This is a genomic window from Paenibacillus sp. J45TS6 (assembly GCF_018403285.1).
Classification (GTDB): Bacteria; Bacillota; Bacilli; order Paenibacillales; family Paenibacillaceae; genus Paenibacillus.
On record NZ_BOSJ01000002.1, the window covers coordinates 346,029 to 403,699 of the forward strand.

48 protein-coding genes (2 of these 48 cut by a window edge) are annotated in these 57,671 nt (G+C 43.0%); 19 read left to right on the forward strand and 29 right to left on the reverse strand.

Annotation, left to right across the window (positions count from 1 at the left end; genetic code table 11):
• A protein-coding gene (locus KJS58_RS04275) for an alpha-amylase (protein ID WP_213531059.1) crosses the window boundary here: on the forward strand, positions 1 to 1,111 show its 3' portion. It extends 386 nt beyond the left edge of the window; 1,111 of the gene's 1,497 nt are visible here — the last part of the coding sequence; its start codon lies off the left edge, out of view; its stop codon occupies positions 1,109 to 1,111.
• Positions 1,112 to 1,161: 50 nt separating this feature from the next.
• Here the strand turns inward: KJS58_RS04275 and KJS58_RS04280 are convergent, their stop codons facing one another.
• Entirely contained in the window at positions 1,162 to 2,217 is a 1,056-nt protein-coding gene (locus KJS58_RS04280) for an LCP family protein (protein WP_213530753.1), read from the reverse strand.
• Positions 2,218 to 2,473: 256 nt separating this feature from the next.
• Here KJS58_RS04280 and KJS58_RS04285 point away from each other — a divergent pair, with 256 nt between their 5' ends.
• The 3 genes from KJS58_RS04285 to KJS58_RS04295 are packed head-to-tail and all read left to right on the forward strand — an operon-like array spanning position 2,474 to position 4,540.
• Positions 2,474 to 3,052 carry a bifunctional transcriptional activator/DNA repair enzyme AdaA gene (locus tag KJS58_RS04285; protein ID WP_213530755.1) on the forward strand — a complete coding sequence of 193 codons (579 nt, stop codon included), beginning with the start codon at positions 2,474 to 2,476 and terminating at the stop codon, positions 3,050 to 3,052.
• The gene (locus KJS58_RS04290; protein WP_213530757.1) at positions 3,049 to 3,597 is read left to right on the forward strand and encodes a methylated-DNA--[protein]-cysteine S-methyltransferase; all 549 of its coding nucleotides are present in this window, start codon (positions 3,049 to 3,051) and stop codon (positions 3,595 to 3,597) included. Before KJS58_RS04285 ends, KJS58_RS04290 begins: the two co-directional genes overlap by 4 nt.
• On the forward strand, positions 3,557 to 4,540 hold the full coding sequence (locus KJS58_RS04295) for a DNA-3-methyladenine glycosylase 2 (protein WP_213530759.1): 984 nt from the start codon (positions 3,557 to 3,559) through the stop codon (positions 4,538 to 4,540). The genes KJS58_RS04290 and KJS58_RS04295 overlap by 41 nt, the downstream gene beginning before the upstream one ends.
• A 66-nt stretch (positions 4,541 to 4,606) precedes the next feature.
• Here the strand turns inward: KJS58_RS04295 and KJS58_RS04300 are convergent, their stop codons facing one another.
• Positions 4,607 to 5,020 carry an SRPBCC family protein gene (locus KJS58_RS04300; protein ID WP_213530761.1) on the reverse strand — a complete coding sequence of 138 codons (414 nt, stop codon included), beginning with the start codon at positions 5,018 to 5,020 and terminating at the stop codon, positions 4,607 to 4,609.
• 196 nt (positions 5,021 to 5,216) lie between these two features.
• Between KJS58_RS04300 and pepT the strand changes: the two genes are divergently transcribed.
• Positions 5,217 to 6,452, forward strand: a complete 1,236-nt coding sequence (gene pepT, locus KJS58_RS04305; protein WP_213530763.1) for a peptidase T — start codon at positions 5,217 to 5,219, stop codon at positions 6,450 to 6,452.
• Positions 6,453 to 6,563: 111 nt separating this feature from the next.
• On the opposite strand, the gene KJS58_RS04310 is transcribed toward pepT, so the two are convergent.
• The 3 genes from KJS58_RS04310 to KJS58_RS25600 all read right to left on the reverse strand — a co-directional run bounded on the left by KJS58_RS04310 (position 6,564) and on the right by KJS58_RS25600 (position 15,280).
• Positions 6,564 to 7,652: a mechanosensitive ion channel family protein gene (locus KJS58_RS04310; RefSeq protein WP_249716884.1), complete on the reverse strand. Its 1,089-nt coding sequence runs from the start codon at positions 7,650 to 7,652 to the stop codon at positions 6,564 to 6,566.
• Positions 7,653 to 7,836: 184 nt separating this feature from the next.
• A complete protein-coding gene (locus KJS58_RS04315) occupies positions 7,837 to 9,915 on the reverse strand; it encodes a catalase (protein WP_213530765.1) in 2,079 nt (692 codons plus the stop codon).
• A gap of 214 nt (positions 9,916 to 10,129) precedes the next feature.
• On the reverse strand, positions 10,130 to 15,280 hold the full coding sequence (locus KJS58_RS25600) for a rhamnogalacturonan lyase family protein (protein ID WP_283771238.1): 5,151 nt from the start codon (positions 15,278 to 15,280) through the stop codon (positions 10,130 to 10,132).
• Between the two features lie 273 nt (positions 15,281 to 15,553).
• Between KJS58_RS25600 and KJS58_RS04325 the strand changes: the two genes are divergently transcribed.
• Positions 15,554 to 16,000 (forward strand): hypothetical protein, encoded by a 447-nt coding sequence (locus tag KJS58_RS04325; RefSeq protein WP_213530767.1) that lies wholly within the window; start codon positions 15,554 to 15,556, stop codon positions 15,998 to 16,000.
• Positions 16,001 to 16,015: 15 nt separating this feature from the next.
• On the opposite strand, the gene KJS58_RS04330 is transcribed toward KJS58_RS04325, so the two are convergent.
• The 4 genes from KJS58_RS04330 to KJS58_RS04345 all read right to left on the reverse strand — a co-directional run bounded on the left by KJS58_RS04330 (position 16,016) and on the right by KJS58_RS04345 (position 20,335).
• A complete protein-coding gene (locus tag KJS58_RS04330) occupies positions 16,016 to 17,032 on the reverse strand; it encodes a Gfo/Idh/MocA family protein (protein ID WP_213530769.1) in 1,017 nt (338 codons plus the stop codon).
• A 148-nt stretch (positions 17,033 to 17,180) separates the two neighbouring features.
• The gene (locus KJS58_RS04335; RefSeq protein ID WP_213530771.1) at positions 17,181 to 18,089 is read right to left on the reverse strand and encodes a carbohydrate ABC transporter permease; all 909 of its coding nucleotides are present in this window, start codon (positions 18,087 to 18,089) and stop codon (positions 17,181 to 17,183) included.
• 56 nt (positions 18,090 to 18,145) lie between these two features.
• The gene (locus KJS58_RS04340) at positions 18,146 to 19,024 is read right to left on the reverse strand and encodes a carbohydrate ABC transporter permease (protein WP_213530773.1); all 879 of its coding nucleotides are present in this window, start codon (positions 19,022 to 19,024) and stop codon (positions 18,146 to 18,148) included.
• 81 nt (positions 19,025 to 19,105) lie between these two features.
• Entirely contained in the window at positions 19,106 to 20,335 is a 1,230-nt protein-coding gene (locus KJS58_RS04345; RefSeq protein WP_213531065.1) for an extracellular solute-binding protein, read from the reverse strand.
• Positions 20,336 to 20,588: 253 nt separating this feature from the next.
• Between KJS58_RS04345 and KJS58_RS04350 the strand changes: the two genes are divergently transcribed.
• Positions 20,589 to 21,491, forward strand: coding sequence for an ArsR/SmtB family transcription factor (locus KJS58_RS04350; RefSeq protein WP_213530775.1), 903 nt, complete (start codon positions 20,589 to 20,591; stop codon positions 21,489 to 21,491).
• Positions 21,492 to 21,584: 93 nt separating this feature from the next.
• Here the strand turns inward: KJS58_RS04350 and KJS58_RS04355 are convergent, their stop codons facing one another.
• The gene (locus tag KJS58_RS04355; protein WP_213530777.1) at positions 21,585 to 22,385 is read right to left on the reverse strand and encodes a hypothetical protein; all 801 of its coding nucleotides are present in this window, start codon (positions 22,383 to 22,385) and stop codon (positions 21,585 to 21,587) included.
• A gap of 195 nt (positions 22,386 to 22,580) precedes the next feature.
• Here KJS58_RS04355 and KJS58_RS04360 point away from each other — a divergent pair, with 195 nt between their 5' ends.
• From KJS58_RS04360 to KJS58_RS04370, 3 genes are all read left to right on the forward strand, one after another.
• Complete coding sequence (locus KJS58_RS04360) at positions 22,581 to 23,627, forward strand: FecCD family ABC transporter permease (protein ID WP_249716886.1); 1,047 nt, start codon at positions 22,581 to 22,583, stop codon at positions 23,625 to 23,627.
• On the forward strand, positions 23,627 to 24,670 hold the full coding sequence (locus KJS58_RS04365) for a FecCD family ABC transporter permease (RefSeq protein ID WP_249716888.1): 1,044 nt from the start codon (positions 23,627 to 23,629) through the stop codon (positions 24,668 to 24,670). Before KJS58_RS04360 ends, KJS58_RS04365 begins: the two co-directional genes overlap by 1 nt.
• A gap of 476 nt (positions 24,671 to 25,146) precedes the next feature.
• A complete protein-coding gene (locus KJS58_RS04370; protein WP_213530781.1) occupies positions 25,147 to 26,649 on the forward strand; it encodes a peptide MFS transporter in 1,503 nt (500 codons plus the stop codon).
• 118 nt (positions 26,650 to 26,767) lie between these two features.
• On the opposite strand, the gene rlmN is transcribed toward KJS58_RS04370, so the two are convergent.
• The 3 genes from rlmN to KJS58_RS04385 form a co-directional block, all read right to left on the reverse strand.
• Positions 26,768 to 27,856 (reverse strand): dual-specificity RNA methyltransferase RlmN, encoded by a 1,089-nt coding sequence (gene rlmN, locus KJS58_RS04375; protein ID WP_213530783.1) that lies wholly within the window; start codon positions 27,854 to 27,856, stop codon positions 26,768 to 26,770.
• 199 nt (positions 27,857 to 28,055) lie between these two features.
• Complete coding sequence (locus KJS58_RS04380) at positions 28,056 to 28,904, reverse strand: aldo/keto reductase (protein ID WP_213530785.1); 849 nt, start codon at positions 28,902 to 28,904, stop codon at positions 28,056 to 28,058.
• A 59-nt stretch (positions 28,905 to 28,963) separates the two neighbouring features.
• On the reverse strand, positions 28,964 to 30,178 hold the full coding sequence (locus KJS58_RS04385) for an MFS transporter (protein WP_213530787.1): 1,215 nt from the start codon (positions 30,176 to 30,178) through the stop codon (positions 28,964 to 28,966).
• A 135-nt stretch (positions 30,179 to 30,313) separates the two neighbouring features.
• On the opposite strand from KJS58_RS04385, the gene KJS58_RS04390 reads away from it, so the two are divergent.
• The gene (locus tag KJS58_RS04390) at positions 30,314 to 30,718 is read left to right on the forward strand and encodes a winged helix-turn-helix transcriptional regulator (RefSeq protein WP_213530789.1); all 405 of its coding nucleotides are present in this window, start codon (positions 30,314 to 30,316) and stop codon (positions 30,716 to 30,718) included.
• Between the two features lie 118 nt (positions 30,719 to 30,836).
• Here the strand turns inward: KJS58_RS04390 and KJS58_RS04395 are convergent, their stop codons facing one another.
• From KJS58_RS04395 to KJS58_RS04425, 7 genes are all read right to left on the reverse strand, one after another.
• Complete coding sequence (locus KJS58_RS04395; protein ID WP_213530792.1) at positions 30,837 to 31,859, reverse strand: FecCD family ABC transporter permease; 1,023 nt, start codon at positions 31,857 to 31,859, stop codon at positions 30,837 to 30,839.
• Complete coding sequence (locus tag KJS58_RS04400) at positions 31,852 to 32,862, reverse strand: FecCD family ABC transporter permease (RefSeq protein WP_213530793.1); 1,011 nt, start codon at positions 32,860 to 32,862, stop codon at positions 31,852 to 31,854. The genes KJS58_RS04395 and KJS58_RS04400 overlap by 8 nt, the downstream gene beginning before the upstream one ends.
• 22 nt (positions 32,863 to 32,884) lie before the next feature.
• On the reverse strand, positions 32,885 to 33,880 hold the full coding sequence (locus KJS58_RS04405; RefSeq protein WP_213530795.1) for an ABC transporter substrate-binding protein: 996 nt from the start codon (positions 33,878 to 33,880) through the stop codon (positions 32,885 to 32,887).
• Between the two features lie 147 nt (positions 33,881 to 34,027).
• Positions 34,028 to 34,876: a helix-turn-helix domain-containing protein gene (locus tag KJS58_RS04410; protein ID WP_213530797.1), complete on the reverse strand. Its 849-nt coding sequence runs from the start codon at positions 34,874 to 34,876 to the stop codon at positions 34,028 to 34,030.
• 191 nt (positions 34,877 to 35,067) lie between these two features.
• Positions 35,068 to 35,910 (reverse strand): alpha/beta hydrolase, encoded by an 843-nt coding sequence (locus tag KJS58_RS04415; protein ID WP_213530798.1) that lies wholly within the window; start codon positions 35,908 to 35,910, stop codon positions 35,068 to 35,070.
• Between the two features lie 170 nt (positions 35,911 to 36,080).
• Positions 36,081 to 37,592, reverse strand: coding sequence for a copper amine oxidase N-terminal domain-containing protein (locus KJS58_RS04420; protein ID WP_213530800.1), 1,512 nt, complete (start codon positions 37,590 to 37,592; stop codon positions 36,081 to 36,083).
• Between the two features lie 323 nt (positions 37,593 to 37,915).
• The gene (locus KJS58_RS04425; protein WP_213530802.1) at positions 37,916 to 39,487 is read right to left on the reverse strand and encodes a leucine-rich repeat domain-containing protein; all 1,572 of its coding nucleotides are present in this window, start codon (positions 39,485 to 39,487) and stop codon (positions 37,916 to 37,918) included.
• A 178-nt stretch (positions 39,488 to 39,665) separates the two neighbouring features.
• Here KJS58_RS04425 and KJS58_RS04430 point away from each other — a divergent pair, with 178 nt between their 5' ends.
• The 5 genes from KJS58_RS04430 (at position 39,666) to KJS58_RS04450 (ending at position 45,892) form a co-directional block, all read left to right on the forward strand.
• Positions 39,666 to 41,030 carry a multicopper oxidase domain-containing protein gene (locus KJS58_RS04430; RefSeq protein WP_213530804.1) on the forward strand — a complete coding sequence of 455 codons (1,365 nt, stop codon included), beginning with the start codon at positions 39,666 to 39,668 and terminating at the stop codon, positions 41,028 to 41,030.
• A 382-nt stretch (positions 41,031 to 41,412) separates the two neighbouring features.
• Entirely contained in the window at positions 41,413 to 42,102 is a 690-nt protein-coding gene (locus KJS58_RS04435; protein WP_213530806.1) for a response regulator transcription factor, read from the forward strand.
• Positions 42,099 to 43,103 carry a sensor histidine kinase gene (locus KJS58_RS04440; RefSeq protein ID WP_213530807.1) on the forward strand — a complete coding sequence of 335 codons (1,005 nt, stop codon included), beginning with the start codon at positions 42,099 to 42,101 and terminating at the stop codon, positions 43,101 to 43,103. The genes KJS58_RS04435 and KJS58_RS04440 overlap by 4 nt, the downstream gene beginning before the upstream one ends.
• A 96-nt stretch (positions 43,104 to 43,199) precedes the next feature.
• Positions 43,200 to 43,955, forward strand: coding sequence for an ABC transporter ATP-binding protein (locus tag KJS58_RS04445; RefSeq protein WP_191802540.1), 756 nt, complete (start codon positions 43,200 to 43,202; stop codon positions 43,953 to 43,955).
• Positions 43,952 to 45,892: an FtsX-like permease family protein gene (locus KJS58_RS04450; protein ID WP_213530809.1), complete on the forward strand. Its 1,941-nt coding sequence runs from the start codon at positions 43,952 to 43,954 to the stop codon at positions 45,890 to 45,892. Before KJS58_RS04445 ends, KJS58_RS04450 begins: the two co-directional genes overlap by 4 nt.
• Positions 45,893 to 45,989: 97 nt before the next feature.
• On the opposite strand, the gene KJS58_RS04455 is transcribed toward KJS58_RS04450, so the two are convergent.
• The 3 genes from KJS58_RS04455 to KJS58_RS04465 form a co-directional block, all read right to left on the reverse strand.
• Positions 45,990 to 47,213, reverse strand: a complete 1,224-nt coding sequence (locus KJS58_RS04455) for an MFS transporter (RefSeq protein ID WP_213530811.1) — start codon at positions 47,211 to 47,213, stop codon at positions 45,990 to 45,992.
• Positions 47,213 to 47,641, reverse strand: coding sequence for a MarR family winged helix-turn-helix transcriptional regulator (locus KJS58_RS04460; protein ID WP_213530813.1), 429 nt, complete (start codon positions 47,639 to 47,641; stop codon positions 47,213 to 47,215). Before KJS58_RS04460 ends, KJS58_RS04455 begins: the two co-directional genes overlap by 1 nt.
• A gap of 237 nt (positions 47,642 to 47,878) precedes the next feature.
• Positions 47,879 to 48,271: a DoxX family protein gene (locus KJS58_RS04465; RefSeq protein WP_213530815.1), complete on the reverse strand. Its 393-nt coding sequence runs from the start codon at positions 48,269 to 48,271 to the stop codon at positions 47,879 to 47,881.
• A 226-nt stretch (positions 48,272 to 48,497) separates the two neighbouring features.
• On the opposite strand from KJS58_RS04465, the gene KJS58_RS04470 reads away from it, so the two are divergent.
• On the forward strand, positions 48,498 to 49,049 hold the full coding sequence (locus KJS58_RS04470) for a helix-turn-helix domain-containing protein (RefSeq protein ID WP_213530817.1): 552 nt from the start codon (positions 48,498 to 48,500) through the stop codon (positions 49,047 to 49,049).
• Between the two features lie 75 nt (positions 49,050 to 49,124).
• On the opposite strand, the gene KJS58_RS04475 is transcribed toward KJS58_RS04470, so the two are convergent.
• Both KJS58_RS04475 and KJS58_RS04480 read right to left on the reverse strand, forming a co-directional pair.
• Complete coding sequence (locus KJS58_RS04475) at positions 49,125 to 50,921, reverse strand: SulP family inorganic anion transporter (RefSeq protein WP_213530819.1); 1,797 nt, start codon at positions 50,919 to 50,921, stop codon at positions 49,125 to 49,127.
• 116 nt (positions 50,922 to 51,037) lie between these two features.
• On the reverse strand, positions 51,038 to 51,364 hold the full coding sequence (locus tag KJS58_RS04480; RefSeq protein ID WP_213530821.1) for an ArsR/SmtB family transcription factor: 327 nt from the start codon (positions 51,362 to 51,364) through the stop codon (positions 51,038 to 51,040).
• Positions 51,365 to 51,534: 170 nt separating this feature from the next.
• On the opposite strand from KJS58_RS04480, the gene KJS58_RS04485 reads away from it, so the two are divergent.
• On the forward strand, positions 51,535 to 52,422 hold the full coding sequence (locus tag KJS58_RS04485) for a diacylglycerol/lipid kinase family protein (RefSeq protein ID WP_213530823.1): 888 nt from the start codon (positions 51,535 to 51,537) through the stop codon (positions 52,420 to 52,422).
• A 12-nt stretch (positions 52,423 to 52,434) separates the two neighbouring features.
• Here KJS58_RS04485 and KJS58_RS04490 read toward each other — a convergent pair whose 3' ends face one another.
• The 3 genes from KJS58_RS04490 to KJS58_RS04500 all read right to left on the reverse strand — a co-directional run bounded on the left by KJS58_RS04490 (position 52,435) and on the right by KJS58_RS04500 (position 55,752).
• Positions 52,435 to 54,000: a histidine kinase N-terminal 7TM domain-containing diguanylate cyclase gene (locus tag KJS58_RS04490; protein WP_213530825.1), complete on the reverse strand. Its 1,566-nt coding sequence runs from the start codon at positions 53,998 to 54,000 to the stop codon at positions 52,435 to 52,437.
• Positions 54,001 to 54,155: 155 nt separating this feature from the next.
• Positions 54,156 to 55,211 carry an LLM class flavin-dependent oxidoreductase gene (locus tag KJS58_RS04495; RefSeq protein WP_213530827.1) on the reverse strand — a complete coding sequence of 352 codons (1,056 nt, stop codon included), beginning with the start codon at positions 55,209 to 55,211 and terminating at the stop codon, positions 54,156 to 54,158.
• A 202-nt stretch (positions 55,212 to 55,413) separates the two neighbouring features.
• Positions 55,414 to 55,752 (reverse strand): zinc ribbon domain-containing protein YjdM, encoded by a 339-nt coding sequence (locus tag KJS58_RS04500; RefSeq protein ID WP_160032524.1) that lies wholly within the window; start codon positions 55,750 to 55,752, stop codon positions 55,414 to 55,416.
• A gap of 190 nt (positions 55,753 to 55,942) precedes the next feature.
• Between KJS58_RS04500 and KJS58_RS04505 the strand changes: the two genes are divergently transcribed.
• On the forward strand, positions 55,943 to 56,860 hold the full coding sequence (locus KJS58_RS04505; RefSeq protein ID WP_213530829.1) for an aldo/keto reductase: 918 nt from the start codon (positions 55,943 to 55,945) through the stop codon (positions 56,858 to 56,860).
• Between the two features lie 100 nt (positions 56,861 to 56,960).
• Here KJS58_RS04505 and dnaN read toward each other — a convergent pair whose 3' ends face one another.
• Positions 56,961 to 57,671 carry the 3' portion of a DNA polymerase III subunit beta gene (gene dnaN / locus KJS58_RS04510; protein WP_213530831.1) on the reverse strand. 438 nt of this gene lie beyond the right edge of the window, so only the last 711 of its 1,149 coding nucleotides appear in the window; its start codon lies beyond the right edge, outside the window; its stop codon occupies positions 56,961 to 56,963.

Consider the following 57,671-nt stretch of genomic DNA (forward strand, 5'->3'; position numbering starts at 1 on the left):
CTCAAAGCCATTTGAAATAGAGGGATGGACCAAATTTAATTTCCCTGGCCGTGGAAATACGTACTCCTCATTCAAATGGAATCATACCCACTTTAATGGAACAGACTACGATGCTTCCGAAGATCGAACTGGTATTTTCCGAATAGCCTCAAATGAAGAAGGCTGGGACGAAAATGTAGATGATGAATTTGGAAATTATGATTACCTGATGTTCGCTAACATCGACTATAGAAAACCAGAAGTTCGCGAAGAGATGATTAACTGGGGAAAATGGATGATTGATACCCTTCAGTGTAACGGATTCCGCCTGGATGCGATTAAACACATCAATCATGATTTTGTTAAACAGTTTGCCAATGAAATGATTAAGAAAAGAGGGCAGGATTTCTATATTGTAGGCGAGTTCTGGAAACCGGATCTTGCTTCCTGCCAAAAATTCCTTGATACTGTCGATTATCAAATTGATCTGTTTGATGTTTCACTCCATTACAAACTTCATGAAGCTTCGCTTGCGGGTAAAGCATTTGATCTAACAACGATTTTTAATGATACGCTTGTTCAAACCCACCCTACCCATGCGGTTACCTTTGTTGATAACCATGATTCTCAGCCGGGAGAAGCGCTCGAGTCCTGGATCGATGACTGGTTTAAACCAAGTGCATATGCACTGATCTTGCTCCGTCAAGGCGGATACCCATGTGTATTCTACGGAGATTACTACGGCATTGGCGGAGACAATCCGATTCCTTCGAAGCAAGCGGCGATTGACCCTCTGCTAGCCGCAAGATACCATCATGCCTACGGCGACCAAATTGATTATCTTGATCATCCGAATACCATTGGCTGGGTAAGATGCGGTGTCGCTGAAATCCCTCACTCCGGCTGTGCCGTCATTATTGGTAACGGAGAAAATGGAGAAAAGCGGATGTGTGTCGGTAAAGAACGTGCTGGGCAGACTTGGTATGACATTACAGGTAACCAAGAAGAGACGCTTACGATCGAAGAAGATGGCTGTGCCAACTTTACCGTCAAGGGCGGAAGTGTCTCTGTCTGGGTGGAACAAGTTCAAGATCAGGAATCAGACGATCAGAAGCAAGAGTCGGAAGCTTAAAAATGAGGCAAAGAAAGAGGCAGACCTTGATTTACAGGTCTGCCTCTTTCTTATTGTTCTTTGAGCTCAGGATCGATAAGATCCGCCGCTGCTGTATTTTCATCCATCCAATTATCGATGATTTCCTGCGCCTCTGCTAACCCTTGATCACTTAGCATGTAGTACCAGCCGTACTGGTTATTCTCACCTTCACCCTTCAGCATGTAACTGCTCATCTGGGGAACGGATCCTTTCTCATACAACAATTCCGCCAGATCAATAATAAAATCGGAGGTCATGTCTGTCTTCATATTCGAACTCGCAATATCCATTAACTGCGGGATTTTTGTAATATTACCTAGCGATAAAGCACGCTCTGTCGCTTGCTTGATAAAGATTCGCTGGCGTTCTGTTCGCTTATAGTCCGAATCCTCACGATATCGTACATAGTTCAAGGCATCTTCACCGTTATAGATCGGTTTGTTCGGCTCAATTCGGAGCTTTATGTGGATCCTTTGTTTGTTCTCAATAACTTCGGTAATCGGCAGTTCCACTCCACCAAGCGCATCAACTACTTCTACCAGTGCTTGAAAATTCACTTTTGCATAATAATCAACATCCGTTTGCAACAGCTGTTCTACGGTCTCTACGCTCATCTTCGTTCCCCCGAAGGCATAGGCTGCATTGATTTTATTTCTCTTTTCTTTCCCTGCAATCGGAACATACGAATCACGAGGCAACGACATTAATAACATTCGGTGCTCTTTCGGGCGGAATACCGCATAGATCATCGTATCTGATCTTCCGACATCCCCTACCCTTTCATCTACACCCAGCAGCAGCATGCTGAAAGGTTTTGTCAGCTCGTCCTGATTTTCTTCATTTCCAGCCGGCCCCGTCACCTTAATCGGTTCGTATGCATTATCGATTCGGCCTTTTACTGTGTCCTCCAAAAACAGCTGAAATGCCACAGCAACAAGTTCTTTACGAAATGCAAACCCCATCGTTCCTATAAGCAAGAGAATGATCGCTGTAATAATCAGAGGTTTCTTTGATTTCGGTTTTTTCTTTTTTTTGTTCTGATGTCGTTTACTCCGCGTCAACGGGTATTCTTCCTGGTCACTCATGTACTTCTCCTCTCTGCACTCTTTTTCTTTTTTTCGACAAATGCGAACTATAATTTCAGGTTTTGATTGCATTTATACTAATAAGATTATGTACAGTTCTGCTTACAAAGGGATAACGCAATTACTATACTATAAGTTTCCATAATAAGGAATATCATTTTGGTGACAATGTCGAAATCTTGCTTTCCTATTCCAAAATACTGCTCTACATGCCAAGGAAGCCTATAATAAGAAATATAGCGGAGGTGTAGAGTAGATGCGGGAAGAAATTGAACTTTTTGAAAAGGTGTATCAGGCTGTATTAGAGCGCAGTGATCGATACGACGGAATCTACTATACAGCGATTCGGACAACGGGCATCTATTGCCGCCCTTCTTGCCGCTCTAGGACGCCAAAACGGGAAAACGTAACAATCTACTCGGCTGCAAAAGCAGCAGAGCGAGACGGTTATCGTGCCTGCAAACGATGTCAGCCAGACATCAAAGAACTACACAATCCGGATAAGGAGATCTCGGAGCGCGTCACATCCTATATCGATCACCATTACTCAGAGTCTGTGAGCTTAAACCGCTTGGCTGATGAGATCAAAGTTAGCCCCTATCATCTTCAAAGAGTATGTAAAAGAGTAACCGGGCTCACCCCCGCAGCATATTTGCAGAAAGTACGACTGGATAAAGCAAAAGAGGAACTCCTAAGAAGCGACCTGGAAATTCGAGATATTGCTGTCCTTATCGGGTATAAAAGCACCTCTCACTTCATTGCTGTCTTCCAGAAAGCAATCGGTCAAACACCGCAGCATTACCGACAATCGAGTGAAAGAAGGGATACACCGTGACCCCTGTCTATTGGACGAAGGTTCAACATGATTTGTTACAAAATCAATGTTTATATCTAGCAGCAACCGAACAAGGAATCTGTAAAATCACCTGGCCTTCAGAGAACTGGGAGGCATTCGAGTCTTGGATTTATCGCCACATCCCAGATGCTGCACTGCTTAAGGATGAACAGCAGCTTGAACCTTATACAAAACAGCTTACAGAGTATTTGAATGGAGAAAGATCAGAGTTCTCTGTACCCCTTGATCTTCGCGGAACTGCTTTTCAAATGGAAGTATGGAATGCACTACAGCAGATTCCTTATGGAGAAACACGCAGCTATTCCGATATCGCAAATCATGTCGGCAGAGCGCAGGCGGTCCGTGCTGTCGGCACAGCGAATGGAGCAAATCCCGTTCCCATGCTGGTTCCTTGCCACCGGGTTATTGGTAAGAACAAGAACCTCACCGGATTTCGCGGAGGACTCCATTTCAAGGAAGCACTTCTTACACTGGAGGGATATCATGACTACACCCGAAAAGGACATGCCCGTTTTGAATTCTAACGATCCCCATATAGGGGCGGAAATATCAGCAAATCACATAGAAACAGAACGAAAACTTACCTTGCCTGAACCTTTTAATTACTCAGAAGTTCTCTATTACCTGAACCGTTCTACACTCGAATGCCTGCATGAAGTGGAAGATGAACGAATCTACAAATCACTGGATATACAGGGCAGACCTATTCCAATAGAAATTCGTTATGAGGCTTTATCCCATGCTCTATGTATCCGCTGCCTATGTGCAGAATCGGTCTCTGCAGAAGAATGGAATCTCATCTTCCTTTTTATAGAGGAATGGTTTGATCTTCGGAGAGATCTTGTTCCTTTCTATCAACTGGCTGAGGACGACCCCATGCTCGGTCCACTGGTTCAATCTTTGAATGGACTTCGAATTATCGGGGTTCCTGATCTGTTCGAAGCCCTATGCTGGGCTGTCATTGGACAGCAGATTAATCTTACTTTTGCCTATACGCTGAAAAAACGGCTTGTTGAGACTTTTGGGGAGACTTATGAGTGTAATGGAAGAACCTATTACCGATTCCCTTCGCCGTCGGCATTACTTGGTAGTAACACCCTAGCCACTCTAAGAGAATTGCAATTTACTACCAAGAAGGCAGAATATATGGTGGATATCGCTGGGCGGGTCGTGCGTGGAGAATTACAAAAAGAAACACTGCTGGCTTCGGGATATGAGGCAGCGGAAGAGACACTGCTTCGCATCAGAGGGATTGGTCCATGGAGTGCACATTATGTTATGATGCGCTGCTTGCGTAATCCAGCCGCATTTCCCATAGGAGACGCAGGACTACATGCAGCTCTTAAGAAACAACTGGGTCTGTCCGCTAAGCCCACTCCAGCTGAGATTAGAGCTATTTTCGAACCTTGGAAAGGTTATGAAGCTTACGCTGTATTCTATTTATGGCGAAGCCTTACGTTATCGTGAGTACAAGAAGAGCGCAGCGAGGTTTACCTGCTGCGCTCTCTTTTACCTGTGGCTTGATTTACATCCTTATGCTTGAACTACAGAAGCAAGCTTGTTCACAATGCCGCTCCAGCCTTGATCCATACGATCACGAACCAGACTGTGATCTTCTCCGAATGAAGTTTTCTCCCCGGATTTCCAGCCGCCATGGATTAAAGTAAATTCGGTCTGTCCTTCCTTTTCTTCCAATTGGAAAGTTAGCAGCCAATCTTTATCCCAAGTAAAACTCAGCATATTCGGCGGATCGATCTCCGTTACTTTACATTTCGATTTACCAAAAGGCCCTGCTTCAAGAATAAATTCATGACCAAGCATAGGTTCGAAGGTACTTGGCATAAACCACTGTGCAATTCCCTCTGCTGTAGAGATCTGTTTCCACACCTTCTCCATAGGTGCATCCAGTAGAATGGTTTTTCTAATTTCGGGCAATGATGTTGTCATAAGTCGCTCCTTTTACAAATAGGTTTATCGTTTACTAGTAAAGAATGCGGCAATTATAGCACCTTTTGGTTGCACGTCAATGGGATCTCAAGTGGTTTTCTAATATTGTGCAACCCCTTTTCCAGATTTATGCATGAGGGCAGGGTTCGTGATAAACTACATCTATAAAAGTGAACTACATAGGAGCTGATGTAACGTGAAAAAGGACTTAATTAAAAGACTAACGAGCTATGTACGTGTGGACACCCAGTCGGATGAGAACAGTGAGACTTGCCCTACAACTCCAGGACAGCTCGAACTTGGACGTAAACTAGTAGAAGAGCTGCACTCCATCGGCATGCAAGAGATAAGTATGGATGATAACGGTTATGTGATGGCCACACTTCCTTCTAACACGGACCATGATGTTCCTGTGATCGGATTTCTTGCTCACCTGGATACGGCCACTGACTTTACTGGAAAGAACGTAAACCCTCAAGTTATAGAGCAGTATGATGGCGGAGATATTACGCTGAACGAGGAACAACAGATTATTATGTCTCTAGAAGATTTCCCAGAGCTTGCAGGCTATAAAGGCCATACGCTGATTACAACAGATGGAACGACTCTCCTTGGTGCAGATAACAAAGCAGGAATTGCCGAAATTATGACTGCCATGGAATACCTGATTACTCACCCAGAGATTAAACACGGGAAGATCCGGGTTGCCTTTACACCCGATGAAGAGATCGGCCGCGGGCCGGAGCGTTTTGATGTAGGGGCATTTGGTGCAAAATATGCCTACACCGTTGATGGAGGGCCGCTTGGTGAACTGGAGTATGAGAGTTTTAATGCCGCAGCGGCAAAAATTATTTTCAAAGGCAAAAACGTCCACCCAGGTACTGCGAAGAATAAAATGGTGAACTCCGCCAAAATTGCAATGGAGTTTCACGCAAGACTTCCTATTCAAGAAGCACCGGAGTTTACGGACGGGTATGAAGGATTCTACCACTTGTCTTCTGTTAAAGGAGATGTAGAAGAAACTGAACTGAATTATATTATTCGTGATTTCGATCGAGACCAATTTGAAGCACGGAAAGCGAATCTGGAGCAGATCGCCAGAATCCTTCAGGCTGCCTACGGCGAGGAACGAATCCAGCTCCAAATCCGTGACCAATACTTCAATATGCGCGAGAAAATCGAGCCGGTGAAATTTATCGTAGATATTGCCGGAGAAGCTATGAAACAGCTCGATATTGAGCCTCATATTGTACCGATTCGCGGGGGAACCGATGGTTCTCAATTATCTTACATGGGACTGCCGACACCGAATATTTTTACAGGCGGAGAGAACTTTCATGGACGTTATGAATATGTATCCGTAGATCATATGGAGAAAGCTACTCAGGTCATTATTGGAATTGTTCAGCTATTTGAGCAGCGCGGAGAATAAACAGATTTGATGGATTTTAAAAAAGGGCGATAGATTACCTGTTCAAGGTAATTCATCGCCCTTTTTATGGTTTTTTGCCCACTAGAAGAAAGTCATTGCCTGTGTGAATGCTCAAGCATCTGCCCCTTCTTTCTCAAAAATCGCATGATTCTCAAGGAAAAGACGCTGCGCTGGTACCGCAAGTTTAACGCCTTCTTCTTCCAGGATCCGCAAGATTTCAAAGTTAATGGATTCAAGCACTTTCATGTGTTCCACCCATATGGTTGTATACGTAAAAAAGTAAAAAAGAATGGTGATTTGGTCTCTGGTCATCTCTTTAAGCCGAACCATGTACAAATCATGATCAATACCTTCATGGTTCTCAATGTATTCCCGCAGTCGATTCACTGCATTCTCCAGCTGGACGCGATCCGTATCAATAGCGACGCCAAGATCAAAGGTCACCCGTCTTTTTCCCATCCGACTCCAGTTCGTAATGGCCGCTTTGGCCAAAATATTGTTCGGGATAATCACAATGGAATCGGCGAATGTTCTTATTTTGGAACTGCGAAAAGAAATATCTTCAACCATGCCTTCTACCGCATCTGTACGTATCCAATCCCCTTTGGAGAAAGGCTTTTCCGTAACGATAATAATACCGGCAATGAGATTGCTTAGTGTATCTTGTGCTGCCAAGGCAACCGCAAGACTTCCGAGACCCAGCCCGGCAACCAAGCCGTTCACACTGTAACCCCACTCTCCCATGATAATTGTAATCGTCAGAGCAATCACCATAAACCGCAGGACCTTAGACAGGAAAGGAATAATCATGTCCGATTCCTCGACCCCAAGTTTACTGGTCATTCCTGCAAAAAAGCGGGAAGAGCGTCCTGATAAATTATAAAAGGCCCACCCAATGATGATAATAAATCCAGTACGGACAAGTCCTTGAAATAGCGGCCAACTTGCTCCGCCATCGGCAAAATAAATACGGACTGCTCCTGATATCCCAACCAGCGTCATTAAAGCTCTGGCTGGTCCATGAAGTAATTGATAAATACTATCCCATTTCTGGCTGAATATTCGTTTTAATAGATGAAATAACTTTGTCGAAGTCCACTTATTAAATATCGTAAATACAAATAAAAAGAGAAGAGCTACCGCAAGTCTAATCCATTTAATCTCACCGATAAACTCATAGATTCCATTAAAAAAGTCCAAAACATTCCCACCTTTGCTGCTTGTTCATCGTTGTCATAAGAGAATACTGGACCTATTGTAACAAAAGACAACCCCCATCACATCTATATAGCTATATTTCCATATAAATAAAAAGACAAGCAGGGTCGCTGCAGAAGCAGCTATTCCGCTTGTCTAGAATAGACGTATATTTGTTACATTTACCTTACATTTTGCGATCCCAGAAACGATGCGCAGCTACAGCTTCCACAAATTTGTTCTCAAAACCGGAAAGCTCTTCCGTAGACCGAGCCGTCACAATTCCTGGTACACGCAGGCCTTCTATCGCCAGCGACTGCTGTAGGAAAGTTGCCCCTTCGTTCACGGCACCGATTGGTTTAAAGTGTTTGTACGCTTCGCGCACAAAATCCTTCGCATCAGGTTCGGATGCAATCAGGTTGACACCCTCTTTTCCACCCGCAATATAAATGGCGTCAAATAGTAAAGAATCGCTGGTGAGGAATGTGTGCATTGCCTCGATGCTTTGTCCACCTTGTCCGCTGATAGGGCCGAGTCGGTCACTAACCACCTCTGGCATCGCGCCTGCTTCCTTCAGCGCTTCTATAACCTTTGTTGTTGCCTGATCGAAACCTTCACCTGCAATGATCGCAATTTTACGAGTCTTCGCAGTGAAAATGGTATTCATCATACTGAGAGCCGGAGAATCAGATGGAACCGGGTTCTTGGTTGCTTCTCCTGCTTCCGGAAGCTGTACACCGATCTTCAGGGCAACACTCGCTGCAAGGGTCGTGTCGATATTCATCAACAGATTTACTACGGATTGACGCACTTCCTTGCGCTGAACTTTTCCAAGCTCAAATTGGAACGCACTTGTAATATGTTTCTTCTCCACCTCTGACATGCTATTCCAGAACAATTTTGCCTGGCTGTAAAAGTCTTTGAAGCTTTCGCTTCTTGCCTGTACTTTTCGGCCATCTACTCTCTCTGTGTAATGCTCATATCCGCCTTCGGCAGGTGCAGCCGTAGAGGGACTGTTACCGGCAATTCCATTACGATGATAACTGACCGGCCCGCGGTTGATTGTCATGCGATGCATACCGTCACGTTGGTTATTGTGTACGGGAGCAATCGAACGGTTAATTGGAATTTCGGCAAAGTTTGGACCGCCAAGTCTCGTAAGCTGCGTATCTGTATAGGAGAATAAACGCCCTTGAAGCAATGGATCATTAGAAAAATCGATACCTGGTACAACATGCCCAGGATGGAAGGCCACCTGCTCTGTCTCGCTGAAGAAATTATCAGTATTCCGATTCAGCGTCATTTTACCTACTTTACGAACAGGAACGAGTTCTTCTGGCCATAATTTAGTTGGATCAAGGATATCAAAATCGAAATTAAACTCATCCTCTTCTTTAATGACTTGAAGTCCAAACTCGAATTCTGGATAGTTGCCGGTCTCAATCGCATCCCATAGATCGCGGCGATGGAAGTCAGGGTCTTTTCCGGCAATCTTCTGAGTCTCATCCCAGACAAGGGAATGAACGCCAAGCACCGGTTTCCAGTGAAACTTCACAAAATGCGCTTTTCCTTCTGCATTAACTAGTCTAAAGGTATGTACACCAAAACCTTCCATCATCCGGAAACTACGCGGCAAGGCACGATCAGACAGATGCCACATCATCATATGAGCTGACTCAGGATTATTCGCTATGAAATCCCAAAACGTATCATGAGCAGAAGCAGCCTGCGGAATTTCATTATGAGGTTCTGGTTTTACCGCATGAATAAAATCTGGGAACTTAATCGCATCTTGAATGAAAAAGACAGGCATGTTGTTACCAACGATATCAACGACACCTTCTTCGGTATAAAATTTCGTAGAGAATCCGCGCACATCTCGAACCGTATCTGCCGATCCGCGTGACCCTGCTACCGTTGAGAAACGTACAAAGACAGGAGTCTTTACACTCGGGTCTTGTAGAAAACCTGCTTTGGTAAGTTCAGTAAGCGGTTCGTAGACCTCAAAGTATCCATGGGCACCGAACCCACGGGCATGCACAACACGTTCTGGAATACGCTCATGGTCAAAATGCGTCATTTTTTCACGGAAATGAAAATCTTCCATCAACGTGGGTCCACGTTCTCCTGCTTTCAGCGAAAATTCATCTTCAGATACCTTAAGACCTTGGTTGGTCGTTAGTTTTTGACCGTCATTATCCACTCGGAATGAATCGAGCTGCTCGTCTTTTGCGTCTTTTTTCAAGTTCATATCTTTCTCATTCATTCTTTATCACTCCTCTTCGATTCATCTTTTTATCGTTAACTAACCACGAATCTACGAATAAAAAATTGTAATTAAGCATCTTAGTGTAAGTACCCTTTAGCACATTGGATTAAACGCTTGCCCGGAATCAAATCTGATTTCACAAAATAAATAAAGAAGCCGGTCGTGGATTGAATGCAATCCTACGCCCGGCTTCTCTCACTCTATTCCTTTTTTATTTCACTTCAACACGAATGACTTCACTTCTTACCTGCCCATGGTTGTTAGACAGTTCAATCTCATATTCGTATACGCCGGCTGCCTTGCCTGTTATCTCAGTGTAGGCTGTCTGTGCATCAGGTGTCGCTGCTGCCAATTCCTGCGTATCGACGAGTGCCCCATTCTCATATAGCTTATAGAGGGTACCATTGGTTCCCCACCACATGTTCATCGTGATCCGGTATTCGCCGTCTTGATCCCAGTTATCGCTTGATATACTAGGCTTATTCGGAGCCGCATCTTTTACCGTTACCGTGTGAGGAGCACTTTGTGTTGTTCCGTGTGCGTTTATCAGTTCTACCGTGTACACGTACGTACCATTATCTCTTCCTGCTAGTGGAACATGAACACTTTGTGCCTGAGGTGTATTGTCAGATAAAAGCTCTGTATAGATCAGTTTCCCGTTCTCATACAGTTTATATCTTGTTCCATTCTCACCCCACCACATGTTCATAGATAACGTGTATTCTCCGTCTAAGAGACCATTATTGTGTCCATTATTATCGGAAAGTACAGGAAGCCCTGGCTTTCCTTTTGCTGATCCATTATCTTCAGCGCCCGTATAACGAATGTTTGGAGCCGCAGGCATCTCCATTCCTGCTCCTAAATAGAAGCCCGTATGTGGAGGCTGATTATAAGCAACATTCTGCCATGCAACACCTAAGCGGTAGATTGGATCATGCATTAACGTACGAATACGATAGTCCGATTCATCCGTTGTTGTATAAATCCGAAGCTCTGTGCTGTCCTGAGAACGCCAGATAACTTCTTCACGCCAGTCTCCCAGCAGATCCGCTTGTAAACTTGGATTCGCTTTCGTGGAGTTGTTCGACGCAGCACCTGTGGCTGTGAGTAAATTGATCGTTTTTTGGTTTTTGTAATCCCATTTATCGATTCGGATATCATCTTGCAGCTCTCTAAGCAGATCGCCATCCCACCAGATACCAAAGTTTGTGGATGAAGGGATTTTAGATGAAATCTTCTCTCCTTTAATAGAATACAAGCCGCTAAGCGGAATATGCTCTGCATTGGTGATTGTAGCAGACCATACTTCTTCTCCCGGATAATTCGGGTCAATATCAGCTGACATCCCTCTGCCTACGTCAATTCCCATAGGTACTCCCCATAGAATGTCACCTGTATTTGCGTCGCGTACTTCCATGCCGTATTTCGCATTTCTGTCTTCATGAACACTAAATATTTCAAGACCTTCACGCATAGGATCGAGATCACCAAAATGCATAGCATCGCCGTGACCGAGTCTTGTATTGTGAAGCGGAGTACCGTCATCATCAATCGCGATTGCACCAAACAGGATTTCATCTTTGCCATCGTTATCTACGTCACCGACAGATAGATTATGATTTCCCTGTCCTGCATAGCTGCTAAGACCTTCATCATTAGAGTCAAAACGCCAGCGTTTGGTCAGCTCCCCGCCTCTGAAATCATAAGCAGCAAGCACTGTTCTTGTATAATAACCTCTTGAGAAAACAAGGCTTGGATGCTCTCCATCCAGATAAGCAACGGTCGCAAGGAACCGATCAACACGGTTTCCGTATCCATCTCCCCACGAACTTACATCACCGCGAGGCGGATCATAAGGAACCGTACTTAGTGCCTTACCCGTCGTTCCTTCGAATACAGTGAGGAATTCATTCCCAAGCAACACGTATCCAGAGCTATTGCGGTGATCGAGTGTCCCATCTCCAATAACTACACCCGCTCCGTCTTTGGTACCGTCTGCTGTCTTCATAGCAACCTCAGCTTTTCCATCTCCATCAAAATCGTAGACTAAAAACTGAGTATAATGTGCCCCTGCACGAATATTAGGACCCATTTTAATACGCCATAGTTTTGTTCCGTCCATTTTATAAGCATCCAAATACACTTCGCCTGTATAACCTGATTGTGAATTATCCTTGCTGTTGGTTGGCGACCACATCATAACGATTTCATACTGGCCATCGCCGTCGAGATCACCTGTACTCGCATCTCCCGCATAGTAAGAGTAAGGCTGACCATCCTTGGTATAACCATCTGCCGGTTTATCAAGAGGAATGGATTTATATTGCTGTTGCCATACGGAGATTGGCTCCGTAGCTTTTTGTTTTACTCCACCTACAATCGGTTCAATCACGTATTTCGATTTGTCCGTACCCCCTGCATCCACATAGTTGGTACGATCCGTAATCGGTTTGCTCGTAATGAGCTTGTTATCACGGTAAATTTGGAAAGCGATTGAATCTGGGTCCAGACCAAGCATTCTCCAGCTAATAAATACTCCGTCTTCTGTCTTGACTGCAACGGGTGCACGATCAAGGTTCTCCATTTGACGATACAACGTAGTTACCGCTTCGGTAACAAGCACCTCTGACAAATCAGAGATTCCTCCAGCATTTACAGCTGCCACTTTATAATAATAAGGTATCGTACTGAGAATGGTTTGATCTGTGTACTGCGCTTCTTTTGTCTTACCAATAAGATTGTAAACTCCGTTCTCTTTATCCGAACGGTATACATTATAGGAACGAGCCTTTTCGTTCGGTTCCCAAGTAAATGTGACCTCATTTTTATGAATAGAACTTACTTTTAAGCCCGTAGGAATGCCGGCTTTCTCAACAGAGGAATCGATCATGGAAACCTCTAGCGGTGTAGAAGCAACCGATTCAAGCCCCGCTGCGTCCACTGCGGTTACTGTATAGGTATATTTCATACCAAAATCCACTGTTTCATCTTTCCAAGTGAGTTCGGAAGTTTCAGCTAAGAAAGATGCTTTCGCTTCTCCTTCTGCCTGACGATATACACGGTATAAGGCTGCACTATCCATGCCTTTCCAAGCAATCTCCGCGGAAGGAACTTCACTCGCAAGATCTACTTTCACAAGTTCCAGACCCGTTGGTGCAAGCAGAAGAGGTGTAATCTCAATTCCGTTCACATGAGCCGTTTGTCCAGAGAAGACCATATTGATCTGCCCATCTTGTACAGTTATGGGAGCATGCAGTTTCTCAGCAATATTCTCTTTGCCAGAGCTTATGGTTCCATAGTCCTTCCCTTCAATGTTCACGTTCGTTCTTGTAGAACCAATCCAGTCTCCCGTATATGATTTCACGGCATATGTACCGTTAGGAAGATCTACCTTAAGTTCGTAAACCCCACCGAAATTAATAATAAAATCACGGCGAAGGGCATCCGTAGCCCCGCCTCGATCACGGTCTGCCAAAGCACCTTCATGAACGACAAGTCCATAACCGCGTTCCTTGGTATAAAGAATATTACGATTAATCTCCGTGTATCCTTCCGCTACAGGGGAACCCGGAGGGCCAAAATCATAACGATAAGTGGCTGATTTTGTTCCAATCGTTACTTCCTCAGAAGGATCAGAGGAACCTTTTCCATTTACCGCAATAACATACGCAGTATATGCATTTCCTTCTGAAAGACCAGCCAAGGAGAAGCTAGGCACGGTAGCAGTTCCTGCTAACTTATACGCGGATTCCGCATCTGTCTGCAGCTTGACGTAGATCCGGTATATATCAGCACCCTCTACCGCATTCCATTTTAATAACGCACCACTGTTACTGATGTTACCTGCCACAAGACCGGTTACAGGACTTGGTTTCGCATCCGGCAGGTCCTGCTCTTTTACATATTCCGATAGTGGAATGTTCAGCTCTTTGATCGACTGAGCAACCATTCTAGCAAGCTGAATCGCTCCATACTCCTGGAAGTGTGTGTTGTCAGCTGATCCATTTGGAAATGCTGCGTACACTCCTGGGTCGGTATGCAAAAAGACAGATTTGGTCTCTTCTGGACCAATTGAATCATAGTAGGCTCTGCTCAGCGTACTAAGATCAATAAGTTTTGTATTTTCCTCTGCTGCTACCTCTTTCATTGCATCTACATACTCTGGGAAACTCACATTGAATTTACCTGTATCTGCATTGAAATCTCTTCTTCCTACCGGTGTAACAAGAATCGGGGTTGCCCCGCGCTGCTCTGCACCGTGGATATAAGTTCTGAGATATTCTTTATAGTCAGCTGGAGAAGCGTACCGATCCGGAATTGAGATCGTCGCATCGTTATGACCGAATTGAATGAGGAAATAATCAGCTGGCTGAATGACTTTTAGAATATCATCGAGTCTGCCTTGATCGATAAAAGATTTCGTGCTTCGTCCACCAATGGAGTGATTCTTAATCACAATCTGTTCATCGAAGAAACGAGGGAGCATTTGTCCCCATCCAGCTTCTGGCTTCCAGTATGGATCGTAAGTCTGCACTGTGGAATCACCAGCGATATAGATTGCCGGGTTACTGCCTGGTGTCCGGTCCGGGAGCCTCGTAATAACCAGTGCGTTCAATTTAGCTGCAGAGCCGGTGAATTCCAGACCCAGCTGGCCATCAACCAGTGCAATGGAGAAATTCATCTCCAAAAATTCGCCTGCCCCTTTGGCAGTCAGCTGCACTTTTTGCATCCGCTCTGTACTTATAGCAATCTCCGAACCTTCCTCCTGATCTCCTGCAATAAGAGCTACGTCATAATCGCCATTTGGCAGATCAATCTGAAATATGCCATTATCCACATGTGCATAATCAGAGCGAAGCGGGTCATCTCCGCCACGGTCCTGTACAGTAACTGTGGACAAATCTGTAAAACCATACCCTGTCTCTTGTGAATAAGAAGACTGTGCACCGACTCCAATATAACCTTCAGCTACCGCTCCATCCCCAAAATCAAAGCGATATTCGCCTTCAGCAGCCATCTTCAGGTTATCCTCTGTATCATTCGTCTGTGGCGCAACAACGTCGCTATCCACATCCGCTTGTGTCCCATCGCCTTGCACTTCCTCCTCTACTCCTTCCTGGTCTTCTTCTGTTCCTTCTTGCCCTTCTTGGGCTCCTTCTTGCCCTTCTTGTGCATCCTCTTGTACTCCTTCTTGCACACCCTCGTCTACATCATCTTGAACCTCATCTTGTACTGCCTCTGCCTTTACTGTCTGTCCACCCCATTCCATTGGCATTGCCATCGTTGACAGCACCATAAGAAAAACAAGAAAAATGATAAAATATCGAGATTTTCCAGGATGGTGCTTCCTGCTTGCTTTCATGAAGATGCCTCCTTTGCGTTCTAAATGTAACCCCTTACATCGTAGCTCTAGATAACTTCTTTTAACATCAAAAAAACAGTGTATTTCGTGCATATATCAGTGTTCTTTATCCCAGGTATTGAACAAAAAAGTGACGACTTCTAATCGAAATCGTCACTTTTTTCATACTTCTAACCCTTTTATTACCTATTTAAATAGGGTAATGTTATTAGGAAGTATTTTCCTTATATTTCGTTACATGCTGAGTTTATTACTAAAAGAGGTGAAATAACGATGTTTTCCTTTTTGTTCACTTTGGTTGTTGCGGCCTTCTATACAGCGATCAGTCTAATAAAAGGGTACGAATACGATAGTAAACTGCTTACGATTTTCACATCTGCCATCGCAGTCGCCTTCACTGGGGCACAGTATTTTCTACTAGGAATTGATTCTATTCTCACAGCTATATTTATAGTTCTAGCATTAACGTTAGTATACGCATATACGAGTACAGTACATAGGAAACAGCAGGGCCAAGTCAGAAAGCCATTCACACCTTACCAGATCGTAATAGCCGGAGCAGGCTCTATTGCCTTCATTACCTTCTATGAACTGATTGTGAGAAGAACGCCTCCAGCAGATGTTCCGTGGCTTGAGATTGTGATTCGCATTACGCTTACTCTCGTTGTACCTTTGTTTATCTTCCGTTACCTGGACAAGCGAAAATCACATTCTGAATAAAACAAAGACAGCATGTTATAAAAAGACCTTCTTCCCTGTCCTTGCACTCTCTAGTGCGTGAAAAACCATTGCTGCGCTATGGATATGATCAAGGGCATCCGTTTCCGCTGGTCTATCTTCCGCAAGTGCGGCAAACATCTCGTCTAGGCATCCATTATGCCCTTCTCTTCCGCTCCACCTTGCTTCTGCTTCCGTTCGGACGGTCTCATGGAAGAATCCATTACCTGCTTGTTCCTTCTGCTGCTCACTATAGGGCATATGGATCCCGTCCCAACGGGCAGTGCCCTGACTCCCCAGCACACGCCAGTCTGCTTCCCACGAAGTAGGCTGGCCGATGGCTGACCAAGACCCCCGATAGCTAAATACAGAACCGTCACTCATTTCAAAAATACAGATCGCAGAAGCATTCCCCTGATACCAGGACCCTTCTGCGTTATATTCATGACAGTACACCGACACGGGATTCGCTCCCGTAATAAACCTTGCTTGATCGAATGTATGAATCGCCATATCAATAATAAGCGGGCTGTCCATAACATCCCGAAATCCACCAAAGCGAGGCCCGAGAAAAAAATCAGCGTGTACGGATCCTATTGTGCCAATAGCCCCTGATTGTATATGATCACGCAGCGCTCGAATTTGCTTAAGGTAACGACGATTTTGCATCACAGCATATCGCTTACCCGTACGCTTACTGACCTCCACAATGTCACGTGCATCATCTAGAGATTCTGCCATGGGTTTCTCACCAAATACATGGCATCCTGCCTCCAGCGCCGTTGTTACCACTGATTTATGACTTGAGGGTATGGTTACGTCAAATACTAGATTCGCATTTACAGACTGAAGAGCAGTGCTAAGATCGTTATAGATCGGCACCATAAGTCCTCTCTTCTCTGCCATCTTCACCGCATTCTCTTCATATATATCTACTAAAGCAGCGATGTGTGCATCGTCCCTCTCTGCCGCATAGTCTAACCATGCATTCGACATTCCGCCGCAGCCTGCTACAATCACTTGATGATGCTTCATGTTCTCCCTCCTAATTATCATAAATAAGTAATTATAGGGATTATATGTTTTAAACCTAAAAAAAACCAGCACTCGCTCCACATGGCGAGGGACTGGTTTTCTTTGTTATTTATACGGGAGGAATTGTCTTGTAATCTAACATGATAACCTAACCTTTAATACCGGAATTGAGGTTAATGGATTGAACAAAATACTTCTGTGCAAATAAGAACAGCAATAAAGTAGGGATAATAGCAAGAATGGCAGATCCCATCAATTGTCCGATCATACGGTAGTTACCATAAATATCTTGTAATAAGAGTAGTCCCGCTGTAACCGGCATTTTTTCAACATCGGTATACACGATTACCGGCCAGAGGAAGTCATTCCATGATCCGGTGAAAGAGAAGAGCGCGCATACGATTAAGATGGGTTTAACCAGTGGAACGATAATAGATAAATAGATTCTAAAATCAGATGCACCATCGACACGAGCCGATTCGTCTAAATCTTTGGGAAGTCCATTCATGAACTGTCTCACGAGGAATATATTCCCCATCCCTGCTAAACCAGGAATGATCATAGCCCAGGCTGTATTTACCCATCCGAATGCATCAATAATTTTGTAGGAAGGAATTAGATTAACGACACCTGGAAAGAAAGAAATCCCTAGTAATGTAAAAAACAAAGCGTCTCTTCCTTTAAATTTCATTCGGGAATACCCATAACCTGTTAATGAAATAACGACAACGACGAGAAGCGTATGTGTTGTTGCGATAAACAGGGAATTCCCCAACCAGCGTAAAATAGGGGCTGTAGAAGTATTCGTTAAAGTCGCAATATAATTGTCAATCGTCCAATCTTTAGGCAGCAATCTAAAACCGGAAGATACGACTTCAGTTTGAGATCTAAAAGATGTGGAAATCCCGAAGACGACAGGGATGACCCAAATAATACAAAGTAATATTAAGAAAATATAAGCTGCGTATTTAGATACGCTATTATCGGAAGGTTTCTTTTTCCCTCGAGTATTCCTGTTCAAGGGCTGATCAATCTCATTCACTAACGGATTTGACATAGCGGTCCATCTACCTTTCCATTTCCATTGTAAGCAAAATATTATTCTCTATGAGCTTAAGCAGCGTTTCTGTTCATCACATAATATTGCAGAGCAGAGATTACTAAGATAACGAGTCCGAGCAGTACTGCCATTGCAGATGCCATACCGGCAATGGATTCTCCGTTACCAAAGGCCAATTGACGGATATACATCATGAGCACATGCGTGCTTTGACGCGGTCCGCCATCTGTCATCATTAACGGCTGTCCAAATACGTTAAAGGCACCCCCGGTAGTCATAACAAAGGTATAGATTAACGGGAAACGGATGGAAGGCAAGGTAATGCTAGCAAATCTCCGGACAGGTCCTGCTCCATCTAGTTCTGCAGATTCATACAAATCTTGCGATACTCCACTGATGGAAGCTCGGTAGATAATCATATTACCGCCAACACCGCCCCAGACAGTAATTACGATGATAATAATCCAGGCATAAGGCTGAGTAGCGGGCCATGCAACATCGGAACCAAGCAAGTTCCCTGTAATACCTAACTGTTTATTAAAGATCAGTAGCCAGATCAGAGCTGCTGCTGATATAGAAATCAATCCTGGAATGTAAATAATGGACTGGATCAGGTTTTTCATTTTGACTTGTTTATGCTCTAAGGCAACGGCAATCATCAAAGGAATAATAATGAGAAGCGGGACACTGATCCCCACAAAGATAAAGGTGTTTTTCATCCCATTAAAAAACTGAGTATGAAACGTAGAATCTTGATTAAACAGAATCGTTTTATAGTTATCTAACCCTACCCAAACTGGTTCATTCATTAAGTTCCATTTTGTAAATGATGCATAAATACCATAGATCGTTGGAAGCAGTATAAAGATGGCGAATAATATAATATGAGGGCCTACAAAGAAAGCGGGAGCCCAGTTAATCTTCTTTTTCATAGGAAATCATTTCTCCTTCTGAATAAAGTAATGTGCCAATGGATGGCACATTACTCTATACAATCTATTCAGTTCTAGCCCTTACTGTCCGCTTGTACCTTCTGCAATTTTATCTTCTACAAATTTTTGCATTGTGTTTAGTGTTTCATCTATGTCCACATTACCGCGTGCCAGCTCGAGTGCATAAGTATCTACTGCTTCAGCAACGTATGCATAGTATTCATAAGTATAGATGTACAAAGATTCAATCTCTTTCTCATTAGAAGTAAAGAAGGACTGCATATATTCTTGGTACTCAGGGCTTTCGTTAACTTGTTTACTTGCTACGTTCTGTCCAGCTTTTGCCCATTCAAGAGAATTCTCACGGATAAACTCAAGGAATTTCGCAATTCCAGCTTCTTTCTCATCTGTTCTCTCTTCGTTAGTCAGCATAGCGAACAAGTGAGAAGACGATCTGTTTGTGAATTTATCTGCAGTTGGAGAGTACACATTCGTTACACCAAAGTTCAATCCCTCAACACCAGCGTGAGCAGTGGAACTCCAAGTTCCGTCTGTAGAGAATAGAACGTTACCGGATTGGAACATCAGGTAGCCATCTTCACCATATGGTGTCATCAAGCCAGCGTCCGCAATTTTTTTCACTTCTTCAAAAGCTTGTTTCATAACTGGTGTATTCACCGCAGGTTTGCCATCCTCTTGAATGTCCCCGCCCAAGTTCTGAACTTGAGATAGAATAACCCAGCCCAGCAAAGCATCATTTACTACGAAGTCGCCTTCATCCATTTTGCCTTGCAAGGAAAGCATCTCATCAATAGTTACTACGTTATCATCAAGGAAAGATTCTGCATTATATTTTTTGAGCAAATCTTTATTGTAATACATAACAACACTATGAATGTCCAAAGGAACCGTATACTGAGCTCCATCAATCGTTCCTGTTGACCAAGCTTGAGGAAGATAATTATCTTGTTTAAGTTCAGGCTCAGCAGCCATCACATTTGTCATCTCTTCTAAAGCACCTTGTTTAACATATCCTGGAACACGGTCAGCATGGATGATAGATAGATCTGGAACCCCTTTACCGGAGTTTAGTACGGTAGAGTTTTTCGTATACATATCTGACGTAATTACATGCTTAACCTTTATTTCAGGCTCAGTTGCATTGTAATCTTTAACGAGCTGATCCATGTAAGCACCATCGTCACCCGTTAGTGGTGTCCAGAATACAATTGTATTTTTATCATTCCCACCACAACCCGACAAAACTGTAATTAGCACAACAGCAAGAACCAAAGATGTAAGACCCCGCATTTTTTTCAAGACGTTTTCCTCCCGTTTTCTGTATATTGAAAAATATTACAATTCGCAATCATCATACATCTATACTGAAAGCGGTGTCAATAACTTTTATGTAAATTTAATTCTTTATTTCTAAGCAAAGTTAACTAAAAAGTTTATCAAAAGATTGCATACAGTATCATTATTTACTTTGGTTATCTTTCGTGTTACTTTGATACTGGCTAATAAATGTCAAGATTAATTATTTGGGAAAGAAGTGGATAACATGCAGCTGGAAATCGATAAGTCCTCGCTCGTTGTTTACGAAGCCTTGGCAAGTGAAGTGCGAATCAGAATTATTCAGTTACTTTCGAAGAATAAAATGAACATCAAAGATCTAGCAGAAGAGCTGCAAATTAGCAGTCCGATTGTTATTAAACATATCAAGAAGCTGGAAGATGCCGGAATTATCAAAACAGAAAAGGTCCCCGGAAAGTCCGGTCTTCAAAAAATTTCCACCCTCAGAGTCGATCACATTGAAATTAATTTTCCCAAGAAAATCTTTCATTCTTTTGCCTCTTATGAAACCTCTGTTCCGATCGGTCACTATAACGATTTCGATCTGAAACCTACCTGTGGTCTTGCTACGGATAAAGAGTTTATAGGAAGAGTGGATGAACCAAAGTATTTTATGGATTCAAAGCGGGTAGATGCGGAAATATTATGGTTTACTCAGGGGTTTGTTCAATACAATATCGCTAATTTCCTAAAAAAAGAAGAAGAACTTCAACAGTTCGAAATCAGCTTAGAGATTGCCTCCGAATTTCCTTTCTCCAACGATGTATGGCCTTCTGACATCACTTTTTCTCTCAATGGATTAGAGCTCGGAACATGGACAAGTCCGGGGGATTTTGGAGATGCAAGAGGGAAATTCACACCGAAGTGGTGGCCGCATAATATTAACCAGTATGGATTGTTAAAAACCATTCGTATTACAAGCCATGGCACCTATATTGACGGGGACCCGATCTCAACGGTTTCCGTGAAAGATTTAGATACCACCTGCAGTCGATGGACCTTCCGGATCGAAGTAAAAGAAGATGCCGAACATATTGGCGGTGCAACTCTATTTGGCAAAAAATTTGGGAATCATGATCAAGATATCGTATTTAAATTATATTATCTATAATTGACCTTATCCTCAGAAGAAAGTCATCCAAGACAAAGAACATCCATTCCTCGGATGTCCGTAATATGAGCGATATTCTCTTCCCTTTTTCTGTCACCATTGCTCTATCATTCGAAGTGTAACGACTACATCGATATCTTCCATAAGTGAATCTATAACGAGGGTGAGATTAGCTCCATCTTCAAGACACAACATCACACCCTCTTCCATTAGATTAACAGAGGTTTTGGTAAAGGCTCCGGCTATACCCGTCAGGGTCCCTTGGGTAACAACTCGTCCATTCGTAACGACCGTACACGTTGTATTTACTTCTAACGCTGTTTCTTCCGCAGGAATCTGCGTTGTCGGCGTGGGATACCGATTAAAATTTCCGTCAATGGTTCCTCCTTGGATCAAAGTATATCTAGCAGGGTTCCTTGTCAGAATATCCAATCCTTCAGCATAGACGGAAGCGGCTACTCCATTTGGATTCGTAAAAGAAAGGTTTTTTCTGAAACTCATGACAGCATAATTATCAACTTGTGTAATAGAATTGACAGATCTAATCTCAGAAGTGACTCTGCTGATATTTACCTCCTCCATTTCGATTGGAATATACAGCCCCTCTGCGTCAACTCCGTATAAGGCAATTTCCAACCCTATTGTCGAGTAAACTGCATTAATCTGAAAATGATCATATCCCACCTCGTATGTGCGGGTGATTACTTCCTCTGTATCCAAAAAAAAGAGAGCTTCTGCAAAAGCAGCTTGCTGACTCCCATTATTCACGAGACCCTTCAAGTAACACAGCCCTGAAGAGGTATTATTATTAATGACTTTGACAATCACTTGAACGTATGGCCTATCACCTTGAATCGGTATGTTTATCAGATTTCCTGTCGTAATAGATGGCATACGGATCCCCCTTTCCCTTCCTTGATACACCTGATATTATATGCTCCGATGATTATAAAAAGTTCGGGTGTTATGATATAGTAGACTAGGCTTTGGTCTCCTTTTGGCCAACTAAAACACATTGTAACTGCCTGTCATTCTACTCTGGAGTGATAATAGTTATCACCATCACCGCTGAAAATAGGAGTCATGAAATTGAATAATTCATTCTCAAAAGATCATAATTCTTCAAAATTAAAATTACGTGCCAGACCTGTCAGAGCTTTTTTGACCCTCGCTATAGGTCTGATTGCTGTCATTCTATTCATGGGTGTATCTATTGCTGTAGGTGCAGCTGATATTTCGCTTTCTACTGTCTATGAGGCTCTTGTTAGCTTTAATCCAGACGTAACCCAGCACACCATTATTCATGAGCTTAGAATTCCGCGTTCGATTGCCGATGTATTGATTGGCGCAGCCTTTGCCGTAGCCGGGGCAGTCATGCAAGGAATGACGAGAAATCCTCTTGCTGATTCGGGTCTTCTTGGTATTAATTCAGGTGCAATCTTCATGATTGCTGTAGCGCTGGCGTTCTTTCCAGAAATGTCCTATAACGGTACAATGATCTTCGCCTTTATTGGTGCCTTTATCGCAACCGCGCTTGTATATGGTACAAGTTCTCTAGGCAAAGCGAGAGTCACTCCGATTCGGCTAGTACTTGCAGGTGCAGCTGTATCCGCACTGCTAACTGCACTGAGCCAAGGAATTGCTATTCATTTCAGGCTGAGCCAAGATCTTGCTTATTGGGTCGCAGGTGGTGTAGCAGGTATTAAAATGCCTCAGGTGTTATCTATTCTTCCATGGATCTCCTTAGCACTGATTGCCGCCATGCTGGTTTCAAGGTCGATTACGCTGATTAGTCTGGGTGATGAAGTGGCATCGGGTCTTGGACAAAAAACAGGACTAATCAAAATCATTGGCGGTATGATTGTGCTCATACTGGCTGGTGCAGCTGTGTCGGTTGCCGGACCGATTGGTTTTGTAGGACTTGTTGTTCCTCACCTTGTCCGTTACATCGTTGGTGTGGATTACCGCTATATTATTCCCTGCTCTGCCGTTGTCGGAAGCCTCTTGATGCTTCTTGCTGATATTGGTGCGAGGATGATTAATCCGCCTTACGAAACACCCATCAGTGCACTTTTCGCGCTTGTCGGTGTTCCCTTTTTCCTGTATATCTCACGTAAATCAGGGAGGGGTCTCTAATGAAAAAATCACTTGCTGAACAAATGCAGGAAAGTACCCAAAAACGTCGTAAACGCCAGTGGGCAGTCATGATCACTTTTGCTGTCTTCATGGTTGCTTTCATCTTCCTTAGTATGAACACAGGTTTTTCGAAGCTGGCACCTGCGGAAGTACTAAACACACTCTTTGGCAACGGTAGCTCTCGGCAAAACCTTATTTTGTTCGAATTTCGAATGCCTCGCATTGTTATATCGATGCTCGTAGGTGCTGGACTGGCTGTATCAGGCTGCATTCTGCAAGGGGTATCTAGAAATGCGCTTGCGGACCCGGGTATCCTAGGAATCACTTCAGGTTCCGGGCTCATCGTTGTGCTCTACCTGTCTTTCTACAGCAGTACGGCTGAAGCCCCTACGCTGCTATTGCCTTTTCTGGCCCTTGCTGGGGGTCTAGTGATCGCAGCTATTATTTATGTACTCTCTTATAGCAAGAAGGATGGGCTGAGTCCCAATCGGATGGTGCTGACGGGAATTGCAGTTACTGCAGCTGTGAATGGTCTAATGATTGTACTTATGCTCAGGCTTAACCCGAATAAGTACGATATGGTAGCCAGCTGGCTAGCCGGAAGCATTTGGGGATCAACATGGAAACAGGTACTTACTCTCCTGCCTTGGGTATCGCTGCTTATCGTCTTTGCCTTTTTGAGGTCGCGGAAGCTCGATGCTTTATCACTAAATGAGAATGTCGCCTCCTCGCTTGGAGTGAATCTCAATCGTGAACGGCTATACTTGCTGTTAATTGCCGTAGGATTAGCTGCTGCATGCGTTGCCTTTACGGGCGGAATTGGATTCGTTGGTCTGATTGCTCCCCATCTCGCACGCCGTCTTGTTGGTCCAGGGCACCAAATGTTGCTGCCTGCATCCGCACTCGGCGGTGCACTGCTGTTGCTCATGGCAGATACACTTGGCCGATTAGTATTTCCTGCTACGCAAATCCATGCCGGAATTATGGTGGCCATTATCGGGGCTCCATACTTCCTTTATTTGTTATCCAAATCAAAAATGTAAGCAGGTCAGATCCAATGAAAAAAAGCTGTCAAGCCTATGCTTGGCAGCTTTCTTTTCGTCCTCTATTAGATTCCATATCTTGTCTGTTCAGCTTGCGCAAGAGATGATACAATTCCATTTCAATAACCTTTATATCTGTCACAGATCTATCATGATTAAGTGTGACATTTTTCACTGAGTCGGAAATCAGGCCTATGATATTTTATGCCGTATCTAACCTTTTTATTTTCTACCCATCACCTATTAACGTGTGTCTAAACACTTTATCAGATTAGCGTGTCAGTGTGGTGTCCTCTTTTCTTTATCATTTTTTGTTAAAAGAGACGGATAGTGGGTATAAATAAACGGAGTGAATTTGTGAATTATATATAGGTTGTTAAAAGAAATATGGAGTTCCTGAATTTACATGTCCCATATCTTTTGACAGTCCAAAACATATAAGGTTATTATATCTATCAAATCAGGGAGGTTATGTAATGGCAGACATCACGAAAAAAGAAATTGTAGACAGTGTCCCCCAGAAAGGATTTTTTGGACACCCTAAAGGATTGTTCACCCTCTTCTTTACTGAGTTCTGGGAACGTTTCTCGTACTACGGAATGCGAGCAATCCTCGTTTACTATATGTATTACGAAGTTTCACAAGGCGGTCTAGGTCTTGATCAGTCGCTCGCTCTATCGATCATGTCAATCTACGGTTCCCTTGTCTACATGTCAGGGATCATCGGCGGTTGGTTAGCAGACCGTGTCTTCGGAACATCAAAAGCCGTATTCTACGGCGGTGTTCTCATCATGCTCGGACACATAGCACTTGCTATTCCCGGCAGTGTTTCTTTATTCTTTGCTTCCATGGTTCTCATTGTCCTTGGGACAGGCTTACTCAAACCGAACGTATCCAGCGTAGTCGGGGATATTTACAGCCCTGAAGATAACCGCCGTGATGCTGGTTTCAGTATTTTCTACATGGGAATTAACCTTGGCGGATTCTTGGCACCGCTTGTAGTAGGATCGGTTGCAATGGATAACGGATCAAACAACTTCCATCTTGGCTTTAGCTTAGCAGCTATTGGTATGTTGATCGGTTTGATTGTTTTCGTTGTTACGAAGAAGAAAAATCTTGGACTTGCTGGTACGGTTGTAAATAACCCGCTTGCTCCACATGAGAAGAAAAAGATCTTTACTACAGTAGCAGTAGGTTTTGTAGTCATTGCTATTCTTGTTCTTATTGGTATTCAAACTGGAACCCTTACATTCCCGTTATTTGTAAATATTATCGCATTCCTCGGAATACTGATTCCGGTTAGTTACTTTATTGTTATGTTCCGCAGTCCAAAAACAACTGCTGTGGAGCGCTCCAATCTAGTTGCTTACATTCCATTGTTCATTGCAGCTGTTATGTTCTGGGCAATTCAAGAGCAAGGTTCCACGATTCTTGCCAGCTATGCAGATACGAGAACACAACTGGAAATCTTCGGGTTTAGTATTAAGCCGGCTTTCTTCCAGTCTCTAAATCCACTATTCGTTATCTTGCTTGCACCTGTTTTTGCTGGACTCTGGGTGAAACTTGGCGGTCGTCAGCCGTCTGTTCCTAGAAAGTTTGCCTTTGGTCTGCTGTTTGCAGGTCTATCTTTCTTGGTTATTCTTCTACCTTCTTACTTCGGAGGAGAAAACAGCCTGGTAAGCCCGCTGTGGCTGGTACTGAGTTACTTCATTGTCGTGCTTGGTGAGCTTTGCTTGTCGCCGGTTGGTCTTTCTGCAACTACAAAACTTGCACCTGCAGCGTTCTCTGCACAAACAATGAGTCTCTGGTTCCTGACGAATGCAGCAGCACAAGCGATTAACGCGCTTATCGCACCTCTGTATTCAGAAGAAACAGAAATGGTTTACTTCGGAGTGATCGGCGGAGCGTCCATCGTCCTCGGTATTATCCTGTTTATCATTGCACCTAAAATTCAATCCTACATGAAGGGGATTAAATAAAATAGAACGTAAAAAACCTCTGTTCCTTGATGAATCTTTCGTTCATCTTGGATACAGAGGTTTTTTATTGTACCTACTATCTGGTATTGAATTCACTGCTATAGCAGCTTGATCTCAATTAAGATGATACTTTCTCTAAACTGCCGCCCTGATCTTTACGAATTTGCTTACTCCGAAGCTGGCCGCAAGCTGCATCGATATCTGCACCATGTTCAAGTCTCACACTAACGCTAATGTTCTGCTTCTTCAGCACATCATAGAACGCAGTTATCGAGTCTTTCTCGCTCCGCTGATACTGACTATGCTCATCTACCGGATTATATGGAATCAAGTTGACGATAGCTAGATTCCGGCGATCCTTCAGCAGTTCTGCAAGTTCTAGCGCATGTTCAGGCTGATCATTTACTCCTTGGAGAAGAATATATTCAATCGTAATCCGCCGATTGGTAGTATCCCAATAATATTCAATGGCTTCCATGAGCTTCTCAATCGGAATCGCTTTATTGATCTTCATAATCCGTGTACGAAGCTCATTATTCGGTGCATGCAGTGATACAGCAAGATTCACGTTCAGGTCCGAATCGGCAAATTCTTTAATTTTATCCGCTAGTCCACTAGTCGATACCGTAATATGTCTTGCCCCAATAGCCAGTCCCTTATGATCCTTCACGACACGAATAAAGTCAGATATATTGTCATAGTTATCAAATGGTTCACCGATACCCATCACCACGATATGACTCACCCGCTCACCCTTACCCGCCTGGTCGAGGTGGAACTGAACTTTCATAATCTGCTCTACAATCTCCCCGGCAGAAAGATCACGGCTCTTCTTAAGCAGACCGCTCGCGCAGAAGCTGCAGCCGATATTACAGCCTACCTGCGTTGTTACACAGACAGAAAGTCCAAATTTATGGCGCATCAGCACCGTCTCAATGAGATTACCGTCTTCCAGACGAAATAGGAATTTGATCGTTCCGTCTGCCGATTCCTGCCTTGTATGCTCCGTTAATGTCTCTATTACAAAATGCTCAGATAACAGCTGAACACAGTTCTTGTTCACTTCGGTCATCTCCGCAAAATCCTTCACACGTCTCCGGTACAGCCACTCCCATACGTGGGATGCCCGAGATTTCTTATGGCCGTGCTCTTCCAGCCAAGCTCCCATATGTTCCTGAGTTAATCCATAAATGGATGGTTTATTCATGACAAAACGGCCCTCTTTTCAAAACTTTAAAATAGAATCTATCCAAAACTTCGTGTCTCATTTCCAAAATACGTTTTCTTTCCGAGTCCGTTTATTATTGTCCCAAACTTTTCAGGTTTAAACAAGGTCTAATCGCGAATAACACGGACGAAATAGCAAAAGAAGACCCCTGCCTAAGCAAAAGTCTCCTTGTCTTCAATTAAAAATCAATATGATCTGGATCAGGTCCTACCCTGTGATTCTGATTGAGATCATCAATTTGTTTCATCTCTTGATTTGTTAGCTCAAAATCGAATACATTTGCATTCTCGGCAATTCGATGGGTTTTGATTGATTTAGGAATCGTAATAATGCCATTTTGTAAGTCCCAACGTAAAATAATTTGTGCTACCGATTTATGATGCTTGTTCGCGATGTCACTTAAGATTGGATGATCTAGCAGTCCTCCCTGCATAAGCGGTGACCAAGCTTCCATTTGAATTTGATGCTCCTTGCTATATGCAAGTAGTTCCTTCTGAGTCAGATAGGGATGAAGCTCCACTTGATTGATCATCGGTTTGATCTCAGTTTTTTGCATCAAATCTTCTAGGTGGTGAATCTGAAAATTACTTACACCGATCGCTTTCACGCGATTATTCTTATACAAAGTCTCAAGGGCACGCCATGCATCTGTATATTTACCCGGAACAGGCCAGTGGATAAGGTAGAGATCTAGATATTCAAGCCCAAGCTTTTCAAGACTCGCATCATAGGCAGCGAGAGTTTCTTCATAACCTAGATCCGCATTCCACACTTTAGAGGTAACGAATAAATCCTGACGGCTCAGTCCGTTCTCAGCGAGCGCTTCCTTAATCGCCTCACCGACGCCTGTCTCATTTTGGTAAATAGCTGCCGTATCAATACTACGATACCCTGCTGCGATCGAGGCCTTTACCGCTTGTTTAAGGTCTTCACCCTCTTCTACTTTAAAAACACCAAGGCCAAGCCAAGGCATTTCTACTCCATTGTTTAGAACAACACGATCTTGTACATGTTTTGCTACTGTCATATTATATGATCCTCCAATAATTGTAATGTTATAAAGTACCAGTCATTTTTAGCCTGATCTTACTGAGCTGTTTGTGTTTGAGCCTTGCTATGCATCTTATCTTTACGCTCTAATCTGAGGCTCCACGCCGTCAGTATGGCGGCACCTACGACCATAACAGCCCCAATCCATGGCGTGTGAATGAGTCCAATCGAATCAGTTACGATTCCACCAAGATAAGCTCCGAGCGCAATTCCGGCGTTAAAAGCAGCAATATTAAGCGAGGATGCTACGTCCTTTGCTTCCGGTACATATCGCTCTGCTAGTATAACTGCATACACTTGCAATCCAGGCACATTCATAAAAGCAAACAACCCCATGAGGAAGATCGTTACTAAACCAGCAATAGGTGAAGGAATAGTAAATGTAAGAATAAGCAGGATCACAGCCTGGATAATAAACATAGTTAACAAAGCTTTTAGCGGGTTGCGGTCGGCTGCTTTTCCGCCGATAATATTCCCGATAGCGATCGCTATTCCGTAGAGCAATAGGATTGCTGCCACACTATTTTCCGAAAACCCGGTGATATCATGAAGTAGGGGGGATAGATACGTATATACTACGAACGTTCCTCCGTATCCAAGGGCTGTAATCGCCAGAATGAGAAGCAGACGTCCATTTGCGAGCAGTTTACCTTGATCCCGAAACCTCATTACCGTGCCTTTTCCTATCACTGCTGGGATCAAGAATAGATTTGCAATTAAAGCAATTACACCTATGATGACAATTGCCACAAATGCAGCTCTCCAGCCCATCAATCCACCAATAAAGGTACCAAGCGGTACGCCCGTTATCGTTGCTACCGTAAGTCCGGTGAACATAATGGAAATGGCACTTGCTCTTTTATGCTCTGCCACAAGATCCGCTGCGATCGTTGATCCGATGGACATGAATACCCCGTGAGCCAAGGCGCTAATAATACGGGCTATCAATAAGATTTCAATGCTATTTGCAAAAGCAGCGATGCTGTTGCCGATAATAAAAACAAACATGATAGCAATGAGCAGTTTTTTTCTCGCTAGACGAGATGTTAAAGAAGTAAGCACCGGGGCACCGAACATAACGCCTAAGGCGTATAATGTTACTGTTAATCCCGCTGTTGTTACGGATATATTCAGGTCATCAGCAATGAGAGGTAATAACCCTACGCTAATAAACTCGGTCGTTCCAATTGCGAAAGCGCTGATTGCCAAAGCAAGAAGAGCAAAGGTTGAATTTTTTCTATCGGGTGACATGACTCCACTCCTGTTGTATGGTAATTACCGGCCGGTAAGGCTATTATGAGTGATCTGGATTATAATAAACAGTACGTACTTTTAAGTACTATAGGAACTAAAAAGTTCCTTTTGGATAGAGGGAGGAATTATGATATGGCAAAAAAGTATAACATCTCTGTGGAAGCCACACTCGAAGTAATCGGCGGAAAATGGAAGTGTGTGATTTTGTGCCATCTTACACATGGAAAGAAAAGAACGAGTGACTTACGTCGCCTCATGCCTGCCATCACACAAAAGATGCTGACTCAGCAACTACGCGAACTGGAGGAAGACGGGATTGTAAACCGGATCAGCTATAACGAGGTTCCACCTAGAGTGGAGTACGAGCTTACCGAATATGGATGGAGTCTAGAGCCGATTTTGAATGCCCTATGTAATTGGGGAGAACTTCATATTCTTAAAGAACACGGAAGCCTGTCCGGCATGCTGGAGCGCAGTATACTAAACAAGATCCCTGAAGAGGAAGAAAGCACCTCAGGCAAGACAGCACTATCCTGAATCTAAGACGTTTTTCACGAAACTTGGATCAATAGGATTATGGCAAATCTCAGTGAATCACCCCATATAAAAAAACGCCGCTTTTGTATCTCTACAAAGCGGCGTTTTCTATATCTGCCTATACTCTTGTTTTAAAGAGCAAGTATACAAAGTAGGGCACTCCAATAATAGAAATAACGATGCCTACGGGAAGCTCTGCCGGGGCAAAGATTGTTTTGCCAATTAAATCACCCACTACGACCATCGCCATCCCTACAAGCCCAGATACAGGAATCATATGACGATGATGAAGGCCGACAAGCCTCCGCGCAATGTGAGGTGCAATAAGACCAACAAAACCTACGCTTCCCGCTACCGCTACACAGGCGCTGACAATCCCAACGCTATACAGCAGCAGTAAAATACGCTCCCGATTTACCGAGACGCCTGCTCCCATCGCGCTTCCTTCCTCAAGCTGCATTACATCCAAGATAAGTGACTTTCGCCAAATGAGTGGGATAAAGATTATAAGCCAAGGCAGCATAGCAACAATAAATTGCCAGTTGGCATTATAGATACTTCCCGCCAGCCACACGGTAGCCATCTCAAAATCCTTCGGATTCATCTTAAGAGATACATAGAGCGTTATAGCCCCAAAACCGGAGGAGACGGCAATTCCTACTAAAATAAGCCTTTGGGAATCCAGCTTCCCGCGCTCTAGGGCAAACATGAGAATGAGCGCAGTAGCAGCGAGTCCGCCTACGAGACCAAATAAAGGCATCGTCATAATGGAGAAGAAACTAGCCCCAGTAATGGTCCCTTGAAAGAGAAACATAAAAAGGACAATTGCTGTACCTGCTCCCGCATTAATACCAAGCATTCCAGGATCCGCAAGGGGATTGCGCACGATGCCCTGAACGACAGCACCGGCAGTGCCAAGACCAAGTCCCAGCAGTAACGCAATGACGATCCGTGGCAAGCGAAAATCAAAAATAACGAGATGATGTTCCCGTGATGTATCCATTCCTAAGAGCGTCTTTACTACATCGGTCACCGTCATATCAAACGTACCGTTCGTTATGCTGATATAAGAAGCCAGAAGGATGATCGCTGCCGTAACAAAGACCACAGTTCCCCTTTTTCTTCGATTTGTATTATACATTGGCCTTTCCCCCTCTGGTTTTGATCAGATACAGGAAGAAAGGAACCCCGAACAGTGCCGTGATCACACCGATAGGTGTTTCAAAAGGCGCGTTGACAAATCGGCTCAGCACATCACACCAAGCGAGAAAAAGCCCGCCAAGAATACCTGAGCAAGGAATAACCCATTTGTAATCCACACCTACAAAAAAACGAGTAATGTGCGGAATCAGAAGCCCGACAAATGCAATTTTTCCGGCAAGTGCCACTGAAATTCCCGTTAAAATAACGACACTAAGGATGGACAATGCTTTTACCCATTTGGTACGTTGCCCAAGTCCAGCAGCCATCTCTTCCCCAAGGGACAAGATCGTTATCGATTTGGATAGGCTCATGGCAAGAGCCAGTCCAACGATAGCAAAAGGAATGACCAGTTTTATAAGCTCTGGGTCCATTTGGTGCAGTCTTGCGTTATACCAGAAACTTATATTTTGAGATACCTGAAAATAGGTTGCTGCTGCTTCGGATAATCCACTCAGAAACGTACCGATGATCGTCCCCAGAATAGCGAGACGGACCGGAGTCATTCCTCTCGGTAATAACCAGGCAAGTGAAAAAACAATCCCTGCGCCAATCGCTGATCCGAGTAATGAAAAAGCAATGTAACCTAGAGACGATGTACCCGGCAGCAGGATCATACAAAAAGTAATGACAAAAACAGAGCCGTCGGAGACACCCATAATCGAGGGAGAAGCCAAATAGTTGCGAGTCATTCCCTGCATAAGTGCACCCGAGATCGCAAGAAATGCCCCAATAAGCAGAGCCCCCACGACTCTTGGGAGCCGTGAGGTCATAATGATCTGATGATCGATACTGTCTGTATCAAAGTGGAATATGGCATTCCACACTTCTGCAGGTTCGATATTTTTTGCTCCATAATGAATGGAGAATAGAATGGTTAGAGCCACAAGAATAGGAGCTGTCACCAGAATGAGGGACGGATTTATTTTTCCTTTAGGTATCATAAGTTTCTATCGTCGCCGCGGTCTACTTCGTCAGTTGCTCTACAGCAGCTGTTAGGAAATTCGTTCTGCTCCAAGCCGGTCCACCCTCGGAGAGAGGATCAATGACATTAATAAATACATGGTCATCTTTAAAAGCTGTGGTCTTTTGGATAATTGGATTGTTCTGCAGATCCTCTAATGCCGCTGGATTGTCTTTATTCGACTGCTCTTCAAACTGAATAAATACATAGTCTGGATTCATCTCTGCAAACTGCTCAACCGATATCATCTCCTGCGCTTCTGCTGCCGTAACTTCAGCTGGCGGCGTAAGTCCCAGATCTTCATATAAAACGGGATTTACAAATACATTCGCCGGATAGATATACATCTCTCCCCCGCGGATACGAATCGCGACAACTTCTTTATCGTTCAAAGTATCACCCAGCTCAGTTTTAGATGCCTCTACTTGAGCCTCGTATTCTTCGATGATTTGTTTCGCCTCATCTTGCTTTCCAGTGAGCTCTGCCATCAAACTCAAGTTATCCTTCCAGTCTGAAGCGATATGTGAAACTTGAATAAGCGGGGCAATTTTCTTTAGTTGTTCTACTACTTCCGGTTTGAACTTCGTTGTACCCAGAATCACATCTGGCTGCAGAGAAAGGATCGTCTCAAAGTTAGGTTCTGTCTTTTCTCCAATGGACTGCGCTTGATCTGTGATTGATACGAAACGTTCCGGAAATTCACCACCTATAGTAATGGCGCCTGCTGGATGCACATCAAGTACGAGCGCATCTTCCATCGCTTCCATTGCACCTGTGATGACAATTTTTTCTGCATTAACCGGAATAATATATTCTTGACCCAAGTATGTAATGCTGCGAGTATCGCTAGCTGTCTCATTTGTTTCCGATGTTGGTTCGGAACTAGCCGGTGTCTGCTCGCCTGTTCCCGCAGCCTCTTTATCTCCGCCACTGTTTCCGCACGCTGCAAGCATCACAAGCAGAAGGACTAGCATTCCGATGAAAGCTGTTTTTTTCATTTCTAATGGACCCCTCTCCGTATCTCATTCAATAATTGATAATGATTATCATTATTGAATGATACTGGAGAAGAGAGCGGTTATCCATGGACATTTTCCTGATAGACCTGTAATAATTACCGATCACCTCTGCATCTGGTTGCTGAATTAATGAGAACCCGCTCGATAGGCAGAAGGGGAAGTCCCCATCATCTTCTTAAACTTCCGGCTAAAATAGAACTCATCCGGATATCCGACGAGATGTGCGATCTCTCTCAGCTTCAGTTCAGGGTCCATCATGAGTCGTTTGGCTTGCTCCATGCGGACGGTGGCTATGTATTCTGTTACACTGACTCCATAATGTTTTTTGAACAGCTCGCTGTAGTATTTCAAACTTAGTCCTGCCATCCGGCAAAGTTTATCCAGCGTTAAGCTTTCAGTATAGTGCCGGTCAATGTAATCTTTGGTCAACTGTAATGCAGAATCCGTATCTACCCGAGCCTGATCGCTGCTTTTCGCTATCCAGTAAAGGGCCTCCTGGAAAAGAAGCTGACTGCGATATCTCCCAAGCCCTTCCCCGCTATGCCAGTGACCATAAATAGAGTTACATATATCGGTAAACCAGCTGATCTCGTGATGCGATAGATCCATTAAGTGCCCCACAAGCGGCATATCAGATACAAGAAGATGCTGCTTCCGGTCATCTTGTTGATACACATCATAGCCAATTACGGTAAGGTTCACTTCGTCACTACCCTTACAGTCCATCACCAGCTTCTCCTCATTCATACACGAATAGATACATGTACCGTCAACGGGAAGAGAGCAATCCCTCCACGTTAAGCACCCCTGTCCCTCAGCAACCATCAGCAGATGAGAAGAATGATCATTCATATCAGAAGGATTCCACTTTTTAGTTGCGTTCACCTTAAGAACTTCTTTCAGCTTTACAACAGAGGAATCTAAGAGTTGCTTGCCTTGTTCGCTACCTAACTTTGAGGTCGTTATCTCAAGCATGAAAAATAATCACCGCCTTATTAATGATAATGATTATCAATATCATAAACAGAGTTTATCATACTTTTCTGTTTAACAGTGATTTAATTCTCACTTTTTTTGTAAAATTAAAAAGCCCGGCCTTACAGCGAGTGGTTCACTGTATTTTCCGGGCTTCATTTTATGAGTTTTCTCATCTATCTCTTGATATGTTAGTCCGTTTCCTCTTGTGCCCACCCATTAAATCGCAAAGCTCTATTAATGAGTACAGGTACAATGGACAGATGATTCTCAGCCTCAAAGGCTTGATAAGCTACATGCACTCCAAACTCTTCAAGCTTGCTTAATCTCTCCGCCTGCTCCTCTGCGTTTCTGACCATCGGTACTTTCAGATTTCCTTCCCGTTCCCCTACCGCAATCAGCACCCGGGTATTCAGTTTATGTCTACCCTTGTTAACCTCCTCCAGCCATTTCTGTTCCTGCTGACGTAAATACATCTCATTCCAGTGAATGGACGGACTGCCTGCAATGTAAGTGTGAAAAGAATGAGGTCTAGCAAAGAGCATATGCAGTACAAAAAGTCCGCCGAGCGAGTGTCCCACAATCATCTGTCTGCTCGAATCAACCGGGTACCGGCTTTCTACCAACGGCTTTAGTTGATCTTCTACAAATGACATAAAATCCAGTGCTCCACCCTGCTCGGGAAGCGTCCTTCCAAACGGAAGTTCCGGTAAATCCTTTTCCGGTGCAGGCATCGTAAAATCATAGTGGCGTTTGGCCGGAAAAGGAGCTTCTACGTTGTATCCAATGCCAACCACAATAGCAGGCACTACACCGGTTTTTTCCGGCCTTAAGGACTGAATACGCACCATCTCCGCCGTCATCGTAAAGGTGCTGTTTCCATCAAGTGTATAAATGATGGGAAATCCAGAGGCGGGCACTTTTCCGCTCGGTTGGTAAATCTGTACTCGATACTCCTGTCCATTTATGCTTGAAGTGACAGACCATTCATCGGTTCCCGCTAAGGTCACGTTTTTCATTGAAGTGTTCTCCATTCTATTCTCCCCTTTCACGCTTGCCTTACCTTGTTTTTCGCATTATATTGCACTGATAAGCCAAAGGGACATGGATATTCTCCGGAAAAATATCAGTAAGACCTAAGAAAGGACCCCACTAATCTTAGTGGAGTCCTTTTCATAAACTATATCTGCCGCCTAATTAAAAACTAGTTACGCTGAACGGAATAACCTTCCTCTTCCACAGTTACACTAGCTCCGAGTGCATCAGCAATGGAACGAAGCGGTACATAAATCGTCCCTTGAGCTGTGTAAGGTGCTTGCGGCAATGTAACTGCCTTCCCATTGATTGTGGCTTTTTTCGAGCCTAGTGTATAGGTCGATTGCTCAAGTGTAAGATCATTAATTACGGTGAGTTGTTTAGAGCCTTTTGTCCATTTCACTTCTGCATCGAAATGTTCAGCAAAGTAACGGAGAGGAACAAATGCAGTCCCTTTTACATTTTCTGCTCCGTACACTGGGTCATTTGACTCCAGGTAAAGATAAGAAGTTGTCATGCCGGATTGCAAAAGCAGATCATATACCGGCTTCGTTCCTTCAAAGTTACGAAGCATCTGACCTGTTGTCACCTCTCCAAAGAGTGGATCAAGGTACCCTTTAGAAAGGTCAACTTGATCAGCCGTTACTTTTCCGCCAAAATTCCATGATTCAGCATCGCTTGTAACTCTAACCTCTGAAACGGGGATATCTTTAGAAACAGGGAGTGCAACCGTTAGTTCCATATTGCTCTTCCGTGCATTCAGATCCTTATCGAAGTAATAATTCACAACAAGACTACTCTTATCACTAAAGACGGTTTTCATCTCTGGAGTTTCCGTGAGCATCTTGTCAATCTCTGTATCGATCGTCTTCACATATTCATCAAGAAGACCTTTAATCATGCCATAATAAATTGTTACTGCTTCTTCTTTGGTAGCAGGCAAGATTCCCTCTGCTAATCCTTCTGCTCCTTCTATCTCTTGGTAAGAGGAGAACACTACCTTAACCGCATCATAAATATCTCCAATTAGTTGTTTCAAGCCGTTCTCATCCTGTGCAATACTGCTGAGGAAAGGACGTACCATCTTGAGTACTTCTGCTCCGCTAATCTCAGCATGAAGTTTTGTAAGATTCAGTTTCTCTCCATTTACCGTTGCTTCTTCTTGACCTACCGAGATCTTATTCGGATTAGGAAGATGCTTGACGATAAAACTGGCTACATTCCATATCGCATCTTCCATCTGCTTATTGTATGCCGTCATATCTGGAAGAGACGGATCTAGTGCGTATGAAAGATAGATTGGCTGCTTTGCTCCTTCTATTTGCAGGGCAGCTCCTTTTTCATCCAAACTCAAAAGGAAGGGGATTTCTGCTTTCTGATAATGAACTTTCCCCTTAATGGAAGCAGTATCCTTATCTTCTACTTTTGCACTATCAATATATAGAGAAAATGAATTGATAAGTTCAATGATGGCGAGATCTTCTTCCGATGCATTTGCTGAAGGGGTAACTTTTACCTGTAAAGTCTCTTTTGTCTCACTGGATTGATACATACGATCTTTACTTCCAAGTAGAGCTGAGCTTACATCCAGTCCACCAACAGCCTGACATCCGGTAAGGATAACAAGCAAAAGAGCTAGTGGTGCGGCGAACCATTTTAACTTCTTACGAATTCGAATCATATTCTCCTCCTCGATCTTGGTATTGAAGTTTACATCCAGATCTTATCTTACATAGAAAGGTAATATATGTAAACCCTTGATTATTTTTTCACATTCTATGACATGTTGTTCGACAAATTGGGACAACATTGATGGGCAAACCCAGGCTAGATATATAAATATGACGAATACCTATGAAAATAAATGATTTTTGTAGTTTCTATAAAAAGAGAATACACCAAGGCAAACACCTATTTTCCTGTTCTAGAAAATTAATAATTATTAGTATTCTTTTATCGATCTACGTACAGAAAGAACCCCCGTACATAGACGGGGGTTTAAGCTTATTTATCCGCAAAGATAAGTGTTGTTTTTGAGTTGTTTATATAGCCCACTTTCGTTCCGAGCTGTTCGGATACAAAACGGAGGGGAATACAGGTCACTCCACTCTTCAGCATCAGCGGAGCATCATAGAGTGTAGTCTTGCCATTTACCTTCACTTGTCTGTTACCAACAGTCCAACGGATGGACGTATCATTCTTCTGAATGGTTACCTCTTTCTTCTTTTGATCCCATGTAACATCGGCTCCAAGCTGCTCTGATATAAAACGAAGGGGGACATAAGTACGTCCTTTTTCAAGAAAAGGAGCAACTCGAAGTAAATAAGGCCCATCCCCGATATAGGCTGTTTTCGAACCTTCCTGAAGACGCTGGTATTTCCCCTGCGGAGTAACATCTTCCGGGTTCCCTCCAAGTTCAGTGAACAAACTCCATGTATTCGATCCATAAGTTAGATCAAGATAATTATCTTTTAGATTAAGCCCGTAATAAGGAGGTTCTCCCGATGATCCTTGCCGAGTATAGGTAAACTGTTGATTCTGGATCGGCTTCAGGTCCCAAACCAGATTACTGGATAGATTTAAACTCTGAATATGGTTCAAATGTTGTAAAGGTTCAAGATTAAAAATTAGATTCTTGGAAACATCCAGATTCGTTAGCGATTTTAGATCCTTCAGTGGTTCTAGGCTTGTTATCTGATTATCAGAAGCGTTTAGATCGGTGAGCTGCTGCAGATCTTGAATAGGAGTAAGACTGTTTAGCTGTAAGCCTGACAGATCTAGAATCTCAAGATTCGTAAGATGACTCATATTTTGCAGCTCGTCTATATTGGACAATGGATTATGTGCAAGCTTCAGACTGACAATGGATCTAGGTAACTCATTTATGTAGGTTGCATCTGTTATCTGGTTTTGATTAAGATCGAGAATTTGCAGATTTGGAAGCTTGGTAAGAACGGATATATTTTTAATTTGGTTAGAGGGAGCGAGCAGTTCCTTTAGTGATGTCATGTTTACTAAAGGTTCTATACTTTCAATTTTATTAAAATTGATGTCTAGCGCACGTAAGGATGCCGCTCCTGACAGACCATCTAAACTTGTGATCTGATTTCCTCCAGCATAAAGTGTATGTAACCTTGGAAAGTTACGGGTCACACCGAGTGATGTAATTGCATTATTGCTTACAATAAGTCGTTCCATCTGTGTGTTTTTCTCAAGTGGTTCTATGGAACTGACATAGTTATTCGTAACATCGACTTCCCGCAGGGTTGTTATCTCTTTGAGCGGTGACAAATCTTCGACCTGGTTATATGGAATCCGCAGATGTGTGAGGTGAACTGCATGCTCCAGCCCGGAAAGACTTCGAATTCCCGATGAAGGAAGGTCAATCACCGTTAATTTCTCCAAATCACTTACCGTGAGTTCCTCATCTTGTGCTTTATTCAGGATCATCTTTAGACCATTGTCCAAGTATGGGTCTGTTACTAGACCTTGCCCAGCAGCATATAGATATGTGTCTTGTCCTCCCCAGCCCATCGCAAATAAAAACGTAAGTACAATGGTTATTACCCTCTTCATTCCCCGTATCCTCCCCTTTATAACTGTACTTTCTATTCTTATACGTACTCGAATTCCTATATAGGAGACTAATATCCTTATGTTTAAGCCATAATTTAATAATAAGACGAAAAGTAGAGAACCTATGTTTCAAACATCCCTCTACCCTTTACCCAGATCGAGATGAAAGGAATACATTATGAGAAAAATATTCAATAAATTTCTATATATATGTTTAGTTTCCCTGCTGCTAGCGCTGTTGTTTCTTCCTGTGGTGAGCCCTTTATTTCATGAGTCAGATCAGGCAATTCCTTCTTCTACTGTTGCAGACCCCGAGCAGAAGGATGAAATACCTGCGGTTAAACAATTCCACCTCTATGCAACAGATGGTACTCTTGTATTGCCGGACGGAACTTCCGTTTATGTATGGGGTTATAGTGAGAAAAACGAGAAAGGATCGGCAACTTATCCTGCCCCTACCTTGACTGTTAACGAAGACGACAAAGTAGAAGTAACTCTTACTAATATCGGCACTGCCAAGAAAGGAATAAAGAGGGTAGGCCATACCATTCATTTTCATGGTCTAGATACAGATCAAGCGAATGATGGTGTTCCTCATACCTCAAAAGATCTGCTCGTAGGTGAAAGCTTCACCTATCAATTTCAGGCGAAACATGCGGGGACGTATTTCTATCACTGTCATGTCGATACGGTAGAACACTTGCAGATGGGGATGACAGGTGCCTTCATTGTCCAAGCAAAAGACGGAATAAAAACAGCTTGGACCAGTGGACCTGCTTTTACAAAAGAGTATACCTTTATGCTGAACGAGATTGACCCTGTGTGGCACAAAGCCGTGGAAGAAGGTAAAAAATATGATCGAACCACCTTCCATCCCACCTACTTCACCATCAACGGAAAAGCCTATCCTGATACAGAGAAAGACCCAGCGACCATGATTGACGGAAAACTCGGAGACAAAGTGCTTGTACGTCTCATTAATACGGGGTATCAAGCTCACGCTATGCACCTGCATGGATTTCATTTTGAAGTGATTGCTTCCGATGGAAGACCGCTGGCTTCGCCGCTGATCAAAGACACGGTTAATGTGGGGCCTGGAGAACGATACGATCTGCTCATTACTTTCGATCAAGATGGCTCATATCCTTTCCATAGCCATAACATTATCGACAATACGAACAATGGCATTTACCCTGGCGGGATGCATACGATGGTCCAAGTCACTAAGGATGGGAAAACACCGGCAGGTACACATTATCATCAACATACAGATACCATTCCTGAAGAAATCAGAGAGGGAACTACCGTTGTTATCAGCGATATGCGTTACTCCATTCCAGAACTCAAAGTGAAGCAAGGAACGACCGTCACTTGGATTAACAACGACCCTATGTTTCATACCGTAACTTCTATAGATGATAAATTTGATTCTCGTCATATCGAACCTGGTAAGCAGTACTCCTATACTTTCCAGGAAAAGGGAACCTTTCCCTACTACTGTGCCACGCATCCTAGTATGGAGGCAAGTGTTATTGTAGAATAACAAAAAATCGCCTGCTCAAACGTGTGGGAGCAGGCGATTGTTCTATTTGCTTACTTATTTTACTTACTTATTTTACTTACTTATTTGCCTTCCGTTTCGAATGAATCTGGCTCATCATCACGGATCGCCTTATCTTCTTCATTCTCGTTCGGATCTGTATTTTTCATCAGCTTTACCATCGAAATCCCTCTTTTCAAAGATAGATTTTTAGTAACTTATCTTCTTTATATGTAACCTCATATTCCGTTCTCTTAAACATACGACCCAGCTGCTCTTCTTCTTACATATCGGTAAAATCACATCGTTCTCTTTTAAGGAAGAGGCTTTTTCGGTTACACTTGCCCTAGGAGATCTAACTTGTCAGAAAGCGCGGTGACACTCTTTGTTTACAATTATGCTTATTGAAGATGATGCGACCCTTTTTAGTGAAATCAAGGAACGGCTTGCTCAGTGGTCATATAACGTATATGGAGTACAGGATTTTAATCAGGTATTTCAAGAGTTCACAGCAATAAAACCCGACCTTGTTATCATCGATATCCAGCTTCCGAAATTTGATGGTTTTCACTGGTGCCGGATTATCCGGTCCCATTCGAATGTGCCGATTATTTTTCTCTCCTCCAGGGATCACCCAACCGATATGGTTATGTCCATGCAGCTCGGAGCCGACGATTTTGTACAGAAACCTTTTCACTTTGATGTTCTCATTGCCAAAATACAGGCTACCCTTAGACGGGTTTATAATTATAATACCGAGCGCATTGAACTGCGGACCTGGCGCGGAGCCACCATTGAGTATGTCAAAAATACAATCTCCAATGAACAAGGTTCGATCGACCTCACTAAAAATGAAATGTTCATTCTCAAAATTTTAACCGAGCATAAAAACCAGATTGTCAGCAGAGAAAAACTCATCCAAAACCTATGGGATCATGAACACTTTGTCAGCGATAATACCCTGACGGTGAATGTGAATCGGCTGCGTAAGAAACTCGAAACGATTGGCCTGGATATCTATATTGAGACAAAAGTGGGACAAGGATATATCGCTACGGAAGAGGTCAGCGTATGATCTGGACCTTTCTTAAAGAACGCAGAACTTGGCTTCTTCTTTTATTGTCTATACAGCTGATCATTCTGTTTATTTCCTATATCGATAATACAATTCCATTTATGTCGATGCTGTACATTGTTCTTCTTCTCACCCTCCTGTGCACCTGCTTTGTGGTGCTGCGGTACACGAAAGAGACGAAATTCTATGCAAATATGAAGAATTGGGATCACACCTATGATCTCGCTGAACTACGTAGTGCGGACAGCCCTTTTGAGCAGATTGTTCTGGACGCTGTCACTTTACAGACCGAACGTTACAAACGCGAAACTTCTCATCATTATATGCTCCTTGAACAGGAAAAGGACGAGCTGCTCTCCTGGATCCATGAAGTCAAAACACCGCTGACGGCGATGCAGCTGATGATCGATCGGCTTCCCGATGAGACCCTGCAAAGACAACTGATGTATGAATGGCTGCGAATTCATCACCTGCTCGACCAGCAGCTGCACCAGAAGCGAATTCCTTTTATTCAAAATGATCTATACATTGAAGTTTCTGAGCTCGAGCCCATCATCTACCAAGAAATTCGGACCTTGAAATCCTGGTGTATTCAAAAAGGAATCGGTTTTGATGTTTCTCTGACAGAAACGAGTGTACTGACCGATGCCAAATGGCTTGGCTTTATCCTCAGACAGCTGATTACCAATGCAGTAAAATACAGTGCATCCTCCGATATTCTTATTGAGAGTTCACGCCTAGATGATCATGTTGTACTTACAATCCAAGATGCAGGCAGAGGTATTGATCCAAAAGATCTGCCTCGTATTTATGAGCGAGGATTTACTTCCACAACGCATCATGAAGACAGCGCCTCTACGGGAATGGGCTTATATCTTGCAAAACAAGTGGCGGATTCGCTGCACATTCGCATGAACGTTTCTTCTGTACTTGGAGAAGGTACGACTTTTACATTGACCTTCCCTAGAAAAAATGAATTTGTACGTATTACGGGCATGTGACAACATCGTCACATGCTTTTGTATATTGTTCGTTAAATCGAAGGAAAGCCGGCTCCGCTTTTATTATGATAGGTACATAACAAAGGAGTGAGTGAATTGATCATACTTGAAGCAAGTAAAATTCATAAAACATACGGAAATAAATTTAACAAACAGGAAGTCCTCAAAGGCATTGACCTTCGAGTAAATAAAGGGGAATTTGTGAGCATCATGGGGGCTTCGGGTTCGGGTAAAACAACCCTGCTGAACGTTCTTTCTTCCATTGATCAGGTAAGCCAAGGAACGATCCAGATTGAAGGGAAAGAATTTACAGGGATGAAGGAAAAACAATTGGCGGAGTTCCGTAAACATCACCTTGGCTTTATTTTTCAGGAGTATAACTTACTCGACACACTAACGGTTCGGGAAAACGTACTGCTGCCGCTGTCCATCAAGAATGTCTCCAAAAAAGAAGCGAATGAAAAGTTCCAGAACATTGCTTCCGAGCTTGGAATCTATGAGCTGAAGGATAAATATCCAAGTGAAATCTCAGGCGGACAAAAACAGCGAACCTCCGCCGCGAGGGCCTTTATCCATGATCCAAGCATTATTTTTGCGGATGAACCAACGGGCGCTCTTGATTCCAAGTCCGCTTCGGATCTGCTCAATAAACTGAGCGACATGAACGAGAAACACCAAGCAACGATTATTATGGTAACGCATGATCCGGTAGCGGCCAGTTACTGCAGCCGAGTTGTTTTTATCAAGGACGGTCAGATCTATACTCAGCTTAATAAAGGGGAAGAATCAAGACAATCCTTCTTTAACGACATTATTAAAACCCAAGGCGTGCTGGGCGGTGTTCAGGAGTGAATCTTAACTACTTGATCTTTCGAAACTTGAAAAAAAATATTAAAAATTATTATTTATATGTCTTCGCTCTTATTTTTAGCGTTGCCCTATACTTTTCGTTTGTTACGCTTCAGTACGATCCTGCAATGGATGAAGCAGCCGGTTCAGTAAAAGGGGGCGCTGCTATCGGCGCTGCGTCTGTTCTGCTGGTCGCTATTGTTGCTGTATTTTTGCTTTACGCCAATACCATCTTTATTAAACGGCGCAGTAAAGAAATCGGATTATTTCAGCTTATTGGTCTTACCAAAGGAAAGATTTTTCAAATCCTCAGTGCTGAAAATTTGATTCTTTATTTTGGCTCCATGGTCGTCGGTATTGCGTCTGGATTTGCTGTTTCCCGCTTGGTGCTGATGATTCTGTTCAAAATCCTTCAAGTAGATGAAATCGCAAAACTGCGTTTTTCTACAGAGGCACTTTTCCAAACAATCATTGTATTTGCGGCGATCTATCTGCTTATCATGATCATGAACTACCTGTTTATTAAGCGCCAGAGTATTCTCTCTCTATTCCGGGTTACCTCTTCTACACAGCAGCGTGTACAGAAGATGTCCGTATGGGGAATCTTGGTAGGACTGCTCGGCTTAGCTCTCATTATCGTTGGTTATTATGTATCCTCCCAGCTCTTTGGAGGTAAGTTTATCGAGATGAATCAGCTGATGATCGGGATGCTTTTTATTCTGGCTAGTGTCATTATTGGAACCTATTTGTTCTACAAAGGATCCGTAAGCTTTATTTTTAATCTGATTCGTAAACATCGAAAAGGATATTTGTCGATAAGTGAAGTACTGTCTCTGTCGTCCATTATGTTCCGGATGAAGTCGAACGCACTGTTGCTCACAATTATTACTACTGTGTCGGCACTTGCGATAGGTCTTCTGTCACTCAGCTATATTTCATATTATTCAGCAGGTTCATCAGCTAAGAACAGTGTTCCAAATGACTTCTCATTTTCTACAGTAGAGACGAAGAATCGTTTTCTAGCAGAGCTGACAAACCAGCAAATTGCATATAAAGAAACGTTTAGAGAGCCGGTTATGCTGAAATTTGACATCTCACATATTTTGATTGGCGACAATACAATTTCGAGTAGTTTAAAAGACAGCTTTGTCATTCCTGTCATTTCAAAATCACAGGCGGGCAGCATAGATGTAAAACCGGGGGAAGTCCAATTCGCAGGTTATACCGGCGCAATCAGCTCATTTATGACGCTGAAAGATAAAGGAGAAGTAACCCTTCTTGGACCGACAAAATCACAGACATTGCAGCTCACTGGTATGAACGAAGAATCTCTGCTCAGTTATTATTACAGCCGCGGAATGCCTACTGCCATCGTTGATGACAGTGTATATGAAAAATTTCGCAAAGAGTATGATTCGGAGTACCAGAATGAATATAATTCTGCATATTATGGCATTGATATAACCGACCGCTCAAATCTTAATGCTGCTAATGAAATTTTCCATGAACAAGGCTTAGATTACCCAAATTTCTCTCAGCTGGATATGAAGCTGTCGCAGATCGAAACAATGGGGCTGATCATGTTTATTGTCGGATTCTTGGGACTTACTTTCCTAATCACTTCCGGATGTATCCTATACTTTAAACAGATGGACGAAAGTGAAGAAGAACGACCAAACTATACGATTTTACGGAAACTCGGGTTCACACAAGGCAATCTGCTTCGCGGTATTCAGTATAAGCAGCTATTTAACTTTGGGATACCGCTGATGGTCGGACTATGTCACAGCTATTTTGCCGTAAAATCAGGCTGGTTCTTCTTCGGAACAGAAATGCTCACACCCATGATTCTGGTTATGGTGGTGTACACCGTTCTTTATTCCATCTTTGGCATTCTGTCCGTACTGTATTATAAAAAAGTAATTAAAGAGTCATTATAATGATTCTTTAACCATTTAGCTCTTCTACATCTGTACACTTCAAAAAAAGGCCGCAAGCCCTGTTATTCATGGGTTTGCGGCCTTCTGTATTTTAAATCTAATTTAGCACTTTTAATGTATGGTCCTGCGCTTCTGTCTTCTCTTTTCTGCCTACCATCACATAGTAGACGAAGAAAGATACGACAAGGAGTCCTGCCATCGCCATGTACATTCCTCTATATCCAATGAATGGAGTCAGGAACCCGAGTAAGAATGGACCTACGCCGATTCCGAGATCTAAGAAGATATAAAATGTAGAGGTAGCAAGCCCCATACGGTGTACTGGAGATTTTTTCACTGCGTATGCCTGTGCGCTTGCCTGTGTTGTACCGTATCCAAGGCCTACAAATACTGCAGACAGTAGAAGAATGAGTCCTGAATGAACCTGACTTAACAGAATCATTGCAATAATAAAACAGATAATCGCCGGATACATTACAAAGTTAACGCCATGTTTATCAAACCATTTACCCGTAAACGGTCTTGTCAGGATAACGACAACGGCGTACACGATGAAGAAGAAACTGACGACTTCTGTTAGATTGATCTGTCCAGCATACAGCTTTAAGTAAGAAAGAATGCTAGAATAGGCAAGCCCCATAAATAGGATTGTGATCGCAATGGGTATTGCTTTTGGCTCGAAAAAGTTAGAGATTTTAAAGCCTTTCATTTCACTCTTTTGTTCCGCTGTCAGCGTAAGTTTAGGCACATTCAAGAATAAGCCGGCCAGCAGTGAGAATACAGCAAGTACAGCACATAATACAAAGTTTCCAGTGACTGAGCTGTTGTTACTGATCATTACACCGAGGAAGGGTCCGATTGCAGAAGCGACGATAATACTTACCCCGTAGTAGCCTGTCCCTTCTCCTCTTCTGCTGTGTGGTATAAGACTAGCAGAGATGGTACCTGTGGCTGTCGAAGCCAAAGCAAAAGCCAAACCATGAAAGAAACGGATAATGAGCAAGGTAGTTATGCTGCTGATAAAGAAGTAACACAAGCTCAGGATGGTGAAGAAAATAAGTCCTGTAAATAACATACGTCTACGGCCCACATCCTCCATTAATCTTCCAGCTGCAATACGTCCCAGTAGAGCGCCGATAACAAAAATACTGGATCCTAACGCTGCGATGCCATCACTGACATGAAATTCATCTATAGCATAGGAAGGAATAATAACGACAAGCAAGTAAAAACATAAAAACAATAAGAAGTTCACACCAAAAACGATTAGGAAGTCTTTCGTCCATAATCGTTCTTTTGTATCTGCAGTTTCCAACTCCATCACCTTTTTTCAATAATTTTGTTTCGGACTTGATCCATCACCTGAATGACCAGATTCTGTTCCTCAGGCGAAACACCCTCCATAATGCTCTTCTCATACTCATCCAGCAGAAGACGGATTTTCGACGCAACTTCCTTGCCCTTCTCCGATAACTGGATCCTTTTCTCCCGCTTGTCACTGACCGGAATTTGCTCCACATATCCAAGGCGAAGAAGCGTCATTACGGTTCTTGTAATCGTAGGTTTCTCCACATATAAATGTTTAGATAGCTCCACGAGCGAAAAACTGCACTGATACATATCAAGGTAATACATGATAGACCACTGGGCGTTGTGAAGCTCATAATCCGCAAGAATACGATTCAGCTCACTGACAAAGGGACGATACAGCAAAAAGTATTTATGAAAAAAAGTTCTATGGTCCTCCATTTTCAACCCCCGAAATTTAGTTACTCTAGGTAACTACTTTTATAAGTATAATGAAACTTTTTACATATGTAAAGTTATTTCTGAAAATATTCGCAATATCTTGATCAGTTTTCAGGGTGTTTCATTAAGGTTTCAAGTTGATAAAGATGTTGCCGTTTTGGTGAGTTAAAACAAAAAAGCAACCTCCCTCTGGCTTCATTACCAGTGGTGATTGCTTTTTGTTCCGCCAATGACGGACTAGTTCGTTTTCGCTTTTTTGAAAATCAAATGATCAAGTGACCAGCGTGTCGTTTCTGCAAATACCAGATATAGAGCAATAAGCATGAACGAGAGATCAAGCTCGTATCCATTAAGCAGCCCCATAGAAAGCTTAGTAGTAAGTACTGCGCCCAGCAGAATAATGAACAATATAGCAGACACATACCGAGTGAACAAACCGAGGATCAGCAGAATTCCTCCAATAAGTTCTACTGGCCCAACGATATAAGCCAAGAATCCAGGAATATTAATACTTTCAAACCATCCAGCTACATTACCAAGCCCTGTGTTAAACTTGTCCATCCCATGTGCAAGGAATAAAATACCGAACACAACCCTCATAATGGTTGTCACTATATTCATTTTCATCATGCTTCCCCCTAAATATGTTCCGAATTATTAGTAATACAGAACTTTTATTTATATATAAAATTACAGGGTACTTGTGTTAATGTCAACAAAAATATAGTTAATATATATTTTATATTCATATTTCTAATATTTTAGTCTGCTTAATGCTCCCAAAACTGTGCGATCGTCCCCACAAAATGATAAACTATAAAGAATGATAAGGTTGAGATGAAAGGATGAATAACCCTTGGATATTGGCTCTACCATTCGTTCTATACGTAAACGCAAAAACATTACCATTGCTCAAATATGTGAAATGACAGGTTTATCTCAAGGTTTCATGAGTCAGGTGGAGACGAACAAGACCTCTCCCTCTATCGCTACACTTGAACATATTGCTGACGCACTGGGAGTTCCTTTAGCTTATTTACTGCTCAAGAAAGAAGAACGGATGCAGATCATTCGCAAGGAAGATCGGAAGCAGACCTCAAGTGGTCCTGATGAGCTGAAAGTATCTCATCTTGCCACCACCAAGCATGTCCGAATGATGATTGTTGAAATGCCGCCTGGCTCTTCTACCGGAGAGAAGCCGCACGCTCATGAAGGGGAAGAAGTTCATCTTGTCATGAAGGGGAAAGTCTTAGCTGAACAAGGAGAAGAAGGCGTAGTACTAACCGAAGGCGATTCTTTTAGCTGGAACGCCTGTACTCCGCACAAAGTAAAAAATATCGGTGAGGAAACAGCACTCATCATGATCTCGATATATACAGACGAACCCAAAGATTGGACTGCGCTATAGCAGCCATACAAGAGTGAAGCGACAACACAAAAAAAAGCCTGCACTGACATGGGTCAGAGCAGGCTTTGCTATTATCTATTCAGCCCGTGTGCTCAGATGAGCAGCTGGGCTATGCTTTATTTTTCCTAACTGGAGAAAGGAGTCTTTCATCTCTTGTCCTTCTTTGATTTCCTTGCTGCAAAGCACACTGCACTCACGGAAAGCGGTATGCTGACAGCCATAGCATGTCCCATACTGAATGCTGGTCAAAGCTTCATTAATCGCATCTCCCGTATGATCATAGAAATGAGATTCCCCGATCTTCTCGTATAAACCTGTCCGCTGTAATAAGGATAACGGCTGTGACTGAATACCCGAAATGAGCAGCTTGCCTCCCGCAGAATGTACTTTTTCGACAAGTGTTTCTAACATGAGTTCAGCTGTTGTATCCATAAAAGGAACTTTCCCCATCCGAAGCAAAATCACTTTATTCTCTTCTGCAGCGGATAAAGGAATCGTGTCATCAAACCGATAAGCTGCACCAAAAAATAACGGTCCTTCCATCGTGTAAATCCCAATTTGCGGGCAATCATGATGTTCGCTCACCATATGAGGTTTCACTTTGACTGTCTCTGGATCAGGCAGTACTTTAGATACGTTATGCGTATCGCCCATTTGCTTCACAAACAAAATGGCAGCGAGCACAAGACCTACCTCAACCGCAAGCGTCAAATCAGTAAACACGGTAAGCAAAAAGGTAATGACAAGCACGAGTGAATCTCCCGTTTTTGTCTTGAACAAACGAGCAAACTCTTTTCGTTCACTCATATTCCACGCAACCACCATCAAAACAGGCGCCATAGCTGCTAGAGGTATATTCGAAGCGTAGGGTGCAAACAGTAAAAGGATTAAGAATACAACAATCCCGTGAATGATTCCTGACATCGGCGATACCGCACCGCTTTTAATATTGGTAGCTGTTCTTGCGATCGCACCTGTTGCGGCAATCCCGCCAAACATCGGGGCAGCAATATTCGCAATCCCTTGGCCAATGAGCTCCCTATTACTGTCATGCTTATCTCCCGTCATTCCATCTGCAACAACCGCAGAGAGCAAGGACTCAATGGCTCCGAGCATCGCAATCACAAAAGCAGGCTGTATGAGCTGTGTTATTCGTTCCCAAGTAATATGAGGGAACTGAAACTTAGGAAGTTCACTTGGAATAGCCCCATACGCAGAACCAATTGTAGCTACTTCTCCCTTAAAGAACAGGGTGGCTACCACGGTTGCGAGCACCAGACCCACTAGGGAACCAGGCACTTTGGGAGCATATTTTTTCAGCACTAAAATAGCCACCAAAGAAACGACAGCTGTGATGATACTATATATATTTATAGTAGAGATGTGAGCGCCGATCTCTTTCATGTTATCGATAAAAGCTTCATGACGTTCCATCCCGGTGAGACCTAGAAAATTCCCAATCTGACCTGTAAGAATAATAACAGCGATCCCTGCTGTGAACCCAATGGTAACCGGTCTTGGAATAAACTTAATGAGTACTCCAAGCTTAAAAACTCCCATCAGTACCAGCAAGACACCCGCCATCATCCCTGCAATGAGCAGGTTTTCATACCCATACTGCATCCCAATCGCAAAAAGAATCGGGATAAAGGCGCCCGTAGGACCGCCAATCTGAAATTTCGACCCTCCAAACAAGGAGATCAGAATCCCGGCAATAATCGTCGTATAAATTCCATACTCCGGTTTCACACCGGATGCAATAGCAAAAGCCATCCCTAGAGGAATGGCAATAATTCCAACGATTGTACCTGACACGATATCCTTACGCAAAGAAGCCATATTATAGCCTTTGAATCGGCCCCATCCTGTCATATACGATAACCTTCTTTTCTTTAAATATTTGATTATTTGAATATATGAAGTATAATACGACGCCCTGCTGAAAAAATCAACGTCAAAAATCACAACACGTTCACTTACACGTCTTGTTAATTTTTACGCATATCTTCGAGCATGGAAATCGCACTGACTAGTTGTTTATCAAAAATTTGTTTAGCAATAGACAGTAGTTCCTTAATAAGAGGATCCCGAAGAGAGTAAATAACGGAAGTTCCTTCTTTCACACTAGATACCACATTTTTGGAACGAAGTACGGCAAGCTGCTGAGAAACTGCCGAGCCTTCAGATCCAAGAATGGTTTGGATTTCGTTGACTGTCTTTTCTCCTTCGCTGAGCACCTCAAGTATTCGGATACGCATAGGGTGAGCCAGCGCCTTGAAAAATTCAGCTTTAAATTGTTGGACTTCATTATTCATAGGTAGTAAACTCCTTGGATTGTTCCTGAAAATATATTGTTATCATAGCACAGGACCTGCTGTGCTGAAACCTCTAGTCAAAAGTTGACTATTCAATGGGCTTATCTACTGGGTAATGGATAGAAGCTGCTGAATTTCAAATAAACTTAAAATAGAGGAGACCATGGATTATGAAGCAAGCCATGATTATTATCAATCCTTCCTCGGGGAAAGAAAAGGCGCTCGTGTATGTCCGCCAAGTGGAAGATATCTTGCACAACAAGGGATATGAAGTCAGTGTATGTGAGACTGTCAAACCACTCGATGCAACAAAATTCTGTCTACAGGCCTGCAAGGAATATGTTGATCTTGTAGTCTCTATCGGTGGTGACGGTACCCTTCATGAAACGATTAACGGACTCATAGATCAAGAATACCGACCTACACTGGGTGTTGTGCCTCTTGGTACAATAAATGATTTCGCCCGTGCGCTGAACATTCCCCTTGATCCGGAAAAAGCCATCCATACCCTGACATCATCCATCGTCAAAACCGTCGATATTGGCAAAATGAATGACCGCTTGTTCGCCAATGTCGTTGCGGTAGGTTCTTTAGCGGAATCATTATCTTCCGTCTCTTCTGAAGAAAAGACGAAACTTGGTGCTTTTGCCTATTTAAAAGAAGGATTCAAAGAATTAATAAAAACTTCATCACACCCTCTTACCATTATGCATGATGGAGAGTCCTGGATCGGTGAGTCGCTTTTATTTGTAGTTGCACTCACAAACTCCGTAGGCGGCTTTGAAAAAATGGTCCCAGAGGCATCCGTTGATGACGGTCTGCTCCACTGTTTTATCATAAAAGATATTAATGTATTTAACACGATTACAGTAGGTACATCTTTGTTATTTGGAAGCCTGAAAGAACATAAGGATGTCGTCTATTTTACCGCCAAACAGGTTCAAGTAACTTCATCAGAACAGATCCATACCAACGTCGATGGCGAGGATGGTCCTCCTCTTCCACTCGAACTCCGCATCCTGCCTTCTCATATTGAGGTCATTGTGCCGGAAAAGTAATTCGTTATTCTATTATGAAGCCTTGCTGTAAGGGTGGACACAGTTCCGCCCTTTTTCCTTAGCCATATAGAGAGCCTCATCGGCCTGTCTCATAAGTGTAATTAAAGGAAGTGATTCTCCCTGCTGCATATGGACATGCGTTACTCCAAAACTGGATGTGACCCGGACCTCCTTGCCATTCACAAGCATACACTTTTCAGCAATATGAGCTCTTATGGAATCAGCCACTTTATAAGCCTCGGTCAGCGAAGTCTCCGGCAGACATAATATGAATTCATCGCCTCCATACCTGCCTGCAATATGTACCGGCTGTATATTTGTTTTGACTGCTTCTGCAACATGGGTAAGAACAATATCACCTGCTTCGTGTCCAATCTTATCATTCACTTGTTTAAAATAATCGACGTCAAACATAATCATGGAGAAAGACCCTCCTGATTGACTGAGCTTGTTCAAGTAGTTCTCAGATTCACGCATCAGTGCCCTTTTATTGAGCATTCCTGTCAAACTGTCGGTATCGGCAAGTTCTTTTAACTTTTCCTCCATGACAACTCGCTCTGTAATATTCGCAAAGGAAACGATCGTTCCGATTCTCTCCTTATGTTTATTTCGAATGGGTGCAAAATGAATATGATAATAACGGGTTACTCCACTATGTAAAAACTGCTGATCTTGATCTCTTCCTGCCTCAATAATCGGAATCAGCTCAGGATAACCGCTAAACACTTCACTAATCTGCATTCCGATCGCTTTTTTATGAAGTGTAGGTACGATATCTAACATGGCCTGGTTATAATCAACGACCATTTCTTTCTCGTTAAGCACCACAATTCCATCTTCCATATTCGTAAATACGATATCTCTTGCAATGGGGATGACATCAAACATTTGGTATCGCAATAGCGCAATACCATGAAATATAAACGAGATACTTGTAAAAACGGGTCCGAGGTCGATTCCATATGGACTCAGCTCCATCAAATAAAGAAAGCCGCCCATTAACGGAACCATTAGACCGAAGACCATCACCAGGATTTGAATCCGAAACTGAGGCCTATGCGCCCCAAGAAGCCCTCGAAGCAAAACCGTAACCCCTGCGATCATACATCCATATAAAAAAGCGGAATGCACACCAAACCATAACCCGTATTCTAAATCCGCCATAGGAAAAGGACTATCGCTACGAAGTTTCATTGATGTGTAATACAGATGGTGAAAGTCGTTTGTCGCTTGCAGCAATAGGGTGATGACAGGAATCAGAAATAGACTGTAGAAAATAGACCGTTTTAGTTGAAGTCCCACGTATTCTATGCACATGAGTAAAGTAAATACTGGGATCAGCGCCAGTGGGATATACTCGATTTTAATCCAGAACATAATCCTCTCTATGGACGTGCTCACCAGTTCAAAAATATAAGCAAAAGAAAAAAGGGAGGCTAATAGAGATAAAATAATGTAATAACGGCCTCCCGGAGAATTCTTAAATGTTAGCGTACCGTAAATGCATAAAAAGACACTGAGTGTCCCTCCAAATAGAATGATAATAATAGGAGCCAGCAACTCTTCTGTCATACTCATATTCTCATCTTCACCAGCCCCGATTTTAAATCTAATGTCTTATTATATAGCAGAAACTTCCATAAAAACAGCAGTAAATTACAAAAATCGACAAATTCAAAAAACCTCGAAGTTCTCCCTTACAGAGAAATCGAGGTTCACCCATACTATAAGCCTTAGATGCCGCCAGCGGCTTCCCATTTTGCAATTTCTTCACGGACAATAGGGGCAACTTTGGTACCGAGCAGTTCAATCGCCCGCATTACGTCCGCGTGCGGCATCGTACCGAGAGGAACATGCAGCATAAACCGGGTGATGCCCACATTTTTACGCAGATGAATGATTTTCTCTGCCACCGTCTGCGGGTCCCCTACATATAGTGCACCTTCGAGACTACGAGCCGCATCATAACTTGAACGAGTATAAGAAGGCCATCCACGTTCCTTACCAATGACGTTCATACTCTGCTGTGTCGGCAGGAAGAAGGTATCTACTGCGGATTCTAAATCATCGCCTACAAAACCATGAGAATGAGAAGCAACCGGAAGCTTGGAAGCATCATGACCGGCATGGGCAGCTGCCTTTTTATATAACTGAACCAGCGGCGCAAACTGAGTCGGTCTGCCCCCGATGATCGCTAGTACAAGCGGTAGACCAAGTAGTCCCGCACGAATGACGGACTCCTGATTCCCGCCGCTTCCAATCCATACCGGCAGCGGGTCTTGGACCGGACGCGGATATACGCCTAGATTGTGAATCGCTGGGCGATGCGTGCCACTCCAAGATACTTTCTCAGATTCACGTAACTTTAATAGTAGATCTAGTTTTTCATCAAACAACGTATCATAATCGTTCAGATCATATCCAAACAAGGGGAAGGATTCAATAAAAGAACCTCGTCCTGCCATAATCTCAGCCCGGCCATTTGAAATACCATCTAGTGTAGCAAAATCCTGAAAGACGCGTACCGGATCAGCCGAAGATAATACCGTTACTGCACTTGTTAAGCGAATACGACTCGTTTGAGCTGCGGCTGCAGCCAGTACCATAGCGGGACTCGAAGCCGCATAATCTTTCCGATGATGCTCCCCTACTCCATATACATCAAGGCCCACCTGATCTGCAAGCACGATCTCCTCGACTACTTCACGCAAACGCTGTGCGTGGCTCATGACTTCACCTGTGTGCACATCCGGAGAAGTTTCTGCAAACGTACTAATGCCGATCTCCATCCTAACCCCTCCAAATATATATATATATTTAAAATCGTAAGTAAATAACTTTATTATAATAACTATATATTGAAGGTTTACCTTTGTTTTGGCAAGAGGTTTCTTTTCCTTGGTCATCTCTTGTCTCTGAATCATAAAAAAGCCATTCCTGTACGGGAATGACTTTTTTATCATATTGCTCTTATCTACTTTTGGCTTTTTTCTATACCTTTTTAACAAACTCTGACTTTAATTTCATCGCTCCAAATCCATCGATCTTACAATCGATATCGTGATCTCCGTCAATGAGGCGGATATTTTTCACTTTTGTACCGATCTTGATCACAGATGAGCTTCCTTTTACTTTCAGATCCTTAATTACAGTTACGGTATCTCCATCGTTTAGCACGTTACCATTCGAATCTTTAATTACTCTTGTATCTTCATTGCTTTCCATATCAGCAGGGTTCCACTCATGGAAACACTCGGGACATACTAGCGAAGTTCCATCTTCGTACGTATATTCAGAATTACATTTCGGACAGTTAGGCAAATCAGACATCTTTTCATTCCTCAATTCCTTAGATATTTGTTTGTCGTAGACAGACCTTTCGGTCCTTAGTCCGTTATATAATATCATAATTTTCAGATATTAAGAAATATGCAAATAGATTTAGTCTTGTAAACGGTAACAGTTGTATGTCAAAATCAATAGGGAGCATAGCTTGTCTACATAAAAAGGAGGAACATGAATGAGAACGATGAAACTTGGAAGCAGTTCACTTGAAGTACCCGTTATAGCGGTAGGCTGTATGCGTATAAACTCTCTGGATAAAGCGGGAGCTGAACATTTTGTTCAAACAGCTCTTGAAGAGGGAGCAAACTTCTTTGATCACGCGGATATTTACGGCGGTGGAGAATGCGAAGAAATCTTCGCAGACGCCATTCATATGAACGATGACATCCGAGAAAAGATCATCCTCCAATCCAAATGCGGCATTCGAAATGGCATGTTTGATTTTTCCAAAGAGCATATTTTGGATTCGGTTGACCGTATTCTGGCACGTCTCAAAACCGATTATTTAGATACCTTGCTGCTTCATCGCCCTGATGCTCTGGTTGAACCAGAAGAGGTGGCTGAAGCGTTTGATCTCCTAGAGAGTTCAGGTAAAGTCCGTCACTTTGGGGTGTCCAACCTGAACCCGATGCAAATTGAACTACTAAAGAAATATGTGAAACAGCCTTTAATTGCAAACCAACTGCAGCTTAGCATCACGAATACAACGATGATCTCGAGCGGCATTAATGTAAATATGAATAATGAAGCTGCCGTCAATCGGGACGGAAGTATACTTGATTATTGCAGACTGCACGATATCACCATTCAGCCATGGTCTCCATTCCAATATGGATTCTTCGAAGGGGTGTTCCTCGGAAGCGATAAATTCCCTGAACTGAATCAAACCATCGACGAGATTGCAGAGAAATACTCCGTAAGTAATACGACGATGGCAATCGCCTGGTTACTTCGCCATCCTGCACAAATGCAGCCTGTCATTGGAACCATGAATCTGGAACGTCTAAAAGACTGCTGTAAAGCAGCTGATATTCGTATCACTCGTGAGGAATGGTATGAAATTTACCGCGCAGCCGGGAACATTCTTCCATAAAGCAAAGCAGATAACGACACTATTATTAATAAACCAAGCCTCTGTTTTTCGGAACAGAGGCTATATTTTTAGCAACCAGCCTACGGCTCTTCTAAAGTCGTTACCTCTGAGAAGTTCGAACAGGGGGAATAAGACACCAGCAAGTCCTATCTGCATCAGCAGGCTGGAAGACAACCGGTTGTAAATGTCCCGCGTACCGAATTGTAGTGTTCTCCGTGTCAAAGTGACGCAATGCATCATATACGAATTTGCTGTTTAATGAAACTTGAAAATCCATGCCGGTCTTCATCGAGGTGGAGAGTTCGTCATTCATATCCCCTACTTCGGAGAGATTAGAATGAAGTTTTATTTTGTTACCGATTATGGAAAAATGAATGATATTTTCGCTTGCGAGTACAGAGGCACGTTCTATCGATTGCAAAAGGCTTGCGGTATGGAGAGTCACCTCTGACCCGGTCGATTTGGGAATGAGATGTTCGGTGTGAGGATAATCTCCTTGAAGAAGAACGGATTGGAGCTTTAACTGACCAGATACGAACCTAATGTTATTTGTGTTGATTTGAATTTCTGTTTTACCTTCCATCGTTTTCATTACTTTAAGCAGTTCTTTGATACTTTTTCTGGGAACAACCACTCGCTGGCCTATATCATGCTTGACCTCTAGTACTTCTATAGTCATTGTTGCTAGTTTTATACTATCTGTTGCCGTCAAAGTCAGCTTCTTGTCCTTGTACTCAAAGAGCACACCTGTTAAGAGTGGCCGTGACAATGTATCTACTGTTGCTGACAAGGTTTGTTTTATCGCTGATAG

Excerpts from the sequence above, each read along its gene's own strand:
- KJS58_RS04280 (WP_213530753.1), bottom strand. The coding sequence starts at position 2,217 with ATGAGTGACCAGGAAGAATACCCGTTGACGCGGAGTAAACGACATCAG.
- KJS58_RS04285 (WP_213530755.1), top strand. The coding sequence starts at position 2,474 with ATGCGGGAAGAAATTGAACTTTTTGAAAAGGTGTATCAGGCTGTATTA.
- KJS58_RS04295 (WP_213530759.1), top strand. The coding sequence starts at position 3,557 with ATGACTACACCCGAAAAGGACATGCCCGTTTTGAATTCTAACGATCCC.
- KJS58_RS04300 (WP_213530761.1), bottom strand. The coding sequence starts at position 5,020 with ATGACAACATCATTGCCCGAAATTAGAAAAACCATTCTACTGGATGCA.
- KJS58_RS04315 (WP_213530765.1), bottom strand. The coding sequence starts at position 9,915 with ATGAATGAGAAAGATATGAACTTGAAAAAAGACGCAAAAGACGAGCAG.
- KJS58_RS25600 (WP_283771238.1), bottom strand. The coding sequence starts at position 15,280 with ATGAAAGCAAGCAGGAAGCACCATCCTGGAAAATCTCGATATTTTATC.
- KJS58_RS04325 (WP_213530767.1), top strand. The coding sequence starts at position 15,554 with ATGTTTTCCTTTTTGTTCACTTTGGTTGTTGCGGCCTTCTATACAGCG.
- KJS58_RS04330 (WP_213530769.1), bottom strand. The coding sequence starts at position 17,032 with ATGAAGCATCATCAAGTGATTGTAGCAGGCTGCGGCGGAATGTCGAAT.
- KJS58_RS04335 (WP_213530771.1), bottom strand. The coding sequence starts at position 18,089 with ATGTCAAATCCGTTAGTGAATGAGATTGATCAGCCCTTGAACAGGAAT.
- KJS58_RS04340 (WP_213530773.1), bottom strand. The coding sequence starts at position 19,024 with ATGAAAAAGAAGATTAACTGGGCTCCCGCTTTCTTTGTAGGCCCTCAT.
- KJS58_RS04345 (WP_213531065.1), bottom strand. The coding sequence starts at position 20,335 with ATGCGGGGTCTTACATCTTTGGTTCTTGCTGTTGTGCTAATTACAGTT.
- KJS58_RS04350 (WP_213530775.1), top strand. The coding sequence starts at position 20,589 with ATGCAGCTGGAAATCGATAAGTCCTCGCTCGTTGTTTACGAAGCCTTG.
- KJS58_RS04355 (WP_213530777.1), bottom strand. The coding sequence starts at position 22,385 with ATGCCATCTATTACGACAGGAAATCTGATAAACATACCGATTCAAGGT.
- KJS58_RS04365 (WP_249716888.1), top strand. The coding sequence starts at position 23,627 with ATGAAAAAATCACTTGCTGAACAAATGCAGGAAAGTACCCAAAAACGT.
- KJS58_RS04370 (WP_213530781.1), top strand. The coding sequence starts at position 25,147 with ATGGCAGACATCACGAAAAAAGAAATTGTAGACAGTGTCCCCCAGAAA.
- rlmN (WP_213530783.1), bottom strand. The coding sequence starts at position 27,856 with ATGAATAAACCATCCATTTATGGATTAACTCAGGAACATATGGGAGCT.
- KJS58_RS04380 (WP_213530785.1), bottom strand. The coding sequence starts at position 28,904 with ATGACAGTAGCAAAACATGTACAAGATCGTGTTGTTCTAAACAATGGA.
- KJS58_RS04385 (WP_213530787.1), bottom strand. The coding sequence starts at position 30,178 with ATGTCACCCGATAGAAAAAATTCAACCTTTGCTCTTCTTGCTTTGGCA.
- KJS58_RS04390 (WP_213530789.1), top strand. The coding sequence starts at position 30,314 with ATGGCAAAAAAGTATAACATCTCTGTGGAAGCCACACTCGAAGTAATC.
- KJS58_RS04395 (WP_213530792.1), bottom strand. The coding sequence starts at position 31,859 with ATGTATAATACAAATCGAAGAAAAAGGGGAACTGTGGTCTTTGTTACG.
- KJS58_RS04400 (WP_213530793.1), bottom strand. The coding sequence starts at position 32,862 with ATGATACCTAAAGGAAAAATAAATCCGTCCCTCATTCTGGTGACAGCT.
- KJS58_RS04405 (WP_213530795.1), bottom strand. The coding sequence starts at position 33,880 with ATGAAAAAAACAGCTTTCATCGGAATGCTAGTCCTTCTGCTTGTGATG.
- KJS58_RS04410 (WP_213530797.1), bottom strand. The coding sequence starts at position 34,876 with ATGCTTGAGATAACGACCTCAAAGTTAGGTAGCGAACAAGGCAAGCAA.
- KJS58_RS04415 (WP_213530798.1), bottom strand. The coding sequence starts at position 35,910 with ATGGAGAACACTTCAATGAAAAACGTGACCTTAGCGGGAACCGATGAA.
- KJS58_RS04420 (WP_213530800.1), bottom strand. The coding sequence starts at position 37,592 with ATGATTCGAATTCGTAAGAAGTTAAAATGGTTCGCCGCACCACTAGCT.
- KJS58_RS04425 (WP_213530802.1), bottom strand. The coding sequence starts at position 39,487 with ATGAAGAGGGTAATAACCATTGTACTTACGTTTTTATTTGCGATGGGC.
- KJS58_RS04430 (WP_213530804.1), top strand. The coding sequence starts at position 39,666 with ATGAGAAAAATATTCAATAAATTTCTATATATATGTTTAGTTTCCCTG.
- KJS58_RS04440 (WP_213530807.1), top strand. The coding sequence starts at position 42,099 with ATGATCTGGACCTTTCTTAAAGAACGCAGAACTTGGCTTCTTCTTTTA.
- KJS58_RS04455 (WP_213530811.1), bottom strand. The coding sequence starts at position 47,213 with ATGGAGTTGGAAACTGCAGATACAAAAGAACGATTATGGACGAAAGAC.
- KJS58_RS04460 (WP_213530813.1), bottom strand. The coding sequence starts at position 47,641 with ATGGAGGACCATAGAACTTTTTTTCATAAATACTTTTTGCTGTATCGT.
- KJS58_RS04465 (WP_213530815.1), bottom strand. The coding sequence starts at position 48,271 with ATGATGAAAATGAATATAGTGACAACCATTATGAGGGTTGTGTTCGGT.
- KJS58_RS04475 (WP_213530819.1), bottom strand. The coding sequence starts at position 50,921 with ATGACAGGATGGGGCCGATTCAAAGGCTATAATATGGCTTCTTTGCGT.
- KJS58_RS04480 (WP_213530821.1), bottom strand. The coding sequence starts at position 51,364 with ATGAATAATGAAGTCCAACAATTTAAAGCTGAATTTTTCAAGGCGCTG.
- KJS58_RS04485 (WP_213530823.1), top strand. The coding sequence starts at position 51,535 with ATGAAGCAAGCCATGATTATTATCAATCCTTCCTCGGGGAAAGAAAAG.
- KJS58_RS04490 (WP_213530825.1), bottom strand. The coding sequence starts at position 54,000 with ATGAGTATGACAGAAGAGTTGCTGGCTCCTATTATTATCATTCTATTT.
- KJS58_RS04495 (WP_213530827.1), bottom strand. The coding sequence starts at position 55,211 with ATGGAGATCGGCATTAGTACGTTTGCAGAAACTTCTCCGGATGTGCAC.
- KJS58_RS04500 (WP_160032524.1), bottom strand. The coding sequence starts at position 55,752 with ATGTCTGATTTGCCTAACTGTCCGAAATGTAATTCTGAATATACGTAC.
- KJS58_RS04505 (WP_213530829.1), top strand. The coding sequence starts at position 55,943 with ATGAGAACGATGAAACTTGGAAGCAGTTCACTTGAAGTACCCGTTATA.